Below are 57,671 nucleotides of genomic sequence, written 5' to 3'. Positions count from 1 at the left end.
TGAGCTGTAAAACATGTTATTGACAATAATTCCTTGAGAGTAAGGTCCAATGGCTGCTGGTGCATGTTTGGTTTGAACAACTTTTGTCATATCAATCTCTCCCATTCAAATACATGTTTAATCAAAGCTTACGCTTTCGGATGAAAAAACTCGTGGAAATTGCCTTCATTGATCTCAATGATTTTTTGCTTCATATCAATGGTTGAAAGCTTTAACAATGAGACATATTCATCGACAAGACGTTCATCTACGCCTTCATCTTCTAAAAGAACACCGATCCCTGCAACATTTGCATTAAATTCCTCAAGCAAATTCATCATGCCGTTAATGGTTCCGCCCGCTTTCATAAAGTCATCAATGATCAGCACATTGGAGCCTTTATCTAAGCTGCGCTTTGCAAGGGACATGGTTTGAATTCGGTTAGACGAACCTGACGCATAATTAATACTGACTGTTGATCCTTCGGTTACCTTATTATCTTTTCTAACGATCACAACAGGCACATTTAAATAACCCGCAACAGAATAGGCAATTGGAATACCCTTTGTCGCAACGGTCATGACGACATCAATCGCACGGTCCGCAAAGATGGTCGCAAACAGCTTACCGATTTTCGCAAGAATCGATGGATTACCTAAAACATCGGTTAAATATAAATAACCGCCAGGAAGTACACGTTCAGGAGTTGATAATGCCTCTCCGATATCGTTTACTACGTCATCTGCTTCTTTTAGGTGAATTTTAGGAATATATTTCACTCCGCCAGCAGCGCCAGGTACAGTAAGCAATGTGCCTATTCCCTGCTGTTCGAAGGTCTGTTTGATAATCGTTAAGTCTTCACTAATGGAGGACTTTGCAGATTGATAACGTTCTGCAAAAAAAGTTAAAGGTACTAGTACGTGCGGGTGGGCTAACAAATAATTTGTTAAGTCCACCAATCTGCCGCTTCGACGAAACTTCATGAACTTACCCCCAGAACCCGAATAATTTATGAATAATATAACTTAATATACGGATTTAATCAAGGGCATTTTGTTCGCCGATCATGCGGACAGCGTATACTTGATCACAAAATCCTCTCAGTCCGTTATATATTCTTTGTACCTTCGATTCATATTGAATCAAGCCAAATACAGTTGGGCCGCTCCCACTCATTAATACAGCATCAGCACCGAAACGCTTCATCTGTCTTTTGATCATATCTACTTCCGGATACATCTTTAATGTCACAGACTCCAGAACGTTACCGAGTGAGCCGCACATCTCTTTATAATCTTTCGCTTCAATGGCTTCAATCATACGCTGTACATTTGGGTGTTCTACTTTGCTTGCGTCATATTGTCTATAAACTTCAGCTGTAGATACCCCAATCACCGGCTTCGCTAAAATCACCCAGCAATGCGGCGGTGTCGCGATATGCTTCAGTTTTTCTCCACGTCCTGTCGCTAGTGCTGTGCCTCCGTGTACACAAAAAGACACATCTGAGCCGATCTCCGCTCCAAGCTCAGCTAGTTCATCTAACGTGAGATTCAACTTCCACAAACGGTTTAAACCGCGAAGCGCTGCTGCAGCATCACTGCTGCCTCCAGCTAAACCTGCTGCAACAGGTATTGCTTTTGTGATGACAATCGATACTCCTTTTTGAATACCGAACCTTGTTTTGAGTAATTTTGCCGCCTGATAAGCCAAGTTACGCTGATCATCTGGCACAAATCGATTATGAGATGATACACGGATTTCGTCTTTGTCCAGCTCCGTCAGCTCAAGTCGATCTGCAAGGTCTATTGTTGTCATCACCATCTCTACTTCGTGATATCCATCCGGTCTTTTTCCATGAACATCAAGTGAGAGATTAATTTTTGCCGGTGCTTTTTCTAAAATACGCAAACATTTCACCTACTTCTCCATCTAAACATAAGTATCAATATTGTATCACATTTGATGGATCTGATGAATATTGGCTTTTACGCCCAGCACACTGACTTTTTCAGCAAAAAAGCCAGAGACACCTGAGGTATCCCTGACCATTTTTCTATCGTTGATTCTCATCCTGAGCCATGTGCTGCTGAGCTAATTCGATGGCACGTTTGACCATATTACCTGCGTCACGCGCACGAATTTCTCCCCAGCCTCCATTTTTGACGGTATCATAAAATCCAAGATCCTTCGCCAGCTCGTATTTGAACTCATCTGACATAATGCCTCGGCGTCTACCCAAACGAAACAGCCCCTTTAGTCGAGAATTCGAATCAGTGCCACTGCTTTTGTGGCTTTCTTATTTTGTATCGAATCCTTTCTTTTACCCCTTTCAAAAAATGGACAGACTCCCATTCAGAAAAAAAGGCAAAACAAAAAGCAGTAAACAAGAAGTTCACTGCCCATTAATAGGCGACTGAGCTAGCGGTATCATCGAACGTTAATTCGACCGTCTCAGTCAGTATATCTGCATAACTGTAAGAAACTCTTTCAAACGAATTCTCATCTTGATCTAATTGAATCACAAATACAGAAGGGTACGTTTCAGCTAAAATGCCCGAACGCTCAATTGTTTTACGGCGGCCTCCGTTAGCCTTTAACGTCAAACGTTTACCTAAGTTACCATCAAGCGATCTTTTGATGTCGGACAAAGTCTTCGCCATTGCATCCACCTCACTGAGATAATTATACAACAACGGCCCATTTTTGTCAAATAAAAATTAAATTATATCAACCAACACGAGCCATTGTCAACAAAATAATTTTGACAAACTTCTACCTTTTCTCCTCCCTATTTTTCTCAAATTCCGGTGAATTATGTATCCGTTTGAAATTTCTTTTTACACATAAAAAAAACCAGACTGAAATCAGTCGGGTTATGTCGATTCATGGTCTTTTTTATATGGCATACCTACCCTTAAAACACCCTTCGTCTCGATGCCTCCGAGACCTTTTTCTCTTGTTAATGTATTACGAAGCACATCCCACACATTGATTCGATCTACAAATGGAGTGAAGCTGATCTTCGCAACGATATAGACGGGATCGAGCGCATGGATGTTCACACGTGAAGGTGAGCTTGCAAAATTGGCGCCTGCTTGGATCAATGATTCGAAATGAGATTGACAGGCGCCTGCAAAGATCACAAGCTGATCTAAATGAGGAATTTTCTTTCTTGCTTTTTGAACCGTCTCAACGAAATGACGAGAATGGCGATAGGCACCGATATCATTTACGCCGCCCTTTTGCTTGGAATACGCATCATGCCCTGTAATGACCAAAATATCAGGCCGATATTGATCAAGTAACGAATCGATCACGCTTGGCATTTTCTTCTCATGACAATGCACTCCGTACACAGGTACACCAATTCGTTCATATACATCTAAGCATTTCTTTAAGTATGAAGCATCTCCATCTAAATGAAGGACCTTTCCAGGCATGTGAAAATACTGCTCCTGATGCTGATATTGTCCAGAAGTATAATACTCTTGTTTTTCACGCAGCAGCTGATAATCCTGTCTTAGTAAGTCGAGCGATTCGTTAATTTTCCGTTCGTCGTCCTTTTCCCTTGTCAGCTGCTCCTCTTTTTGAATCAAGACGAGATCCGACATCTTAGCATCAGCAATCAGCCTCACTTCATTCCCATGCAATATGGCAGTGGCTTCGTGCTGATCTGTCTCATCAATTCGAATGATTCGAAACATAATATCCATTTGATAGGATGCCCTCGTCACCATATCTCCTATTTGAAATTGCATGCTGTTCACTCCACAATCAGGCTCATATCCTGTTGGTATCGTCTTTCATATATGCTGTTCTTTCTAGCCTATGCCCGAACAGTTGAAGTGGTGAAAAACAAAAGAAAAAAGCCCTTACGATAGGGCTTTTTGTAAAACATTCGACAAACGGGCAAATTCCTCAATGGATAATGATTCTCCGCGTCGCTTTCCATCAATATCTGCTGTTTGAAGTGCTTCTTCGATGATCGCTTTATGTTTTTTTCCATCAGGGAGATTGTTCATCAAATTATTCATCAATGTTTTCCGGCGCTGGCCAAAGCTTGCTCGGATCAATTGAAAGAAAAACGCATCATTTTCTACTGAGACAGCAGGCGTTTCACGAACAGTCAGCTTAATCACAGCCGAATCAACATTGGGCTGAGGAACAAAAACCGTTTTAGGCACAACCATCACCGTTTTTGCTTCCGTATAAAATTGAACTGCGATAGACAGTGAATTATATTCCTTTGATGAAGGGGCAGCTGCCATACGATCTGCTACTTCTTTTTGCAGCATGACCACAATCCCTTTCAATGGAAGGTTTTCTTCAAGCAATTTCATAATAATCGGTGTTGTCACATAATATGGAAGGTTGGCTACGACCATCACTTCCTTACAGTCAGCAAAATTTTCCTCGATGACCTTTCTCACATCGGCTTTTAATACATCTTGATGAATGATCGTGACATTATCATATGGAGAAAGCGTATCGTTTAAAATAGGCAATAAACGCTGATCGATTTCAAAAGCGGTGACTTTCTTTGCACGTTTAGCCAGCTGCTCTGTCAATGCGCCGATACCAGGTCCAATTTCAATGACGCCGGTCTCATCTGTAACCTCCGCGTGATCGACAATGCGATCTAAAATATTTGTATCAATTAAGAAGTTCTGCCCTAAGCTCTTTTTAAAAGAGAAACCGTACTTCTTCAGTATTTCCTTCGTTCTGACGGGTGTCGCAATATCTTTATTCATCGGCTTCCTCCTGCATGACGGTCTTTAAGGCCGCAATAAAATCATGTTTGGTTATTTGGAACATGTGAAGGCGCTTTTGCAGCTGCTTCGCATTGGTATATCCTATATTTAAAAGCACTCCTAGTCGTTCGCGGCGGCGTTTCGATGCTTCGCCACCGATAAGGCCTGCGTCAAATAAGTCGTCTAATGTAATGTCACTTTCCGTTACTTCCATTTCTTCATGGACATGGGCAAGACATTCCCGAATACTGTTCAAGGAAGCATGCTCGACACCAATTCCTTTATCCCGCTTCGCCTTCGCAAGATGTTTTGGCAAAAAAGCGTGCTTACAGCCAGGAACTGCCTCTGCGATGGTTTTACGGATCTTCTCACCAGGAAAATCAGGATCTGTTAAAATAATGACCCCTCTCGTCTCCTGAGCAAGACGCACTTGTTGAATGACTGTATCGCCAATGGCAGATCCGTTTGTTTCAATCGTATCTGCATCCACTGCCATCTTCACTCTGGCAGTGTCATCACGACCCTCCACCACAATGATTTCTTTGATTTTCATGTATTCCTCCGCTTGCAAAAACAATCTACATTTTTTGGTTAAAAAACGAAACCTTTCATGCTGCTTTTGCGTCTAATTAATTAGAAAACAGTGCTTCTATTATAACCAAAAAAACAGAGGGTGCGCAAAGCCCTCTGTTCATATAAATGATTTGATGTGTTTATTTGAGTACTCTAATTTTTACTCGTTTATTTCCCCATTGATAAGCTGCCGACTTACTTGGGACGAACACATCAATTTTATTCCCTTTTATAGCAGATCCAGTGTCTGATGCAACGGCATATCCATAGCCTTCCACATACACTTTTGAGCCCAGCGGAATGACACTCGGATCAACTGCTATGACCTTTGCACCCGGATTCGCTTTTAAATCAAAGCCTGTAGACGTTCTGCCCGTACATCCAGCACAGCCCGCTGTATAGGCTGTTGACGCTACATAAAATTCCTTTCCTGACGATTCATTGCTTCTTGAAACCGCAGGGGACGCTGTAGGCTCCTTTTTGGCCACTTGTGTACCAATGGCCACTAAGCGGTCCTTACTATCTTTTTCGGTCACTTCTTTAATCAATTCTTTAGACACCACTTTGCCGTTTTCTTTCACAATGGCATAGTGCTTCTTCAATTTACCTTCTTCACCTTTTTTAAGTACCTTCTCTTTCCCTTTTTCAAGAGAATGATCCTTTTTATGTTTGGTATCAAAAGCAATTTTCTCTTCCACTACATCGGTGACTTTTTCCACCCGAGTGATCTTTATATCTGCGCTCTTTTTAGAAAGGTTACTATGTAACGCAGGCTTGATCTTATCGTGCTTCTTGAGCTTCAGCTCTTGTTGCTTTAAAAAGTCAGCGACCGTAGTCGAAGTGGTCCACACTTTTTTATCTTTTCCTCCATCATTTAAGCTGACCTGGAAGGCCTGCTGAACCACAAGATTCATATCCTTTGTTAACTTGTCATTCTTTCCTGGAGTTACTTGATCGTGCTTCCCTATATCTATCTTCTCATTCTTCAATAATGCTCCAACCGTCTGATCTGTAGTCCATATCGTTTTCTCTTTCCCATCTAGGGTCAGATGAACCGGTATAGCCGCATCATACACAATGTTCATATTGTCTTGAATCTTTGTATTTAGACTTGGAGAGATATGATCCTCCGCCTTGGTCCTTATTCCAAGGTCTGAAAGCAGCTGTGCTACTGTCTCTTCATGTGTACGAATTGTCTTCTTTTTACCATTGATTGAAATGGTAATAGACTGCTTAGTGAGCTCATGCGCTCCGTAAGCCGTTCCAGTTCCAGCTAAAAGCAAGCAAACAACTAGTAATAAAACCTTGCCTTTTCCTAGCTTCACAGAAAACAGATTTTTCATTTTTTGTACGATGAAAAACGCCTCCTTCTCCTCGGAGAGATTATATAGAGTATCTCAAAACCTGTCAACCCTTCCACCCACTGTACAAAAATGCTCGATTGTAAACCTATTATGGGAGATTTATGGAAGGAAGGGAAGAAAGACTTATCGACAACTTATCCTATGAGGAGGCGCAAACGTGTAGAACTTTTTCGTTATGTTTCACAATTGGACAAGCTTAAACAAGGATTGACATCATATACTGTCAGTTTATACGGAAAACTTTTTTTGCATTTTTTGTTGTCAATTCAGCAAGCTCTTCAAAGCTGATTTCTCTCAGCTCCGCAATCTGTTCTGCGATATATTTGACATAACTTGGCTCATTACGTTTTCCTCTAAATGGCACTGGCGTTAAGTATGGGCAGTCTGTTTCAATCAAAAGCTTGTCACTTGGTATCTCCTTTACAACTTCCTTTGGCTTTTTGGCATTTTTAAATGTCACGGGTCCACCGAATGAAATATAAAAGTTCATTTCCATACACGCTTTTGCAGTTTCCAGACTGCCAGTAAAGCAGTGCATAATACCTCCAACCTCAGCTGCTCCCTCTTCCTTTAAAATCGTCACGACATCTTCCGTTGCGTCACGATTATGAATAACGATTGGAAGATTCACTTCCTTCGCAAGAGCAATTTGGCGTCTAAATACTTCCTTTTGCACATCTTTTGGCGACTTGTCCCAATAGTAATCCAGACCCATTTCTCCAATCGCAACCACTTTTTCGTGTTGAGATAAATCTTTGATCCAAGCCAAATCCTCATCTGTCATATCTATAGCATCGACTGGATGCCAGCCGATAGCTGCATATATGAAATCATACTCTTCAATTAACTCCATCGCCCTCGTAATGGTTGGGCGGTCAAACCCTACCACCACGATTTTCTCAACTTTTTCGCTTTTCGCTCTTTCGATCACCTGCTCTAAGTCTTCATTGTATTGTTCTGCATTTAAGTGGGCATGTGTATCAAATAACATGGTTGATTGCTCCTTTCGACAATTCTCCTAAAAACAAAAGGTGTTCGACGAAATGTTACACGTGGAACACCTTTGTTGATTTATAAAATTTTTGTTCCATTTGCTAGAGATTGATCTACTTCAAGAACCTGCAATTTCCCGCCAGTTTCTCCTGTTAAAATCATTCCCTGGGAAATTTCCCCTCGGAGTTTAACTGGTGTAAGATTCGCTACGCAAACAAGCTTCTTCCCTACTAATTCCTCTGGTTGATAGTGCTTGGCAATCCCAGAGACTATTTGTCTTTTTTCAAATCCAAAATCAAGCTGAAGCTTTAAGAGACGATCCGCTTTTTTAACTGGAGCTGCTTCCAATACCTGTGCAACTCGAAGATCAACTTTTGAGAAATCATCAAATGCAATTTCTGCTCCCAGCTCAGGTAATTCCGTTTCTTCGATTTCCACTTTCTCTTCTTCTACCTTAGGTGCACTTCCCTGCATTTTTTCTTTAATGTAGGCTACTTCTTCTTCAACCTCTAAACGCGGGAACAAAGGCTCTCCTTTTTGTACCGTCGCTTGTTGAATCGCACCAAATGATAGGATACTATCCCAGCTTTTGAGCTTATCTTCTTCAATTCCAAGCTGGAAGAAGATTTTCTCAGGTGTTTTCGTTAGGAACGGCGTTAAGAGTACTGCAGTGATTCGAAGTGATTCTGCTAAATGATACATAACAGAATGCAATTCTTTTCGTTTTGTTTCATCCTTTGCCAGCACCCATGGAGCTGTTTGATCAATATATTTATTGGTTCTGCTGATTAATGTCCAAACATTTGAAAGAGCCACAGAGAATTCAAGATTTTCCATCGCTTCTTCATAGGCTTTGACTGTTTGCTCAGCTACTGCTTTCAGCTCCTCATCAAACTCATTAACAGGACCCTTATAGCTGCTTAAAGTGCCGTCAAAATATTTTTGCACCATCGCAACTGTACGATTAAGCAAGTTACCTAAATCATTGGCAAGGTCATAGTTTACACGTTCCACGAATCCTTCTGGTGTAAACACACCATCCGCACCAAATGGTACTTCGCGAAGCAGATAATAACGAAGGGCATCGAGGCCATAGCGATCAATTAATGTGACCGGATCTACCACATTCCCTTTTGATTTAGACATTTTGCCATCTTTCATGAGCAGCCAGCCGTGTGCAAAAATTTGTTTCGGCAGAGGCAGATCTAATGCCATCAGCATAATCGGCCAATAAATCGTATGGAAGCGTACAATTTCTTTTCCTACGAGATGTACGTTGGCAGGCCAATATTTTTTATATTTTTCATCTTGATCTGTTCCATAGCCAATCGCAGTTAAATAGTTGAATAACGCATCAATCCATACATAAATGACGTGTTTTGGATTGTTAGGAACTTTAATTCCCCAATCAAAGGTTGTTCTTGATACTGCTAGATCCTCTAAACCTGGTTTAATGAAGTTATTAATCATTTCATTCTTTCTTGATTCAGGCTGAATAAACGATGGATTTTTTTCGTAATAATCGAGCAAACGGTCAGCATACTTACTCATGCGGAAGAAATATGATTCTTCTTTAATTAATTCAACAGGGTGGCCGCTGTCAGGGCTTTTCCCGCCAATGACTTCCCCTTTCTCATTACGCTCAACATCAACAAGCTGTGTTTCTGTATAGAATGTCTCATCAGGAATACTGTACCAGCCCTCATATTGATCTAAATAAATATCGCCTTGATCAAGTAGTTTTTGGAAGACTTGTTCAATGATTTTCGTATGTCTTTTTTCCGTTGTACGGATGAAGTCATCATTAGAAATGTCGAGTTTCTTCCATAATGATTGAATGTCTTCAACAACTGGATCTAAATACTCGATCGGTGTGATATTTTGTTCTTCAGCTTTTTGCTGAATTTTTTGTCCGTGCTCATCTGTACCTGTTAAATACATCACATCATAGCCTTGAAGACGTTTATAACGAGCCATAGCATCTCCTGCTACTGTCGTATAAGCATGTCCAATATGTAATTTTCCGCTCGGATAGTAAATAGGTGTTGTCAGATAAAACGTTTTTTTCTTTTCTGGCATGTCGGAACCTCCTGCGTGTGTGTAAATGTCAAAAACTCCCGCCCAATGGACGAGAGCGGTTATCATCATTACATGAAAATGTGTCAGATCAATTCATTCAATTTTGCACTTGTGCTTTCTCTATGATACCATCTTAGCCTTTAAGATCAAGCATATATACATAGAACAAGATGAAATGATCGAAAAAGATGAGTTTTTCGAAAAAAACGACAAACCCGTCGACATTTTGTCGAATATTGTCGTATGAAATCTATTTCCAGATTTACAATTGGCTAAATTAGGGCAAAAGTCTTGTTAATCTGATCTCGTCATTTCTTATATTTTCATAGAAAAAGCCTACAAAATCCTTATACACCAGTAGTTTCAAGGTCTTTTGACTTTAAGAGTCATATTTTACAAACAATAGTAAACAAAATGATTGACGATTTATGGAAACCTTGTTATGCTAGGAATGTAAGGAATTTGTCGAATAATGACGAAGATAATATTATATTAAGAATAAGTTCTTTTTGGGAGGAGAATGAAGATGAAATCTACAGGTATTGTACGTAAAGTTGACGAATTAGGACGCGTGGTGATTCCAATCGAACTTCGCCGTACGTTAGGAATCGCTGAAAAAGACGCTTTGGAAATTTATGTTGATGATGAAAAAATTATCCTAAAAAAATATAAACCAAACATGACTTGCCAAGTAACAGGTGAAGTATCAGACGATAACCTTAAGCTTGCTAATGGTAAATTAGTTCTTAGCCGTGAAGGTGCAGAGCAAATCATTAACGAAATCCAAAACCAACTTCAATCACAAAAATAAGGTTCATATAAAAAGGTTCTTGCACCGTTTGCAAGAACCTTTCTTTATTGTTCAATATGATAGGCATCGTATATCGTGCGCTTTGGCACACCACGTTCGACAGCTGTACGTTTAATGGCTTCCTTCGACGTTAATCCTTCCTCTATGTAATGGATCACATGTTCTTTTTCAGATAAGGACGTCCACCAAGCTTCTTCATTCAGCTCTTCTTCAGCTTGATCATTTCCTTGTACCACAAGACAGAATTCACCTCGGATTTGATTCTCCGCAGCCCATGTCAGCACAGACTCTAAATCTCCACGAATAAACTCTTCGAATTTTTTCGTCAGTTCTCTCGTAATTGCGATGTTCCGATTCCCCCACACTTCCTTCATCAAAGTCAGCGTTTCTTTTAATCGATGGGGTGCTTCATAGAAAATGATCGTTTCTTGACGTTTCTTCAAGGCTTCAAGCTGCTTTTTCTTTTCTTTTTTTTGACGGTCGAGAAAACCGTAAAAGAAAAATGGCTGAGGCTCGATTCCTGATGCAATGAGTGCCGTTAGTGCAGCATTAGCGCCAGGTAACGGAATGACATAGCCCCCAATGCTAGTAAAATCTCGAACCACTTCGGCCCCTGGATCTGAAATCGTCGGTAAACCGGCATCACTCACGAGTGCGATATTTTTCCCTTCTTTTAGCCATTCGATTAACTTGTGGCCGCTGCTGTCTTTGTTATGCTCATGATAGCTGGTTAAGGGTGTATCAATTTCGTATACATGACAAAGCTTTTTCGTTTGCCGTGTATCTTCTGCGGCAATATAGTCTACATCTTTTAATGTTTGTATCGCTCGGAACGTCATATCTTCTAGATTTCCGATCGGGGTTGGGACAAGATAAAGAATCCCCATACCAGATTGACCATCAAAGCTTTTCTGTGTCTTTTTCATGTGCCGCCTCCTTTTCTATTCGCATTTCTTCTATATAAATGTCTTTCTTTTTCCTCGTCCACGTTTTGAAACGATATTCTTGCTGCATGGCTTCTCTTTTGGTTGCAAAACATTCATGATAAAAAAGCTCAACCGGCCGTCTCGCTCTTGTATACTTTGCTCCCTTTCCACTATTGTGGGTCATCAATCTCTTTTGTAAATCATTTGTATAACCCGCATACAGGCTGCCATCTGCACATTTTAATACATAGAAGTAATGATTATGCTTCTCCATACAGTATCGTCCTGATTTCATCTGTATACTCCTGATCTTCCCCATAAACAAAAAGAGGCGGGAGAATTTTCAGATCTGGTTTTCCATCTTTTATGCCCTCTACCAAGATGGTATTGGCTTCTTTCCCTTGTTTGGGATAAACAAATTGAATTCGTTTTGGCTCAATTCGGTATTCCTTCATTAATTCCACAATCTCAAGCAGCCGTCCTGGTCGATGAACCATCGCCAGTTTTCCCCCTTGCTTTAGCAGCGTGGAAGAAACACGAACAACATCTTCTAATGTACAATGAATTTCGTGCCGTGCAATCGCCAAATATTCATTTTCATTGATTTCATCCTTAGAAGGTGTTTTAAAATATGGAGGGTTACATGTAATCACGTCAACTTTATGGTTGCCGTAGCGTTCCGGCATATCATTCAAATCACCATGAATCAATTCAATCTGGTGCGCAAGTTGATTATACTCCACACTTCTTTTTGCCATATCAAACAGCCGTTCTTGAATTTCAACACCCGTAATCGAGGCCTTAGAACGAGTCGAAAGCAGCAATGGCACGATACCGTTTCCGGTACAAAGATCAATGATCTCCCCTTTTTGGATCGGTACATACGCAAATTTAGCTAATAACACTGCGTCCAATGAAAAGGCAAACACAGTTTTACTTTGTATAATCTTCATATCTTCGGCGAGCAGGTAATCTAAACGTTCATCTTCTCTTAACGAAACCATGATGTATCCTTTCTTTTCCTGTGAAAAAGGCTCCCGATTCAGCGGAAGCCTTTTCTCATTTTTTATTTAAAAATGACAGACAGAACAAACAGTCTCCCTCTTTACGAATGCTTCCATAATGTACATTACAAATATGGAAGCCCTCCTGATATAACCGGGCCAGGTTATCATGACCTTCTCCTATATCAGAATGACTTGGCTTCTGGGCAGAATCATTCTCTGCCTCAGACGATTTGTCTCGATCGGACTGATCCAGACGTTCACGCAAGTGCTGATTCTCCATCTGCAGCTGATGATTTTCTTCAATCACTTCACCGATATGATTTTTCAAATCACCTAACTGGCGATAAAGAGAACCGATTTGTTCTTCTAAATTAATCACCGTATCAAATAGTTCCTTTTTATCCAAGGTGGCACACCTCGTTACTCAGTTGTTTGTGCAGATACAACGCCTTCTTGTAATAATTCTTCCCATGTATATTCTATCACTTTTTCTTGCCCGGTTAATTCAACTTGCAAAATTCGTTCTAAAATATTGAGCCCTACTACCTTTGCAGGGCCATTAGACGTTTGAATCGTTTCGCCGATATCCGGTAATTGTTCCTTCGCTGTTTCATACTCATCATTCTCATATTTCAAGCAGCACATCAAACGGCCGCATAGTCCGGAAATTTTTGTCGGATTTAACGACAGGTTTTGATCCTTTGCCATCTTAATCGACACTGGTTCAAAGTCTCCTAAGAATGTCGAACAGCAAAGCATTCGCCCGCAAGGACCAATGCCGCCAAGCATTTTTGCCTCGTCTCTTACGCCAATCTGGCGAAGTTCAATTCTCGTTTTGAAAATTGATGCAAGATCCTTCACTAGCTCACGGAAATCAACTCTGCCATCTGCTGTGAAGTAGAAGATGACCTTGTTTCGGTCAAATGTAAATTCAACATCAACCAATTTCATTTCCAGCCCATGTTCACTTACCTTCTGAAGACATGTATCAAAGGCTGTCATCGCTGCTTCTTTGTTTTCCTCAACGATGAGCCGGTCTCGTTCGTCTGCTACACGAATGACTTTACGCAGAGGGAGAACCACATCGTGTTCATCTACTTTTTTGTTGGCGATGACCACTTGTCCGTACTCAACCCCTCTGACCGTTTCTACAATGACACAACTATCATTTTCTATATGAAATCCATTAGGATCGAAATAATAGATTTTGCCCGCTTTTTTAAAGCGAACACCAATTACGTTGTACAAGCTTATCCCTCCTGCAACATCAACACCAATTGCTCCATCAGCCCTTGGGCATTCACGTTGGATTGAAGTCTCTTTTTCGCTTCTAATACAGCAAGGATCTGGCTGGTCACCATCTGCTGTGTGGAATGCAGCGCATGCTGCTTCATTGTCTGGAATAAGTCTTGATAAATGACTTTATCTTCATTTCCTATTTGAATCGACAATACATCACGATATATAAATAAAAGCATATCCAGACCTGTTTCTTGAAGGTCTTTCTCTTTGAAAAAAGGCATCCATTGATCCTGTATATAAAAAAATGCATGTTCTTTTCGCTGGTGTAAGACTTCATACAATTTTATCACTTTCGCTCTAGACTCTGCAAACTGATCATTTCGACTTAATTCGAGTGCTTCTGCTAAATTATTGGTTAAATTCGACAAAAGCCTTGCGAGATGCTGAGATACGCCTTCTTGTAAAAGCTGCTGCTCCAAGGATTGTGGCTGCAGCGGCTGAAAGCTGAGCATCTGACATCTTGAAATAATCGTATCCAGCATTTTATGCGATTGCTCAGTGATTAAAACCGCCATCGTTTCCCGATTAGGCTCCTCTAGGAACTTCAATAAACTGTTCGCGGCATTGACCGTCATTTTGTCCGCATGAAGAATAATATACATTTTCCGGTGAGATTCTACACCGGCTTTTGTAAATTCCTCTTGCAGTGCCTGCACTTGCGCCTTCTTAATTGATTGGCCATCAGGCTGCACAAGATGTAAATCGGGATGGTTTCCTGATGCAATCCTTTTGCAGTTTTGACAGGATTCACATGGTTTCACTCCTGATTCCAAGCAAAAAAAGCTTTTAGCCAAAAGCATCGCTGCATCCAGTTTTCCGGTTCCTTTTTTTCCTTCAAATAAGTAGGCGTGCGTAAGTCGGTCTTTATCAATACTATTAAAAATCAGCCGCATGACGCGCGGCTGCAAATCATTCATGTCATCCCAGCTAATTGCCATGTTATCACTCTCTATGTGTAAAGGTTAATCAATAAACCTTTTATTTCTCCAATACGTTCAAGCAAATCAATAGATGGTTTTTCTTGATCCATCATTTCCTCGGTTAATTCAATCAGCTTTTCATCTAAGGCTTTGACTAAAGCAAGTGTACGTGTATTGCCATAAATGTCAAAGCTCCTTGATGTTTCTATATTTAATCCATTATCGACTGTCTCTTTCACAAAGCGCTTCACCAGACCTTTAAACCTAGCCAAATCCTTTAGGTTTCGTGACTTTGCGAGCTTTTTTCCGAACACTTCGATATCACTCAGCATGACCGTCAGCTGTTCTAAGCGCAGTTTGCCGCTTTGCGTCTCCATCGAAGCTTTAAAGGAGGCAGATGTCTGGCTTCCTTTCATCGCTTGAAGTTCACGCTTTTCTAAACGCAGCCGCATATCTTGATTAATTTTCACAGCAACCCATCCTTAAAATTGATGAAATTGTTCAACTGGCAGAATAAAAACTGTAGCTCCGCCAACTTCAACCTCAACAGGGTATGGTACGTATGAATCTGCATTTCCACCCATTGGGGAGACAGGCGCGATCATTTGATCACGTTTACGGCAATTTTCTTTTATAAGCTGTAATGCTTTATCCACTCGGACATCATCACAACCAATAATAAAAGTCGTATTCCCAGACTTTAAAAACCCACCAGTTGAAGCTAATTTTGTCACGCCGAAATGATGTTCAGTCAATATTTTCAACAACTTGCTGCTATCTTGGTCCTGTACAACGGCAACAATTAATTTCATTTGATTGGCCTCCTTTATTTTAGGCACAGATGACATGCCGATGTCTTCCTCTATATTATAACAACGATTGGGAATTAGGTCATATTTGATTTTGCTTTAATGTGTCCTGAATCAATTGAAGGACTTCTTTATAGACAGCCTGCATCGGCTGAGACGCATCCACTACACGGAATCGTTCTGGCGATTGTGCAATAAGCAGTTCATAGCCTTCTCTGACAAGCTGGTGGAAATTCAGCGTCTCCATGTCTAATCGATTCTTTTCTCTTCCCTGGTTGGCATCAATTCGCTTTAGCCCTTCCTCAGGTGTAATAGAAAAATAAATGGTCATTTGCGGCATCGTGCCATTGATAGCAAAGTCGTTAATTGACTTTACTTCTTCAATCCCAAGCCCTCTCGCATAGCCTTGATAAGCAAGGGAGCTATCAACAAAACGATCACATAAAACCGTCTGCCCGCGCTGTAATGCCGGTTCTACCTTCTCAGCCAAATGCTGCCTTCTTGCGGCTGCATACAGCAAAGCTTCTGTTTTCGCATCCATTTTGGTGTTTTTTTCATTTAAAATGACTTCACGTATCTGCTCTGCAATGTCAATGCCGCCAGGCTCACGTGTCGCCATCACTGCATATCCTTGGCGTTCCATTTCTTCATACACTTTTCGAATCACTGTCGTTTTTCCAGCACCCTCTGGCCCTTCAAACGTAATAAACATACCGCTCATAGTGTCTCCTCTTCTATATAAACATATAATTTTCTCTGATGAATCACCTGACTGGCTTGAACATGAACCTGATGTCCAAGCAAACGGCTTAAAGCCGCAATCTGATCGATTTCAATACGCTCTCCTTTAACGATCAAAGGTATACCCGGTGGATATGGAATAACCGATTCTGCACTAACCCGTCCTGCTGCATGTTCAAATGGGACGGCTTCTATATCCTGTCTATGCTCATCGTTGTCATTAGCCGGCGCCTCTCTTTGGAAATGATCTTTTCCTTTGAGCTTGAGCAATGAATCGCTTTGATTAAGGGCCTGCTCTATCTGTTTAAAAGGAATATCCTTCTTCTGTTCTAAACCAAAGATAAGTAAAACCTGATGTTCGTCGGCAAGCTCTGGGTGAACCTCCACTGATTCAAGTACTCGTTTTAGTTCATAACCAGTCAGCCCTTTTGTTGATCGAATCACACATTTTAATGGATCGTTAGAAAGCAATTCAGACTCGATCACTTCAAGCTGCGGTATACGATTGAACTCATTTTTCAGCTCTGCCAGCTCTTTCATGATTCCATCCAAGATCCCTTTTTTCTTGATCTCCTCGACATAGGCCCTTGCCACATCTAATGAGGCCATAATTGGATAGGATGGAGAACTGCTTTGAAGCATCGTGAGGAATGTTTTCAAACGTTTTGCATCCATTCGCTCCCCCTGTAGATGAAGGTAGGATCCCATCGTCATGGCCGGAAGGGTTTTATGTGCTGATTGTACCACCACGTCAGCTCCATAGGAAAGAGCAGATGGGGGAAAAGCGCCGCCTAATACAAAATGTGCACCATGTGCCTCATCAACCAAAACGATCATGCCTGCTTCGTGGCACATGTCAATCAGCTTTGATAAATCAGCCGCATGTCCGTAGTAGTTCGGATAAGTCAAAACGATCGCCCGGCAATTAGGATGTTTGGCTATGGCTTTTTTTACTGTTTCATCCGTCACATGTGTTGGAACATACAGGTGTGGATCTACCTCAGCTTCTACCATAATAGGCGTGGCTCCTGCAAGCTCAATCGCATGGTAAACAGACTTATGACAATTTCGCTGGACGAAAATCTCATCTCCCGCACGACAGGCTGCCATCACCATCGCTAAATTTCCGACAGTTGTCCCATTCACAAGGAAAAAGCTTTGATCTGATCCATATAGCTTTGCCAATAAATGTTCAGCCTCTTGAATCACACCAGTTGGATGATGGAGATCATCTAACCCTTCAAGCTCTGTTACATCCAGCTGAAGAATTGAGTCATAATAAGTCCGTGCCTCATCAAAAAAGACATCTCCATTGTGATGTCCTGGAACGTGGAAAGAATAAGGTTTCTTTTCCGCATGTTGTGCTAATGCTGTATATAAAGGAGTTTTCAAACAAATCGACCCTTTTCACTTTAACAATATCTTATGTCTATTATAACGTTCATACAAGGGAACCGAAAGATGGATTCTCATTCCTTAATTGGCTGGTGATTCGTCAGCTGCTGTTCTGCCTCATACATGCTGTTTTTCAATTGGGCTCGCTCTTGGCTTCCATGCTCTTTCACCTGTAACGTTTCCTGTAAGGTTTCAGCTAATTGGCGTTGAACCTTTTTCAACGTATCTATAGGTGCAAAAGCTGCCTCTTCAAGAAGCTCCCCCTGCTGCTTTGATACCTTTTCATATGTTTTTTTGATTCGATTCTCAAGAGCTGAATTGGCACGCTGCTGAATATGCGTTAACGCAATCGACATTTGGTTGATCCATAGAGGAATAGATGCAGAAACAGTTGATTGAATGTGATTGGCCAATGTATGATTCGTATGCTGGATCATTCGAATTTGGGCATTACATTGCAACGCAATTTGCCGGCTTAGCAGCAAATCATATTTCCGTTCTTTCAACCTCTCCATATATTCTTCTGCATTGACTTCATGACTCATCAATTGCTCCTCTATAGTCCGATTACCAGTCTGCTCCGTTTCTGATATGATCTGCTTCTCTAAAGTTGTTATTTTCGCTTCAACTGCTGCAACCTGCAGCGTCATCTCTTGGAAAAAGGTTTGATTTTCTTCAAATAAACGCTCTAATAACATGTGATCGGAAATTAATCCGCCTTTTGCGTAACGAAGCCTTGCTGATAATCTCTCGATCTGTGATTTTGCATGTTGAAAACGCGATATGATTTCCTGAGTAGAACGCTTCTCCCGCCGAAATAACTTCGAAAAAAAGCCCTGCTTCTTTGGCAGTAAGTCCTCCGGTTCTACTACATGCAGCTGGTGCAAAAAGGCCTCAAGCACGTCTCCTATTTGATCGATATCTTTTTTCTCAACATATTTCATCATTTGTTGTGATTGTTCCAATAATCGTTCCTGAACACGTGTACCATAGAAAAGCAGCTTTTGCGGATTGTCAGGGATTTGCTCAGCACGCTGCAAGGCTTCTTGTTTCTCCTCATCAGATAAGGTATCAAACACTTGAAACTGAAGATCTGTAGTGGCAGCAGATGATGTTGGGATGTGATCTTCTGGTTTCATTGCGTTTGACTCCTTTCATTATTTCTTTATCATTTTATCTGCCACTTCAAGCTCAATATGAAGGGCTTCTATGTCTCTTCCTAATACTTGCTGCAAATCATTCGTCAATTGCTTTTGCAGCTCTGTCAGCGTCACCCGAGTTTGGCTCAGTGTCATTTCCAGCTCATGACTGCGATCAGGCTGGTTATACAATAATGCATATTTTTCAGTTAGTTCAACGACAGAATCCAAGCTTTCGAAATAAAAACGCTGTGCATCATAAAATCGGGTCGGCTCTTTTTTTGTAATCGTATAGATTCGTCGTGCAAGTCGGAGAATTTCATAATTATGTTTGATCGTCTGTACGTTCTTCACAGCAAATAAAGCCTTCTTTAAACGTACGAGCTTTTGTCCTGCTTCTTTTAAATGCTGTTTGATATATACATAATCACTACGAGACAGTCCGTGTTTCTTTAAAAACAACTGGAAAGCAAACCATCTGCTCCCTGCAAACATCACGCCCCACCCCATCATCGCATACAGTATCGATAGTCCAACATGATGATGGAAAACCCCAATACTGACGGTTAAAATCACAAGCGAAAAAAAAGTAGAGAGGATGGCCCATATAAATGTATAAAAGATTGATTTCATGTTCATCGACTCCTATGAATAATCAGGCTCTCTGTTTATCTTATTATTAATTACGGATGATGTCCAAACTAAGTTCCAAAAAACAGGCCCAATAATCCTCCATAGCTCATAAAAAAAGACCATCTAATGGTCTATGAATACAAAGGCGGCGTATGAAGATTTTTAAGCTTTCTAACATAATCGGCATAGCTAGGATCCGAGGTCGATGTAGAAATTAACTTTCTCTCACATTCTCGGCACAAAAACTGATGATATAAATAAATTCCCTTTGTTTTTTTCTCTTCACAAATCAAACAAATCGCTTCTCGCTCTTTTTTGCTCATTGTGACACCTCCACTTATAGCTTCAGTATGCCCTAGCGCTTTCAATTGTATACAAAATTAAGAATGTTTTAGATGGTAGTTTAGTATATGTATCCATGTCAGATCGAGTGTTTGTTCCTTTTCTTAAAAAACAAAAAAGACCAGTTCCGACTGGAACTGATCCTAATAGAAGCTTGGCGGCGTCCTACTCTCACAGGGGGAAACCCCCAACTACCATCGGCGCTGAAGAGCTTAACTTCCGTGTTCGGTATGGGAACGGGTGTGACCTCTTCGCTATCGCCACCAAACCTGATGGAGAGAATGTTCTCTCAAAACTAGATAACAATGTTCATGCTTCACAATAGAATATAGGTTAAGTCCTCGATCTATTAGTATCTGTCAGCTCCACGTGTCACCACGCTTCCACCTCAGACCTATCAACCTGATCATCTTTCAGGGATCTTACTTCCTTGCGGAATGGGAAATCTCATCTTGAGGGGGGCTTCATGCTTAGATGCTTTCAGCACTTATCCCGTCCGCACATAGCTACCCAGCGATGCCCTTGGCAGAACAACTGGTACACCAGCGGTGCGTCCATCCCGGTCCTCTCGTACTAAGGACAGCTCCTCTCAAATTTCCTGCGCCCGCGACGGATAGGGACCGAACTGTCTCACGACGTTCTGAACCCAGCTCGCGTACCGCTTTAATGGGCGAACAGCCCAACCCTTGGGACCGACTACAGCCCCAGGATGCGATGAGCCGACATCGAGGTGCCAAACCTCCCCGTCGATGTGGACTCTTGGGGGAGATAAGCCTGTTATCCCCGGGGTAGCTTTTATCCGTTGAGCGATGGCCCTTCCATGCGGAACCACCGGATCACTAAGCCCGACTTTCGTCCCTGCTCGACTTGTAGGTCTCGCAGTCAAGCTCCCTTGTGCCTTTACACTCTGCGAATGATTTCCAACCATTCTGAGGGAACCTTTGGGCGCCTCCGTTACATTTTAGGAGGCGACCGCCCCAGTCAAACTGCCCACCTGACACTGTCTCCCTGCCCGATAAGGGCAGCGGGTTAGAAGGTCAATACAGCCAGGGTAGTATCCCACCGATGCCTCCACCGAAGCTAGCGCTCCGGTTTCCAAGGCTCCTACCTATCCTGTACAAGCTGTACCAACATTCAATATCAGGCTGCAGTAAAGCTCCACGGGGTCTTTCCGTCCTGTCGCGGGTAACCTGCATCTTCACAGGTACTATAATTTCACCGAGTCTCTCGTTGAGACAGTGCCCAGATCGTTGCGCCTTTCGTGCGGGTCGGAACTTACCCGACAAGGAATTTCGCTACCTTAGGACCGTTATAGTTACGGCCGCCGTTTACTGGGGCTTCAATTCGCACCTTCGCTTACGCTAAGCGCTCCTCTTAACCTTCCAGCACCGGGCAGGCGTCAGCCCCTATACTTCGCCTTACGGCTTCGCAGAGACCTGTGTTTTTGCTAAACAGTCGCCTGGGCCTATTCACTGCGGCTTCTCGGGGCTTTAACACCCTAAGAAGCACCCCTTCTCCCGAAGTTACGGGGTCATTTTGCCGAGTTCCTTAACGAGAGTTCTCTCGATCACCTTAGGATTCTCTCCTCGCCTACCTGTGTCGGTTTGCGGTACGGGCACCTCTCACCTCGCTAGAGGCTTTTCTTGGCAGTGTGGAATCAGGAACTTCGCTACTAAATTTCGCTCGCCATCACAGCTCAGCCTTTACGGGAAACGGATTTGCCTATTTCCCAGCCTAACTGCTTGGACGCGGATATCCAATACCGCGCTTACCCTATCCTCCTGCGTCCCCCCATTGCTCAAATGGTGAGGAGGTGGTACAGGAATATCAACCTGTTGTCCATCGCCTACGCCTTTCGGCCTCGGCTTAGGTCCCGACTAACCCTGAGCGGACGAGCCTTCCTCAGGAAACCTTAGGCATTCGGTGGACGGGATTCTCACCCGTCTTTCGCTACTCATACCGGCATTCTCACTTCTAAGCGCTCCACCAGTCCTTCCGGTCTGGCTTCACAGCCCTTAGAACGCTCTCCTACCACTGTTCGTAAGAACAGTCCGCAGCTTCGGTGATACGTTTAGCCCCGGTACATTTTCGGCGCAGAGTCACTCGACCAGTGAGCTATTACGCACTCTTTAAATGGTGGCTGCTTCTAAGCCAACATCCTGGTTGTCTAAGCAACTCCACATCCTTTTCCACTTAACGTATACTTTGGGACCTTAGCTGGCGGTCTGGGCTGTTTCCCTTTCGACTACGGATCTTATCACTCGCAGTCTGACTCCCAAGGATAAGTCATCGGCATTCGGAGTTTGACTGAATTCGGTAACCCGGTAGGGGCCCCTAGTCCAATCAGTGCTCTACCTCCGAGACTCTTACCTTGAGGCTAGCCCTAAAGCTATTTCGGAGAGAACCAGCTATCTCCAGGTTCGATTGGCATTTCACCCCTACCCACACCTCATCCCCGCACTTTTCAACGTGCGTGGGTTCGGGCCTCCATTCAGTGTTACCTGAACTTCACCCTGGACATGGGTAGATCACCTGGTTTCGGGTCTACGACCACGTACTCATGCGCCCTATTCAGACTCGCTTTCGCTGCGGCTCCGCATCTTCTGCTTAACCTTGCACGGGATCGTAACTCGCCGGTTCATTCTACAAAAGGCACGCCATCACCCGTTAACGGGCTCTGACTACTTGTAGGCACACGGTTTCAGGATCTATTTCACTCCCCTTCCGGGGTGCTTTTCACCTTTCCCTCACGGTACTGGTTCACTATCGGTCACTAGGGAGTATTTAGCCTTGGGAGATGGTCCTCCCGGATTCCGACGGAATTTCACGTGTTCCGCCGTACTCAGGATCCACTCTGGAGAGAACAACATTTCAGTTACAGGGCTGTTACCTTCTTTGGCGGGCCTTTCCAGACCTCTTCGCTTATATCGTTCCTTTGTAACTCCGTATAGAGTGTCCTACAACCCCAAGAGGCAAGCCTCTTGGTTTGGGCTGTTCCCGTTTCGCTCGCCGCTACTCAGGGAATCGCATTTGCTTTCTCTTCCTCCGGGTACTTAGATGTTTCAGTTCCCCGGGTATGCCTTCTCATACTCTATGTATTCAAGTATGGATACTACTCCATTACGAGCAGTGGGTTTCCCCATTCGGAAATCTCCGGATCAAAGCTTGCTTACAGCTCCCCGAAGCATATCGGTGTTCGTCCCGTCCTTCATCGGCTCCTAGTGCCAAGGCATCCACCGTGCGCCCTTTCTAACTTAACCATTTCTTACTTTAGAAAGAATCACTATGTGTGATGAACTTTGCATTGCATTCAATGTGAATGTATTACTTATTGTTATCTAGTTTTCAAAGAACACGTTGGTGGAGCCTAGCGGGATCGAACCGCTGACCTCCTGCGTGCAAGGCAGGCGCTCTCCCAGCTGAGCTAAGGCCCCGATTTAATAGAAGATGGTGGGCCTGAGTGGACTCGAACCACCGACCTCACGCTTATCAGGCGTGCGCTCTAACCAGCTGAGCTACAGGCCCATCTTTCATATCGAAGATATGATGTTGTAGGATCTTTTGCAAGTTCCTTCAAAACTAAACAAGACGAAAACGTACGCTGCTCCATATATCCTTAGAAAGGAGGTGATCCAGCCGCACCTTCCGATACGGCTACCTTGTTACGACTTCACCCCAATCATCTGCCCCACCTTCGGCGGCTGGCTCCATAAAGGTTACCTCACCGACTTCGGGTGTTGCAAACTCTCGTGGTGTGACGGGCGGTGTGTACAAGGCCCGGGAACGTATTCACCGCGGCATGCTGATCCGCGATTACTAGCGATTCCAGCTTCACGCAGTCGAGTTGCAGACTGCGATCCGAACTGAGAACAGATTTATGGGATTGGCTAAACCTTGCGGTCTTGCAGCCCTTTGTTCTGTCCATTGTAGCACGTGTGTAGCCCAGGTCATAAGGGGCATGATGATTTGACGTCATCCCCACCTTCCTCCGGTTTGTCACCGGCAGTCACCTTAGAGTGCCCAACTGAATGCTGGCAACTAAGATCAAGGGTTGCGCTCGTTGCGGGACTTAACCCAACATCTCACGACACGAGCTGACGACAACCATGCACCACCTGTCACTCTGTCCCCGAAGGGAAAGCCCTATCTCTAGGGTTGTCAGAGGATGTCAAGACCTGGTAAGGTTCTTCGCGTTGCTTCGAATTAAACCACATGCTCCACCGCTTGTGCGGGCCCCCGTCAATTCCTTTGAGTTTCAGTCTTGCGACCGTACTCCCCAGGCGGAGTGCTTAATGCGTTAGCTGCAGCACTAAGGGGCGGAAACCCCCTAACACTTAGCACTCATCGTTTACGGCGTGGACTACCAGGGTATCTAATCCTGTTCGCTCCCCACGCTTTCGCTCCTCAGCGTCAGTTACAGACCAGAGAGTCGCCTTCGCCACTGGTGTTCCTCCACATCTCTACGCATTTCACCGCTACACGTGGAATTCCACTCTCCTCTTCTGCACTCAAGTTTCCCAGTTTCCAATGACCCTCCCCGGTTGAGCCGGGGGCTTTCACATCAGACTTAAGAAACCGCCTGCGAGCCCTTTACGCCCAATAATTCCGGACAACGCTTGCCACCTACGTATTACCGCGGCTGCTGGCACGTAGTTAGCCGTGGCTTTCTGGTTAGGTACCGTCAAGGTGCGAGCAGTTACTCTCGCACTTGTTCTTCCCTAACAACAGAGCTTTACGATCCGAAAACCTTCATCACTCACGCGGCGTTGCTCCGTCAGACTTTCGTCCATTGCGGAAGATTCCCTACTGCTGCCTCCCGTAGGAGTCTGGGCCGTGTCTCAGTCCCAGTGTGGCCGATCACCCTCTCAGGTCGGCTACGCATCGTCGCCTTGGTGAGCCATTACCCCACCAACTAGCTAATGCGCCGCGGGTCCATCTGTAAGTGACAGCCGAAACCGTCTTTCATCCTTGAACCATGCGGTTCAAGGAACTATCCGGTATTAGCTCCGGTTTCCCGGAGTTATCCCAGTCTTACAGGCAGGTTACCCACGTGTTACTCACCCGTCCGCCGCTAACATCCGGGAGCAAGCTCCCTTCTGTCCGCTCGACTTGCATGTATTAGGCACGCCGCCAGCGTTCGTCCTGAGCCAGGATCAAACTCTCCGAGGTATGCAGGATGCATATCACACATGCGTTGCTACACGATGTAGCGAACTTAGCATGTGATCATTTCCTGCCTCGCCAGTTTGACTGACTACCTATGAAGTATCATAGGATTTTTTTATAAAAACTCGAATTAACAGGTACGTTTTGTCTTGTTTAGTTTTCAAAGAACTTGTTTACCGCTTCAGAAGCGACTAGAACATCTTATCACATCCAAGTTGTTAGTGTCAACAACTTTTTTGTTATTATGTTTTTTCGTTTCTTCGTCATCAGCGACGTATATTAATTTACCACCCTATCCAATCAAAGTCAACAATATTTTTCATTAAATAATAAACTTTTCAATGACGATTAAAGCTGCTACGCCCGGAATACCCAATAAACCACTAATTCCACTCGTTACAGGGTTAATAGAGACATGTAATCCTAGACTCTCGCCAAATAGGTTGAGGCAAAATAAAAAAAGAGCGCCTGCTACAAACTTCACTCCGATAAGCCCTAACCATTTGAATGGATTCGCCTGCACACCTGACATAAACAACAATAGCACAGCTAGCAAAATTGACCCGATCACAATAACAGGTTCCATAATCCTCTCATCTCCTCTTCATATGAATAGTACAAGCATATGAGAGGACTATGTATAATAGACCTGCTATTTCCAGTTGTTTAAACGTAAATTCCTCTTTTTCGCTTCTCTCAGATAGAAAAAGTACTTCGCTTGAGCAAGCTTTAATTCGAATAGAATGTCCGGTGAAGGCTCAACGCTATTTGCGACAAGCTTTTTTTGTCTGTTCCATTCTTCCTTTTGCTTAAAAAGCTGTTGAATTAATTTCTCATCGAATTCTTTTCGAATTGATTTTCTGCGAAGAAAACCCATGTACCGTACTTCTCCTTCCTACATCTCACGTCTGCCTTCTAGAGCCTTAGACAGTGTAACTTCATCCGCATACTCTAAATCCCCGCCTACTGGAAGTCCGTGAGCAATGCGAGAGAGTTTAATTCCTGATGGTTTTAACAATCTGGAGATATACATGGCTGTTGCTTCTCCTTCAATGTTTGGATTGGTTGCAAGGATCACCTCTGTCACTTGATCGTCTTGCAATCTTTTTAATAGGTCAGGAATTTTAATATCCTCTGGGCCAATTCCGTCCATTGGCGAAATGGCACCATGAAGCACATGATATAAGCCGTTGTATTCTTTCATTTTTTCCATTGCGATTACATCTTTTGGATCCTGCACTACACAGATAACAGATTGATCTCTTCTTGTATCTTCACAAATATAGCAAGGATCTTGGTCTGTGATATGACCGCATACCGAACAATAAGTTAAATTACGCTTTGCATTTACAAGCGCCTTCGCAAAATCTAGTACGACATCTTCTTGCATACTAAGAACAAAAAAAGCCAGACGGACCGCAGTTTTCGGTCCGATTCCTGGCAATTTCATAAAGCTGTCAATCAGCTTTGATATTGGTTCAGGATATTGCATCTTCAGTTATTCCTCCTAGAATAAACCTGGCATGTTCATTCCTTTTGTGAATTGACCCATCGTTTCATTCGTTAGCTCATCGACTTTTTTCAATGCATCGTTTGTCGCAGCAAGTACAAGATCTTGAAGCATATCGATATCTTCTGGATCAACAACTTCTTCATTAATTGCTACATCAACGACTTCTTTTTGTCCATTTACTTTTACAGTGACCATACCGCCACCAGCTGTACCTTCAAGGACTTTTTCTGCAAGCTCTTCTTGAGCCTTCGCCATATCCTTTTGCATTTTTTGCATTTGTTTCATCATTTTTTGCATATTTCCCATTCCACCGCGCATATGAACACCACTCTCTTTCATTTTTATTAATCTTTAATTTCAATTAAATCGGTTCCTACTAATTTCTTTGCTTCCGCAATCAATGGATCCTCTTCAGAAGAAGTTTCCTGACCATCTGCTTGTTCATCCGGCTGATGATCTCTTAAAAATTCTTCTCTTATTTTACCCCATTGAGCGTCAGGAACGCCAACTAATTCCACTCTTTTTCCTAACATAGACTCTAGCAGTTGTTCAAGATTGGTCCGAACACCACTTTTATCTTCAGCAACCATTTTACAATGTATTTCAAATTTGAATTTTAAAACAAAGGCATGCGAAGCAGCCGCAACTGGCTCACTGTCCGTTAATAACGCAGCGTGAGACACCTTATTCTGCTGTTTCAACTGGGCAAGGAGCTCTCCCCATTTGCCTTTAATTTTTTCTAACTCAGGCCGTTTCGCTTCTTTTAGAATCTCATGAATTCGGCCGACAGGAGCACGATAGCCATTTTTGTTACTTGTTTGTGGTCGAGGCGCTTCCTTTTTTTCTTGAGGACTATGAGATGGAGACATTGGTACACCTTCGGCTCTTAGCCTTGATAGTTCCTGTTCCAGCCTGTTTATTTTATCTGTTAGCGCCGTTAAATCAGCGTCAGCATGACCTTGTGTCAATCCTGCTGTTGACTGACACAGCTTTACAACAGCTACCTCAAAGAAAATCCTTGGATGATTTGTCCATTTCATTTCTTGGTGGCTTTTATTCAGGACTTCAATGGTTTCATACAGAAATTGAGGTGTCACACGATCTGACAGCGCCACGAAACTTTCGTCGACCTTTACCTTTTCAAGGACCCCCTCGAGATCTGGTGCCGTTTTATAAAGCAGCATATCTCTAAAGTAAAAAATCATATCCTCTATTAATTTAGCAGCATCTTTCCCCTGCTGGAGCAACTCATTTAATGTATCTAACGCTGTCGCAATATTTTGATCAAAAATTGCTTCAGCAAGCTGACTAATGAAATGCTGAGATACAGCACCTGTAATGAGCAGCGCATCATCAATTGTCAATTGTTCACCACTAAATGAAATCGCTTGATCCAAGAGACTTAGTGCATCACGCATACCGCCATCAGCTGCACTAGCAATAATCTCGAGCGAACCCTCCTGTACGTTAAGGCCTTCTGCATCTACAATTTTCTCCATTCTTCCAACAATATCTTTAGTCGTGATTCGTTTGAAATCAAATCGCTGACAACGAGATATGATGGTAAGAGGAATCTTATGGGGCTCTGTGGTAGCCAAAATAAAGATACAATGAGCAGGCGGTTCTTCCAGCGTTTTAAGGAGGGCATTAAATGCACCGATAGAGAGCATATGTACTTCATCTATAATATAAACCTTATACGTAACCGCCGAAGGAGCAAATTTCACTTTATCACGTATATCACGGATTTCATCTACCCCGTTATTCGAGGCAGCATCTATTTCAATCACGTCTGAAATTGAACCGTTTGTAATCCCTTTACAGGCATCACATGCATTACACGGCTCACTAACAGGTGACTTTTCACAGTTCACTGCCTTAGCAAAGATTTTGGCAGCACTTGTTTTACCTGTTCCTCTAGGACCTGAAAATAAGTAAGCATGAGAAAACTTTTTCTGCAAAAGGGCATTTTGCAACGTTTTTGTGATGTGTTCTTGTCCAACAACATCCTCAAAAACTTGAGGTCTGAACACTCGATATAAAGCTTGATAACTCACAAATACGCCCTCCTCCATTTATCATCTTTTTCATTATACATGATGCACCGATCAATTCAAAAGCACACCTTTATTTTCTAATATGCCAAAAAGATGATTTCAACTATAGATTTTCTACTTTCCATGCATTAAAAACGTATTTTCTAGCTTTGTAAAAAGACCCGAAACCCCAAATAGAACACCAGTTCTTATTGCGATTAGTGAAACAAACAAATGGAACCAAAAAGACTTTTTATCTATTTGTATAACCAAAGCAATTCAGCTATTCTTTGAACAGCAACAAAAAACTCACCTAGTTAAACTAGATGAGTTACATTTAATATTGATTTACCGTGCACCTTCTGTCGATTCGCTACCCCAAGCGTTACTTAAACAGTTAGCTCGGCCCAGGCAACCCTGCGGCACATGAGAGGTTTCACTTAATGCTGCTTCCTTCCGGACCTGACATGGTTCATGAATTCCCATTGCGCAGGACCCAGACGTCAACACCACTTATTTAAGGCAGACCTTGAAGTAAACGAACCTCGAGAAGGGATTCGGCCTCGCTAGAGCGGATTGCGAGTACAGGGCACCGCTACCTCCCCGCTTAGCACGGCAAAATGAATATTAAATTGTTAGTGACGCAGACATAAGTATACCTTCTTATAGCTCAAATTGCAAACGGCATCCATTCATTTACTTTTGGCTTGTTTCTTTCGCTGACGGAGATTTCGGAAGAACTGACTTAACAGCTCACCACACTGATTTTCAAGTACACCACCGATGACCTCAGACTGATGATTGAACCGTTCATCATCCAGTAAATTCATTAAAGTACCTGCGCATCCACCTTTTGGATCGTATGCACCAAAAACGACCTTTTTCACTCTAGAGAGAACAATAGCACCCGCACACATTGGGCATGGCTCAAGCGTAACGTAAAGCACAGCATCTTCTAAACGCCAGCTCCCTGTCGCTTTACATGCTTCATCAATAGCAAGTAATTCTGCATGTGCAATCGAACGCTGCTCACTTTCCCTTAAATTATGAGCCCGGCTCACAATTTGATCATCAACAACAATGATCGCACCAATCGGCACTTCCCCTATTTGTTCTGCTTTTAAGGCTTCAGAAATGGCTTCTTGCATAAACTGTTCATCTTTCGTCATAGCACGGCTCTCTTTTCATGTTTTTTAAAAGGAAATTGAGGTTAACATATTATCACAATCTTTTAAAGGGGGTCTTATTTTGTCAAAGCACCAAAAGGCGCTGCTTATTATCGACATGATTAATGATTTTGATTTTGAAATGGGACATGTGCTTGCAGAAAAAACAGAGCAAATGACCAATAAAATTTTAGCTCTTAAACAACATGCTTTCAAGGAAAATTGGCCAATCATTTATATCAACGATCACTACGGACTTTGGAAGGCTGATATCCAAGCTGTTCTGGAAACATGCAAAAACGAAAGGAGCGCTCCTATTTTAGAGAAAATGACACCATCTAAAGATAATTACTTCTTGATTAAACCTAAGCATTCTGCCTTCTACGGTACTGCACTAGAGACACTCTTAAATGAATTAGGTGTTGAGGACATTATTCTAACTGGAATTGCCGGAAACATTTGCGTTTTGTTCACTGCAAATGACGCATACATGCGAGAATACAATCTAATTGTACCTAAAGATTGTATCGCTTCAAACGACGACAGAGATAACGACTACGCTTTAACGATGATGGAGAACGTTCTTCTAGCCAAAATCACTACCGCTAAGGAAATCACGAATGAAAATCAAACATGATTTAGCCATAACCCTCATAAATTGTTAGCAATAACAAAGGGGGCGTTGACTATTCAAATTTATGTTGTCAAAAGAGGAGATACTTTAAACGACATTGCTATGCGTTTTAAAACGACAGTCAATGAAATCATCCGTACTAACGAAATCGAAACACCAAATCAACTCGTCATTGGACAAACAATTGTCATTCCAATTAGAGGTCAATTTTATGAGGTCAAACAAAATGACACACTATATCAAATTGGTAGACGGTTTCAAATCTCAGTGGAAGAATTGGCACGCGTGAACAGAATTCGGCCTGAAGCAATACTGCCTGTTCGTTTCTTGCTCTATATTCCACAAAGACCGAAAAGGAACATTAATTCCAATGCTTATATTGAACCACGGGGAAATCAAGTCAGTGAAAACTTAAAGCAGGCAGCTAGAGAGGCCTCCCCATACTTAACCCATTTAGACATCTTTAGTTTTCAAGCACAAAGAGATGGGACACTGCGAGAACCGCCGTTAGACCAACTACCCCAGATTGCCGCTCAGAACAGAACTGTATTAACCATGGTGGTGACAAATCTAGAGAATGAAAAATTCAGTGATGAACTTGGGCGTATTCTTTTAACTAACCAATCTGTCAAAACGGCATTTTTAGATGAAATTGTTCGTGTTGCCAAAAAGTATCAATTCAAAGAAATCCATTTTGATTTTGAATATTTACGCCCTGTTGATAAAGATGCTTATATTCAATTTTTAAGAGAAGCAACAGCCCGTTTCCATCAAGAAAGATGGACAATATCTGTTGCACTTGCACCAAAAACAAGTAGTCAGCAAAAGGGCAAATGGTATGAAGCCCATGACTATGAAGCGATCGGTAAGATCGTCGATCATGTTGTGCTGATGACCTATGAATGGGGGTACAGCGGCGGCCCTCCACAAGCTGTCTCTCCAATTGGACCTGTCCGCCAAGTCATTGAATATGCACTAACTGTCATACCGGCCAATAAAATTGTAATGGGGCAGAATTTATACGGCTATGATTGGACACTTCCTTTCGTCCAGGGCGGCCCCATCGCCAAAGCCGTCAGTCCTCAACAAGCAATTGCACTTGCTAGAGAGCACAATGTCTCTATCTTATACGACGAAACAGCACAAGCACCCCATTTTCGTTATACAGATGCCAACAACAAAGAGCATGAGGTCTGGTTCGAAGACGCTAGATCGATTCAAGCAAAATTCAATCTCATCAAAGAGCTAAAATTGAACGGCATTGCTTATTGGAAATTAGGTCTATCTTTCCCACAAAATTGGCTCTTATTATCAGATCAATTTAATATTGAAAAAAGAACGACATCGTAATCCATTCACTCTATCAATTAGAAGGGGTATGGTACAATATACATTGGTTTGACAACTTTAACTTTATAGATAGAGGAGAACGCCTATGTATCCTGCCCCTTTTATTGCAGTGGAAGGCCCAATTGGAGCCGGAAAAACAACTTTGGCTACAATGCTTGCGAAGGAATTTCAATTTCCTTTAGTAAAAGAGATTGTAGAAGAAAATCCATTCTTAGATAAATTTTATGAAGATATGGAACAATGGAGCTTTCAGCTTGAGATGTTCTTTTTATGCAATCGGTTCAAACAGTTAGAATCAATTGAAGAAAACTATGTGAATAAACAGCAGCCGGTTGTCACTGATTATCACGTCTATAAAAATATGATATTTGCAGAAAGAACATTATCAAAAAAGCACATGGATAAATACAGAAAGATCTATCACCTGCTAACAGATGATCTTCCTAAACCAAATGCCATGATCTATATAAAAGCCAGCCTTCCCACCTTACTTGAAAGAATACAGATGAGAGGACGCTCTTTTGAAGAAGACATTGACCCAGCTTATTTAAAAACACTCATTGAAGATTACGAGCTGGCCATTGAACATTTAAAACAGACTGAGCCAGGGCTTCCCATCATTACAATTGAAGGAGATCATACAGACTTCGTTTCCTCACAGCAAGATTACCAGCAAATTGTACAGAACATAAAGGAGCAAGTGCTATGAACAATATCAAAATACCAAAGGACGCAGTCATCACAATTGCTGGGACTGTTGGTGTCGGCAAATCAACTATGACCAAAACAATAGCGGACAAGCTAGGGTTTCAAACCTCTCTTGAAAAAGTAGATGATAACCCATATTTAGAGCCTTTTTATTCAGATTTCCAAAGATGGAGCTTCCACTTACAGGTCTATTTCCTAGCTGAGCGTTTTAAGGAACAAAAGCGGATTTTTGAATCTGGCGGAGGATATGTACAAGATCGTTCCATTTATGAGGACACTGGCATTTTTGCAAAAATGCATGCGGACAAAGGTACGATGTCTGAGGTCGATTATGAAACGTATACAAGCCTATTTGAGGCGATGGTGATGACACCTTACTTCCCTCACCCTGATGTCCTCATCTATCTACACGGAGATTTAGATCATATTTTACATCGTATTGAAGAACGCGGCAGAGAGATGGAAACTCAAACTGACCGGGCTTATTGGGAAGAAATGTACACTCGATACACGGAATGGATCGAACAATTTGATTTATGCCCAGTGATTAAAATTAATATTGAAGATTACGACTTACTTCATGATGAAAGCTCACTTGATCCCATTCTTCATGAAATAGCTTCTGTTATTCAAAAAAATCGCAATAAAACAAAATAAAAAAAACCGCTGCATTCGCGAAATGCAGCGGTTTGACAATTTCCAATTTTTATGCTTGCGTTCAATTCAACTAAGGTAAAAAATCAATATGGCGGAGGAAGAGGGATTCGAACCCCCGCGGGCTTTGACACCCCTGTCGGTTTTCAAGACCGATCCCTTCAGCCGGACTTGGGTATTCCTCCGTATCGACAAGAATTAATATACCATATCATTTTATTTGAAGTCAACACCTTTTCGTAAAAAAATTTCAATATGTGATTTTTGCATGATGTTTGCCTATAAAAAAGCAGCCATTGACGGCTGCTCTTGATCTATTTCGTATCCTGTCTAATTTCTTCAATAAACTGATTCATCTCTACTTTAAACTCATTTAATGACTCGATAATCTTCGTAAAGTCTGTCACTTGTTTGGCTTGTTCATTTGTTGAGCTGCTGATTTGTGAGATGTTTTCAGACAAAGTGCCAATGCTGTCTTGGATTTCTTTTAAAAATGTATTAATGGTTTCAGCCGCTTCCTTCGAGCCATCTGATAATTTGCGAACTTCATCAGCAACGACAGCAAACCCTTTTCCGTTCTCACCTGCTCTTGCGGCTTCAATTGCAGCATTTAAACCAAGCAGATTTGTTTGTCTAGCAATTCCGCCAATGGTTTTGACGACTTCTTCAATATTCGCAGATTTCTCTTCCGCTCTTCCTGCCTGTTCGCTTATTTCTAAACTTGTGGCAGCCAGTTCTTGTGAATGTGCAGCAATTTGCTCAATTCCACCTTGGAGTTCTTTCGCTACTTTATTGATTTGCTCCATATAACCGCTTAATTTCTTTTCGCGATGATGTGAAAATGCCACTAAAAAAGAGCCGATTACTTTTCTTTCTTCATCAAAAATCGGGTAACCTTTTACAGCAATTTCATAACCATATAAATGCTCTGGTAAATGACCGTCATATTCTTGTCCTCTTAATGTCGTCGCCACATTTTGGTCTTCTGGGTTCAATGGGTCTCCAACTTTCATACCAAAATCTATTGTGTTAGACGGGTAATAACAAAGTATCTTCTCTGTATCTGTGATGCCGAAAAGAATACTTTCATCTAGTACCTTTCTAAGTAAATGAGCCATTTCAACATAATAGTCAAGCCTATTCACGGTTATTCCTTCTTTCCTAGAAGCTTTTAATTTTTTTATCGGCTAAATTCAGGAAAACTGTAGGACTTTTGGTAAAAAGAAAAAGATGCCTTGACGGCATCTTATTTCATCACTTCTTTATTTCCCATATAAGGACGCAGTACTTCAGGAATGATTACTGTGCCGTCCTCTTGTTGATAGTTTTCTAAAATAGCCGCTACGGTTCTTCCTACCGCTAATCCAGATCCATTTAATGTGTGGACATGTTCTGGCTTCGCTTTAGGTTCTGGACGGAAACGAATGTTTGCACGTCTTGCTTGGAATGCTTCGAAGTTACTGCAAGAAGAAATTTCACGGTACGTATTCTGGCTCGGAATCCACACTTCGATATCGTATTTCTTCGCAGCTGTGAATCCTAAATCTCCCGTACACATGCTCAAGACACGGTATGGCAGGTTCAATAGCTGAAGAACTTTTTCTGCTTGATTTGTTAGTTTCTCTAATTCTTCATAAGAATCTTCTGGTCTGACAAATTTAACAAGCTCTACCTTGTTAAATTGATGCTGACGGATGAGTCCGCGTGTATCTCTTCCGGCAGATCCTGCTTCTGATCTAAAGCAAGCACTGAATGCTGCATAGTTGATTGGCAGCTGTTCACCTTCGAGAATTTCGTCACGATGCATGTTCGTAATTGGCACTTCAGCTGTTGGAATGAGGAAGTAATCTTCTTCACGTATTTTAAAGGCATCCTCTTCGAACTTTGGAAGCTGCCCAGTTCCTGTCATGCTTGCTCTGTTGACCATATAAGGTGGAAGCACTTCAGTAAAACCAAACTCATCCACATGTAAATCAAGCATAAAGTTATACAATGCGCGCTCTAAGCGGGCGCCAAGCCCTTTATAAAAAACGAAACGGCTTCCTGTCACTTTTCCTGCACGTTCAAAATCAAGGATTTTTAGCTCATCAGCTACGTCCCAATGTGGTTTTGGTTCAAATGAGAAGGCTGGCTGTTCGCCCCATTTTCTCACTTCCACGTTGTCGTCTTCTGTTTCACCAACTGGTACAGAGTCATGGGGGATATTTGGAATTGAGAACAGGATGTGCTGCAGGCTTTCTTCTACTGTTCTTAGCTCATCATCCAGCTTCTTGATCTCATCTCCTACCTCACGCATTTCTTGAATAATGTGATCGGCGTCTTTCTTTTCTCTTTTTAGAACGGCCACTTGCTGTGATACTTCATTTCTTCGGCTCTTTAATTCTTCTGTTTTCCCGATTAATTCTCTTCTTTTTTGATCTAGCTCACCAAACTTATCAAAATCCGCTAAATCTTCGCCTCGGTGTGCTAATTTTTCTTTGATTTGATCAAAGTCCGTGCGCAGTTGTTTAATATCCAGCATGTGTAACACTCCTTTTTTTATCGAAAAATAAAAAGAGCCCTCATCCCATGAAAGGGACGAGAGCTCTCGCGTTGCCACCCTGATTGAAAACATGCAAAGGCATGCTTTCCTCTTTCCTCTGTAACGGTATCACCGTAAATGCTTACTTCTCTTGTTTCAGCATTTCGCTCAAGGATGGATTCAGAATGCATCTTTCACCGATTCTCACCAACCATCGGCTCTCTGAGAAAGAGGGGCTTCTTACTATTTCCCGTCAACGCTTTTTCGATCTTTGATTGTGATTTTAATGTACTATAAGTTTTATCTCTTTTCAACCGTTTTATACAGCAAGCTTCGTTTTGTAGGACTTCACCATGTCTACAAACAGCTGTGTTAACCGGTGATCGTCTGTCAGCTCTGGATGAAAGGAGCAGCCTAAAATATTGTTTTCTTTCGCCATCACAATCCTGCCATCATATTCAGCCATGATTTCTACGTCATCATCTGCACTGATGATATGAGGCGCACGGATGAATACCCCTGTAAACGGCGCATCCAGTCCTTTTACTTCTAAATCTGCTTCAAAGCTGTCTACCTGTCTGCCAAAAGAATTCCGTGCAACAGATACATTTAACAGTCCAAGATGAGCATCTTCTCGATCTTCGATATGCTTTGCCAGCATAATCAAACCGGCACATGTCCCGAAAATCGGTTTCCCTTGAGCAGCGAACGCTTTGATCGGGTCAATGAATTGGTACGTATCCATGAGTCTTCTCATCGTCGTACTTTCTCCACCAGGGATAATCAAACCGTCAACGGATTTTAGCTCTTCTACACGTTTGATGATCTTTCCTTCTGCGCCGCAGGCTTCAATCGATTGAATATGCTCTCTCACCGCTCCTTGAAGCCCTAGTACACCAATTGTCAGCATGTTCGTTTGCGCTCCCTTAATTACCAGCCACGCTCTTGCATACGTTCTTCTGGCAGTAGATTTGAAATTTCAATTCCTTTCATAGCTGTTCCAAGCTCTTTTGAAAGTTCTGCAATGAGACGGTAATCAGTGTAATGAGTCGTTGCTTCAACAATTGCTTTTGCAAATTTAGCTGGATTGTCTGATTTGAAAATACCAGATCCGACAAATACACCGTCTGCTCCAAGCTGCATCATTAATGCAGCATCTGCTGGTGTCGCAACGCCTCCTGCTGCAAAGTTCACAACTGGCAGCTTGCCGTCTCTTTTGATTTGCAGCAATAATTCATAAGGCGCGCCAAGATTCTTGGCTTCTGTCATCAGTTCATCTTCACTCATAGCCGATACTTTACGAATCTGAGCATTGACCTTTCTCATATGACGAACAGCTTCTACGATGTTGCCTGTCCCAGGTTCTCCTTTTGTGCGAAGCATAGAAGCGCCTTCTGCGATACGGCGGGTTGCCTCACCTAAATCGCGGCATCCACAGACAAAGGGTACTGTGTATTCATTTTTATTTAAATGGAATTCCTCATCTGCGGGCGTCAGCACTTCACTCTCATCGATATAATCAACACCAAGTGCTTCAAGAACACGAGCCTCGACGATGTGGCCGATACGTGCTTTTGCCATGACTGGAATCGTTACTGCATTTTGTACTTCCTCTACGATTCTTGGGTCTGCCATACGGGCAACACCGCCTGCAGCACGGATATCAGCTGGTACTCGTTCTAGTGCCATGACTGCCACTGCACCTGCTTCTTCTGCAATTTTTGCCTGCTCCGCATTGACGACATCCATAATGACGCCGCCCTTTTGCATTTCTGCCATTCCACGTTTCACTCGTTCAGTTCCCTTATTGCTCACAATAGTTTCCTCCCATTTGTCTATTCGATTCATTCAACATCTTTATCATACAAGCGAGGAAGTATAACAATAAAGAGAATAGCATAACAATTCAACCAGCCGATAAAAAAGAATAAATCCTTGTATATAAAGGGTTTTCAGCTAAAAACATGTCATTTTCTCTATCAAGTGAGATTTACATGCTATAATGCAACTATAACAATTAAAAATCATGTATAACAATTTTGCATTCAATGGAGGGGTTTCATGCATATTGATATCCATCGACACTCTGATACATCTCTTTCAAATCAAATTTACTTTTCAATCATCGATCACATTCAATCGGGTTTGCTTCAGCAAGGAGAAAAGCTGCCAACTGTCCGTGATTTAGCTAAGCAGCTCAATGTGAGTCTTGTCACGGCAGCTAAGGCATACACCCGATTAAAAGACGACGGATACTTAACGACGGTGCAAGGTAAAGGAACTTTTGTGAATGAGCAGCAAGAGCAGGCAGAGACCCCTGTTCCATCATCTACCTCTTTCGATTGGCAGTTGTCGATTCCAGATTATTTACCACGGTCTCAATTCGCTCAGTATCACTATGTCGAAGAAGCCATTAATCTTTCTTCCTCTATGATCGATCCAGGGCTTTTGCCAAACCGGTATTTAGAAAAAGAAATGCAGCATGTACTAGCCAGACATCCTCAAATCATGTCGAAGTATGGAGAAATACAAGGTGATCTTCAGCTGCGACAAGTCATTCAGTCCTTTTTAGAAAAGTTGGATGTGCCCTCTACACCTGAAAATATCCTTGTAACAAGTGGTTCTCAGCAAGGGCTTGATTTGGTGGCACGTACGTTTATTGGGCCGGATGATGTAGTTGTCATGGAAGCACCGACCTATCCCGGGGCCATTGATGTCTTTATGGGCAGAGGAGCAAGAATCATTACCGTCCCTGTCGATCATGAAGGAATGAACATGAAGCAGCTTCAAAGCATTTGTGATAAATATAAACCGAAGCTCATCTATACGATTCCTACTTTCCACAGTCCAACAGGGGCCAGTATGTCGATGAAGCGTAGAAAACAGCTTCTCCTACTGGCTCAAAGCATTGATTGTCTCATTGTAGAAGATGACCCTTACCGTGAGCTTTATTTTGAAAAGAAGCCGCCAGCACCTATTAAAAGCTTGGACCATGATGGACATGTCATTTATTTACGAGGATTAAGTAAAACACTGGCTCCAGGATGCAGAATAGGGATTATCACAGCGTCAGGCTCGATATTTAACCGTTTATTAGCTGCAAAGGCCAATAATGACTTAGGCAGCCCTCTCCTCACACAAAAGGCCATATTACCGTTTCTGACATCGAAGAAAATGATTGATCATACGAAGAAGCTAAGAACCGCCTTGAAAGTGAGACGCGATTTGATGATGGATGTGTTAACGAAGCATGCACCGAAAGATGTAACGTGGCAAATTCCACAGGGCGGTCTCAATTTATGGCTCAGCTTTCCTTCCTGGGTCGATACACGAGCACTGTTGCATGAAGCACGTAAGCAGCAAATTACTTTTCTACCTGGCTCTGTCTGCTATCCTGGAGAGCCGAAACAGAATTATATCCGCCTCAGCTTTTCTTATGTGAATGAAAAAGCACTGGCCGAGGGCGTGGAAAAGTTATGTGGTATTTTTCAGCAAGCCTTGTCCACTCCTCAAAATCAGAAGCAATCGCTCTTCTTTTAACGATAAAAAAACTGCTCTCGTGTATAGAGAGCAGTTTTTTATTAGAACCAGCCTTTTACTGTGTCAACGATTCCGCCCCAAATGCCAGCGAAGAATCCACCTACACCACGCATTGCAAGGATGAACCAGTTTGCTTTTTCATCGCTTGTTTTCGTCACAAGCTCAACACCTGATTGGTCTTTATTTAAATAGCCGTAGTCCTTCTCATCACCAGAATAAGAAGTCGTCAGCATGCCAACCTTCGTTCCTTTTTTAATAGGAGCTTCTAGTTTCTTTTTCTCGATATTTACTTTTGCTTTATAGCTCTTTTCGTCACCATTTTTTACTGGCACAGAAAATGCTTCTTTCGTCACAACAGGTACTTCTTTATCTTTGCCTTTATCCACTTCGATGTTTTCATGTCCTTTAATTTGTTGACCTTTTTTGTACATTTCTTTCATCGTGAAGTTTTTAAACGCATAGTCGAACAGTTTTTTTGCCACGTCGAAACGTGCTGTATGAAGATTACCTTTTGCATTCAAAATAACTGCGATGACACGCATGTCACCTTGTTTTGCTGTACCTGTGAAGCTAGAACCGGCTGAATCTGTAGATCCCGTTTTCAGACCGTCAACACCTTTATATTCCTTCACAAGTCCTTTAAGCATGAAGTTCCAGTTAGGCATGTCCATTTCATCGTCAGTGCCTTCTCTGAACTTTGTTTTCGCAATACTTGCTGTTTCAAGAATTTCTGGATGGTCTTTGATGAGATGCTGTGCAAGCAAAGCCATATCTTTTGCAGATACTTCACTTTCTTCATCAGGACCTGTACCTTTTGGCTGTTGGCCATGTAAGTCTTTATTTTCCAGACCAGTTGCATTCACAAATTTGTAGTTTGTTAAACCAAGTTCTTTTGCTTTTGCGTTCATTTTTTCAACAAACTTCGATTCTGATCCAGCGATCACTTCTGCTAAACCAATCGCTGCTGCATTTGCCGAATAAATAGCCGTTGCTTGATAAAGTTCTTTTACTGTATACGAACCATCTTTTCTCAAAGGAACGTTGGATAAGCTGCGGTCCTGAGAAATTTCGTATACATAATCATCTGGCGTATACTTTTGATCCCATTTCACTTTTCCTTCAGCAATTGCCTCTAGTAATAGATACTCTGTCATCATTTTTGCCATACTTGCAATAGGCAGTCTTTGATCTGCGTTTTTACTATAAAGAATTTTACCTGTAGAAGCTTCAATAAGGATCGCTGCTTTCGCATTCACACTGAATGGATCTTCAGCAGCTTTTGCTTTGGACATTGGTGTAAATGCTGTAACAATCAATGCCAATGCAAGGATAGAGACCATAAGCTGTTTCATCATCTTGCTGTTCAATCGTCATACCTCCGTATTCATCTTTTTTCGACGTTTTTCATATATATGTAATCCACAAGGGCTTATCTCAACACAACAGTATAAATTTTATCACAATAAAGACAAAAAAAATAGACAGAGTCATAGACCCTGTCAAATGTAATTTGATTGTCACAATTTATCAAGAAATTGTGTAGTTTGGTGATTCTTTTGTAATTTGTACATCATGTGGATGACTCTCACGAAGTCCTGCACCCGTCATACGAATGAATTGTGCTTCTTCTCTAAGAGTGCGTAAATCTTGCGTTCCACAATAGCCCATACCAGAACGAATACCGCCAACTAGTTGATACACTGTATCAACGACTGGCCCTTTGTATGGTGTACGGCCTTCGATACCTTCAGGAACGAATTTTTTATTATCTTCTTGGAAGTAACGATCTTTACTTCCTTTTTCCATTGCAGCGACAGAACCCATACCACGATAAACTTTGAAACGTCTACCTTGGAAAATTTCTGTTTCTCCTGGGCTTTCAGATGTACCAGCTAGAAGGCTTCCCAGCATAACAGCATGTCCGCCAGATGCTAATGCTTTCACGATATCACCTGAATATTTAATTCCACCATCTGCAATAATAGCTTTACCATGTTTTCTTGCTTCTGTTGCACAGTCATAGATCGCTGTGATTTGTGGTACACCGACACCTGCAACAACACGTGTTGTACAAATAGATCCTGGTCCGATACCGACTTTCACAATATCTGCTCCTGCTTCAAACAATGCTTTTGTTGCTTCAGCTGTTGCAACATTACCAGCAATGATGTTAAGAGAAGGATACGTTTCACGGATTTTCGATACAGTGTTTAGAACACCTTGAGAATGACCGTGTGCTGTATCAATGACAATGACATCTACATTGGCTTCGACTAATTTTTTCACACGTGTCATTGTATCGCCAGTGACACCAACAGCGGCACCAACAATTAAACGGCCATGTGCATCTTTAGAGGAGTTAGGGAATTCAATCACTTTTTCAATATCTTTGATTGTGATAAGACCTTTTAACGTTCCTTCGTCATCTAAAAGAGGTAATTTTTCAATCTTGTACTGCTGTAGGATTTTTTCAGCTTCTTCTAATGTTGTACCAACAGAAGCTGTCACAAGTTCCTCTTTTGTCATCACGTCGCTAATCTTCATTGAATAATCCGAAATAAAACGAAGGTCACGGTTCGTAATAATACCAACAAGCTTTTGGTCTTGTTCGTTGTTGACAATCGGCACACCTGAAATACGGTATTTACCCATCAAATGCTCTGCATCAAATACTTGATGCTCTGGTGTTAAGAAGAATGGATTTGTAATAACGCCGCGCTCTGAACGTTTTACTTTATCCACCTGTTCTGCTTGCTGTTCAATGGACATGTTCTTATGAATAATACCAAGACCACCTTGACGTGCCATTGCAATGGCCATTTGTGATTCCGTCACTGTGTCCATTCCCGCACTGATAATTGGAATGTTTAGCTTTAATGTGCTTGTTAGCTCCACTGATAAATCGACATCACGCGGAAGTACTTCAGACTTTGCTGGAACAAGCAAAACATCGTCAAACGTCAAACCTTCTTTTGAAAATTTACTTTCCCACATTAGTAAATCCCCCTCTTTTCGGCAAAATATTATATGTAGATTATCAACTAGCAAACAGCATGTCAAGGAAGCAACAAACAGTTGCAATTTTTAGAAAATATAAAGAGAGTTGAGGAAGAAGATGAAAAGTTCAGGATGGAAGGATTTAAAACGTTTTTACTCGCTCGAAACCTCCCAAAAGTTTCTATTTCAACAATATGAGAAACGGAACATTCAAGATGCAAACCAGCAAGCCTATAAAAACTGTGAACGATTTATTTACTTTCTAAAACATGGCCATACGTTCTATGAACAGGCAGCGATCGCGCCTCTAGAACTTAAACCCATTTTATTGTTTTATGGAATGGCACAGCTGCTTAAAGCATGTTTGCTGACAGTGGATCCCCATTATCCTTCTCAAACCTCTGTTTTAGCTCATGGCGTAACATCGAGAAAAAGAAAGAAACAGCATTACCGTTTTAGTGAAGATGAGGTAAAAATCCAAAGAAATGGGCTATGTATGCATGTGTTAAAGCATCTATTTCAATTAAATGGTCTTGAAGATGAACGATTTACGATGATCCATCTCCTGTCTAAAATACCTGAAATGAGTCATATTCTTGAGTTTCAAAAGCAGCCCTCGACATTAGTTAAAGTAGAAAAGGCTAATGGAATGATGATTCAAGATCATATTCCATTACTTTATAACATGTCTGCTGAACGCTTTATTGAATACTTTGAGTTCCATACAAGCTGGAAACTTAAACAGAGAGAGGCTAAAAAACTAACGTTTGATGTATTTCTTGAAGAAAACCCAGCTCTTGCTACTCATCTTCATTATGATTTAGAAATGGATCAATGGTTTATACCGTCAACACGAGATGCTTTTCTAGGGATTCCTGAAATCATCAGCCATTACTTATTGATGTATAACCTTAGTATGATTGCCCGCTACGAAACAGAATGGTGGTACGAGCTGCTGTCTCAATACATTAGCGATGATTACGTCATGATTGAACGCTACATGGAGATTGCAGAAGAGAAGTTCCCAGCATACATCATGATGCTGTTAGAAGAAAAAACAAAAAAGACCAGTTCCGATTGGAACTGATCCTAATAGAAGCTTGGCGGCGTCCTACTCTCACAGGGGGAAACCCCCAACTACCATCGGCGCTGAAGAGCTTAACTTCCGTGTTCGGTATGGGAACGGGTGTGACCTCTTCGCTATCGCCACCAAACCTGATGGAGAGAATGTTCTCTCAAAACTAGATAACAATGTTCATGCTTCACAATAGAATATAGGTTAAGTCCTCGATCTATTAGTATCTGTCAGCTCCACGTGTCACCACGCTTCCACCTCAGACCTATCAACCTGATCATCTTTCAGGGATCTTACTTCCTTGCGGAATGGGAAATCTCATCTTGAGGGGGGCTTCATGCTTAGATGCTTTCAGCACTTATCCCGTCCGCACATAGCTACCCAGCGATGCCCTTGGCAGAACAACTGGTACACCAGCGGTGCGTCCATCCCGGTCCTCTCGTACTAAGGACAGCTCCTCTCAAATTTCCTGCGCCCGCGACGGATAGGGACCGAACTGTCTCACGACGTTCTGAACCCAGCTCGCGTACCGCTTTAATGGGCGAACAGCCCAACCCTTGGGACCGACTACAGCCCCAGGATGCGATGAGCCGACATCGAGGTGCCAAACCTCCCCGTCGATGTGGACTCTTGGGGGAGATAAGCCTGTTATCCCCGGGGTAGCTTTTATCCGTTGAGCGATGGCCCTTCCATGCGGAACCACCGGATCACTAAGCCCGACTTTCGTCCCTGCTCGACTTGTAGGTCTCGCAGTCAAGCTCCCTTGTGCCTTTACACTCTGCGAATGATTTCCAACCATTCTGAGGGAACCTTTGGGCGCCTCCGTTACATTTTAGGAGGCGACCGCCCCAGTCAAACTGCCCACCTGACACTGTCTCCCTGCCCGATAAGGGCAGCGGGTTAGAAGGTCAATACAGCCAGGGTAGTATCCCACCGATGCCTCCACCGAAGCTAGCGCTCCGGTTTCCAAGGCTCCTACCTATCCTGTACAAGCTGTACCAACATTCAATATCAGGCTGCAGTAAAGCTCCACGGGGTCTTTCCGTCCTGTCGCGGGTAACCTGCATCTTCACAGGTACTATAATTTCACCGAGTCTCTCGTTGAGACAGTGCCCAGATCGTTGCGCCTTTCGTGCGGGTCGGAACTTACCCGACAAGGAATTTCGCTACCTTAGGACCGTTATAGTTACGGCCGCCGTTTACTGGGGCTTCAATTCGCACCTTCGCTTACGCTAAGCGCTCCTCTTAACCTTCCAGCACCGGGCAGGCGTCAGCCCCTATACTTCGCCTTACGGCTTCGCAGAGACCTGTGTTTTTGCTAAACAGTCGCCTGGGCCTATTCACTGCGGCTTCTCGGGGCTTTAACACCCTAAGAAGCACCCCTTCTCCCGAAGTTACGGGGTCATTTTGCCGAGTTCCTTAACGAGAGTTCTCTCGATCACCTTAGGATTCTCTCCTCGCCTACCTGTGTCGGTTTGCGGTACGGGCACCTCTCACCTCGCTAGAGGCTTTTCTTGGCAGTGTGGAATCAGGAACTTCGCTACTAAATTTCGCTCGCCATCACAGCTCAGCCTTTACGGGAAACGGATTTGCCTATTTCCCAGCCTAACTGCTTGGACGCGGATATCCAATACCGCGCTTACCCTATCCTCCTGCGTCCCCCCATTGCTCAAATGGTGAGGAGGTGGTACAGGAATATCAACCTGTTGTCCATCGCCTACGCCTTTCGGCCTCGGCTTAGGTCCCGACTAACCCTGAGCGGACGAGCCTTCCTCAGGAAACCTTAGGCATTCGGTGGACGGGATTCTCACCCGTCTTTCGCTACTCATACCGGCATTCTCACTTCTAAGCGCTCCACCAGTCCTTCCGGTCTGGCTTCACAGCCCTTAGAACGCTCTCCTACCACTGTTCGTAAGAACAGTCCGCAGCTTCGGTGATACGTTTAGCCCCGGTACATTTTCGGCGCAGAGTCACTCGACCAGTGAGCTATTACGCACTCTTTAAATGGTGGCTGCTTCTAAGCCAACATCCTGGTTGTCTAAGCAACTCCACATCCTTTTCCACTTAACGTATACTTTGGGACCTTAGCTGGCGGTCTGGGCTGTTTCCCTTTCGACTACGGATCTTATCACTCGCAGTCTGACTCCCAAGGATAAGTCATCGGCATTCGGAGTTTGACTGAATTCGGTAACCCGGTAGGGGCCCCTAGTCCAATCAGTGCTCTACCTCCGAGACTCTTACCTTGAGGCTAGCCCTAAAGCTATTTCGGAGAGAACCAGCTATCTCCAGGTTCGATTGGCATTTCACCCCTACCCACACCTCATCCCCGCACTTTTCAACGTGCGTGGGTTCGGGCCTCCATTCAGTGTTACCTGAACTTCACCCTGGACATGGGTAGATCACCTGGTTTCGGGTCTACGACCACGTACTCATGCGCCCTATTCAGACTCGCTTTCGCTGCGGCTCCGCATCTTCTGCTTAACCTTGCACGGGATCGTAACTCGCCGGTTCATTCTACAAAAGGCACGCCATCACCCGTTAACGGGCTCTGACTACTTGTAGGCACACGGTTTCAGGATCTATTTCACTCCCCTTCCGGGGTGCTTTTCACCTTTCCCTCACGGTACTGGTTCACTATCGGTCACTAGGGAGTATTTAGCCTTGGGAGATGGTCCTCCCGGATTCCGACGGAATTTCACGTGTTCCGCCGTACTCAGGATCCACTCTGGAGAGAACAACATTTCAGTTACAGGGCTGTTACCTTCTTTGGCGGGCCTTTCCAGACCTCTTCGCTTATATCGTTCCTTTGTAACTCCGTATAGAGTGTCCTACAACCCCAAGAGGCAAGCCTCTTGGTTTGGGCTGTTCCCGTTTCGCTCGCCGCTACTCAGGGAATCGCATTTGCTTTCTCTTCCTCCGGGTACTTAGATGTTTCAGTTCCCCGGGTATGCCTTCTCATACTCTATGTATTCAAGTATGGATACTACTCCATTACGAGCAGTGGGTTTCCCCATTCGGAAATCTCCGGATCAAAGCTTGCTTACAGCTCCCCGAAGCATATCGGTGTTCGTCCCGTCCTTCATCGGCTCCTAGTGCCAAGGCATCCACCGTGCGCCCTTTCTAACTTAACCATTTCTTACTTTAGAAAGAATCACTATGTGTGATGAACTTTGCATTGCATTCAATGTGAATGTATTACTTATTGTTATCTAGTTTTCAAAGAACACGTTGGTGGAGCCTAGCGGGATCGAACCGCTGACCTCCTGCGTGCAAGGCAGGCGCTCTCCCAGCTGAGCTAAGGCCCCGATTTAATAGAAGATGGTGGGCCTGAGTGGACTCGAACCACCGACCTCACGCTTATCAGGCGTGCGCTCTAACCAGCTGAGCTACAGGCCCATCTTTCATATCGAAGATATGATGTTGTAGGATCTTTTGCAAGTTCCTTCAAAACTAAACAAGACGAAAACGTACGCTGCTCCATATATCCTTAGAAAGGAGGTGATCCAGCCGCACCTTCCGATACGGCTACCTTGTTACGACTTCACCCCAATCATCTGCCCCACCTTCGGCGGCTGGCTCCATAAAGGTTACCTCACCGACTTCGGGTGTTGCAAACTCTCGTGGTGTGACGGGCGGTGTGTACAAGGCCCGGGAACGTATTCACCGCGGCATGCTGATCCGCGATTACTAGCGATTCCAGCTTCACGCAGTCGAGTTGCAGACTGCGATCCGAACTGAGAACAGATTTATGGGATTGGCTAAACCTTGCGGTCTTGCAGCCCTTTGTTCTGTCCATTGTAGCACGTGTGTAGCCCAGGTCATAAGGGGCATGATGATTTGACGTCATCCCCACCTTCCTCCGGTTTGTCACCGGCAGTCACCTTAGAGTGCCCAACTGAATGCTGGCAACTAAGATCAAGGGTTGCGCTCGTTGCGGGACTTAACCCAACATCTCACGACACGAGCTGACGACAACCATGCACCACCTGTCACTCTGTCCCCGAAGGGAAAGCCCTATCTCTAGGGTTGTCAGAGGATGTCAAGACCTGGTAAGGTTCTTCGCGTTGCTTCGAATTAAACCACATGCTCCACCGCTTGTGCGGGCCCCCGTCAATTCCTTTGAGTTTCAGTCTTGCGACCGTACTCCCCAGGCGGAGTGCTTAATGCGTTAGCTGCAGCACTAAGGGGCGGAAACCCCCTAACACTTAGCACTCATCGTTTACGGCGTGGACTACCAGGGTATCTAATCCTGTTCGCTCCCCACGCTTTCGCTCCTCAGCGTCAGTTACAGACCAGAGAGTCGCCTTCGCCACTGGTGTTCCTCCACATCTCTACGCATTTCACCGCTACACGTGGAATTCCACTCTCCTCTTCTGCACTCAAGTTTCCCAGTTTCCAATGACCCTCCCCGGTTGAGCCGGGGGCTTTCACATCAGACTTAAGAAACCGCCTGCGAGCCCTTTACGCCCAATAATTCCGGACAACGCTTGCCACCTACGTATTACCGCGGCTGCTGGCACGTAGTTAGCCGTGGCTTTCTGGTTAGGTACCGTCAAGGTGCGAGCAGTTACTCTCGCACTTGTTCTTCCCTAACAACAGAGCTTTACGATCCGAAAACCTTCATCACTCACGCGGCGTTGCTCCGTCAGACTTTCGTCCATTGCGGAAGATTCCCTACTGCTGCCTCCCGTAGGAGTCTGGGCCGTGTCTCAGTCCCAGTGTGGCCGATCACCCTCTCAGGTCGGCTACGCATCGTCGCCTTGGTGAGCCATTACCCCACCAACTAGCTAATGCGCCGCGGGTCCATCTGTAAGTGACAGCCGAAACCGTCTTTCATCCTTGAACCATGCGGTTCAAGGAACTATCCGGTATTAGCTCCGGTTTCCCGGAGTTATCCCAGTCTTACAGGCAGGTTACCCACGTGTTACTCACCCGTCCGCCGCTAACATCCGGGAGCAAGCTCCCTTCTGTCCGCTCGACTTGCATGTATTAGGCACGCCGCCAGCGTTCGTCCTGAGCCAGGATCAAACTCTCCGAAAAAGTACAAAACCGAAGTTTTGTTTTTCGCCAGTTTGACTGACTACCTATGAAGTTTCATAGGATTTTTTTATAAAAACTCGAATTAACAGGTACGTTTTGTCTTGTTTAGTTTTCAAAGAACTTGTTTGTCACTCTCTTAAAGCGACCACTTAAATATATCATATATCTCTATCAACAGTCAACATTTTTCTTGAAAAACATTTTATTTTTTTAAGAAGTTTCCACTGTAAAAGAGATAAAAAATAGAGCCTCTTTTTGCTCCTTTGAAAGATTAACACATATCTATGAAAAAAGCATTATAAATTTCAAAAAAACATGAGTTTTTTTAGAAAAAAATAAAGCCGGTGAAAAACCGGCTTTATTTTTACTCAGATTGCTCTTGATCTGACTCTATAGTTTCTACGTTTTCTTCACTATTCTCTTCATCATCTTCTTGTGATTGTTCAACTAATGCCACTGTAGCGACATGTTCATCATCACCTAGACGGATCAGGCGGACACCTTGAGTGACTCGGCCTGTTGTTGAAATGTCTGAAACGGCCATACGAATGATCACGCCGCTTCCTGTAATAATCATCAAGTCCTCTTCAGCTTCAGCATTCGTCGCCTTCACTGCGACAAGCGGACCATTGTTGTCAGTGATTTTACATGTTTTAAGACCTTTACCGCCCCGACTTTGAACACGGTATTCTTTTTCAGGTGTTAACTTACCATATCCTTTTTCGGTGACAATCAATACGTTTGCATCTGGCTCAAGGATTTCCATCCCAACGACGATGTCATCTTCAGAAAGCGTAATTCCTTTCACGCCAGCTGCCGTACGCCCCATTTCACGAACATCTGTCTCGTCGAAACGAATCAGCATACCTTTTTTCGTACCAATGATGATTTGTTTTTCTCCATTGGTTAAACGGACAGCCATCAGTTCATCTTCGTCACGAAGACTTAATGCGATAAGTCCATTGTTTCGAATGTTGGCAAACTGAGACAATGAGGTTCGTTTTGATACACCGTGTCTTGTTGTAAAGAAGAGATACGAATCTTCATCAAATTCGCTTACCGGAATAATGGCATTAATCCACTCTCCCTTTTCTACTTCAAGCAGGTTAATAATCGGAATCCCTTTCGCTGTCCGTCCGAATTCAGGAATCTCATATCCCTTCGCACGATAGACCTTCCCTTTATTAGAGAAGAAGAGGATCGTATCATGGGTAGATGTTGAAATCAGCTGTTCTACGAAATCATCCTCATTGGTTCCCATTCCCTGAACACCTTTACCGCCTCTTTTTTGACTGCGGTATGTTGATGCAGGCAGACGCTTGATATAACCATTATGAGTCAGCGTAATCACGATGTTCTCAACAGGAATCAAATCTTCGTCTTCAATTGTTTCAATACCTGCTGTCACAATTTCAGTACGGCGCGTATCATTGAAACGTTCTTTGATTTCTGTTAATTCTTCTCTAATGATTTCAAGAACTTTTTCATTGTCTGCTAAAATGGCTTTCAACTCAGCAATCAAATCAACAAGCCCTTTGTATTCTTCTTCTATCTTTTCTCTTTCCAAACCAGTTAAGCGCTGAAGACGCATATCAAGAATGGCCTGTGCTTGTTTTTCGGACAAGCTATAGTTCTCCATTAAGCCATTTCTCGCGATTTCAGCAGTTTGAGAGCTTCTAATTAATGCAATGACTTCATCTAAGTGGTCAAGAGCGATTCTTAAACCTTCTAGAATATGAGCTCTTGCTTCAGCTTTACGAAGTTCATATGCTGTTCTTCTGCGAATAATCACTTTTTGATGCTCTAGATAATATTCAAGACATTGTTTGAGGGACAAGACTTTAGGCTGTCCATCGACAAGTGCCAATAAGTTGATTCCAAATGATGTTTGGAGTGTCGTTTGTTTATAAAGATTGTTTAATAGAACGTGGGCGTTCGCGTCTCTTCGCAGTTCAATCACAATCCGCATTCCATTACGATCAGACTCGTCACGCAGATCTGTAATGCCATCGATCTTTTTATCGCGCACAAGATCAGCGATTTTTTCGATCAAACGGGCTTTGTTGACCTGATATGGAATTTCATTGATGACAATCCGCTGCTTACCGCTGGATGTTTCTTCGATGATAGACTTTGCACGTAATGTAATAGAGCCCCGGCCTGTTTCATATGCCTTACGGATTCCGCTTCGGCCAATGATTTGTCCCGCAGTTGGGAAGTCTGGTCCTGGAATGATCTCCATTAGTTCCTGTGTTGTCATTTCTGGACTTTGACTAATTGCCAGTACACCATCAATCACTTCACCTAGCTGGTGAGGCGGAATGTTGGTTGCCATCCCTACAGCGATACCTGTTGCCCCGTTGACTAATAAGTTCGGGAAACGAGCAGGCATGACGATTGGTTCTCTTTCACTGCCATCGTAGTTATCTTGATAATCAATCGTATCCTTGGTGATATCACGAAGGATTTCCATTGAAATTTTAGATAGACGCGCCTCAGTATAACGCATTGCTGCTGCACTGTCTCCATCGACAGAACCAAAGTTTCCGTGTCCTTCAACCAGCATATTTCGATAGTTGAAGTCTTGCGCCATACGAACCATCGCTTCGTATACAGCGCTGTCACCGTGAGGGTGGTACTTACCGATAACTTCTCCAACGATACGTGCAGATTTCTTAAATGGTTTATCACTTGTCATACCTAGGTCATTCATCGCATACAAAATTCTTCGATGCACGGGCTTCAATCCATCTCGCACATCTGGTAATGCACGCGAAACAATAACACTCATTGCATAATCTAAAAAGGACGTACGCATTTCTTGACTAATATTCACTTCGCGTACATTTGGTGTATGTTGTTCACTCACTATAAGAACCTCCCTTTACGTATCACATGAAATAAATTATGTGGGAGTAAAATATGTATTTATCTTCACAAGACTATTCTTCATTATATCAATAATCTCGGCTTTATACACATTAATTTACTAGAAAATCAACGAAAACACGGAAAACCAGGACATTCGTTTCACACCCCTGTTTCTTGAAAAACAACCTTATTCCAAACAAGAAATAAGGTTGTTCTCAGGAGGGATTCATCTAAATATCAAGGTTTTTCACGTATTGTGCATTTTCTTCGATAAAGTTCCGTCTCGGCTCTACTTTATCTCCCATCAGCATTTCAAATGTCTCATCAGCATCGATCGCATCCTCAAGTGTGACTTGAAGAAGTGTTCTCGCATCAGGGTCCATTGTTGTTTCCCAAAGCTGAGTAGCATTCATCTCTCCAAGACCTTTATAACGCTGAAGTCCAGGCTTTGGTGTTTGAGGTAGTGATTTTAACAGCTCATCCAGCTGTTTATCGTTATACACGTACTCCACACGTTTTCCTTGCTGCACTTTATATAAAGGCGGCTGTGCAATATACACATAACCGTTTTCAATGATTTGACGCATGTAACGATAGAAGAATGTTAAGAGAAGCGTTCGGATATGCGCTCCATCTACATCGGCATCTGTCATGATCACAACTTTGTGATAGCGTGCTTTCTCTAAAGTGAAGTCTTCTCCGATTCCAGTTCCTAACGCTGTAATCATTGCACGAACCTCGTTGTTCGATAAAATTTTATCTAAACGAGCTTTTTCTACGTTTAGGATCTTCCCTCTTAACGGTAAGATCGCTTGGAAGTGACGATCACGGCCTTGCTTAGCAGATCCGCCCGCAGAATCTCCCTCTACAATATAGAGCTCAGAGATGGAAGGATCTTTAGAAGAACAGTCCGCCAGTTTCCCAGGTAAGCTGGAGACTTCCAGCGCACTTTTACGTCTTGTCAGCTCACGAGCCTTTTTGGCAGCCATTCTTGCACGAGCTGCCATCAGTCCTTTTTCCACAATTTTTTTCGCAGAATCAGGATTTTCAAGCAAGAATTTCTCAAGTGCTTCTGAGAAAAGGGAGTCTGTGATGGTTCTCGCTTCTGAGTTCCCAAGCTTTGTCTTCGTTTGCCCTTCGAATTGAGGGTCTGGATGTTTGATGGAGATAATAGCTGTTAAGCCTTCTCGCACATCTTCACCGCTCAAATTCGAATCTCCATCTTTGAATACGCCATTTTTACGAGCATAGTCATTGATGACACGCGTTAGACCGGTTTTAAAGCCAGCTTCATGTGTTCCGCCTTCATACGTGTTGATGTTGTTGGCGAAGGAATAGATATTGCTTGTATAGGAATCGTTGTATTGTAATGCCACTTCAACCGTAATTCCGTCTTTCTCACCTTCGATGTACACAGGTTCTTCATGAACGACTTCTTTTGAGCGGTTTAAATGTTCTACATAGCTCTTAATACCGCCTTCGTAGCAGTATTCATTTTTCCGCTCTTTGCCTTCACGCAAGTCTTCTATGATGATGTTTACACCTTTTGTTAAGAAAGCTAACTCACGAACACGGTTAGCAAGTGTATCGTAATCAAATTCAATGGTTTCCGTGAAAATTTCTGGATCTGGCACAAAGTGGGTTGTTGTCCCGGTTACATCTGTTTCACCAATAACCTCTAAATCTCCCACTGGAACACCGCGTTTGAACTGCTGATAATGAATTTTTCCGTCACGGTATACGGTCACGTCTAAGGTAGTAGATAATGCATTTACAACAGATGCCCCTACACCATGCAGACCGCCAGATACTTTATAACCGCTGCCGTCAAATTTACCGCCAGCGTGAAGAACAGTCATAATGACCTCTACGGCAGGACGCCCCATTTTCTCATGAATTCCAACAGGAATCCCGCGGCCATTATCTTTTACTGTAATGCTGTTATCCTTTTCAATTTGCACTGTAATGTCTGTACAATAACCAGCTAATGCCTCATCAATACTGTTGTCGACAATTTCCCATACAAGATGGTGAAGTCCTTTTGCATTGGTTGACCCAATGTACATTCCTGGACGTTTTCTAACAGCTTCTAGTCCTTCAAGCACCTGTATCTGATTTTCATCATAACTATTATGTTGCTGTTCCATTGCCACGTACATTCACCTACACTTTTCTTAAACGATATATTTATATGAATTGAGCTTTTAGACTTCAATTTCAATCACAAACGAAGCACGTTTTTTGAGCGTGCTTGAGGAAAGAGGAGAGTAATAAACAGACTCAGTTGTGACGACAATGGATTTGGGTGTCCCTTGTGATAACGAAATGATATGTTTCTCCTGTTTTTGTAGAAATTCTTCTACAACAGAAGACGACCTCATTTTGTAATCAACAATTGCGACAATCTCTCGTGTAGAAACAACACAATCATCACCTAAATGAATATACAAGACTCACACCTCATTTATCAGTCAATTACTTTTCCACTGGCTACTCTGAAAATTTCCGCTTCTTTCAGGGTGGCGTGATCGATGCCTTCAACACTTGTTGTGGTGACGAAGGTCTGTACTCGCCCCTGAATGGTATGGAGCAAATGAGACTGTCTGTAATCATCAAGTTCAGATAACACATCATCAAGTAGAAGAATAGGATATTCTCCGATTTCTTCATGTATCAGATCAATTTCTGCCAGCTTTAGTGAAAGAGCTGTTGTTCTTTGCTGCCCTTGAGAGCCATATGTCTGAACATCCCGGCCATTCACAAAGAAAAGCAGGTCATCTCTGTGAGGTCCCCACAGTGTCACCCCTCGGTCTATTTCTCTCTCTCTTAGTTTCTGAAACGATTCTTCATAGCTATTCTTTATTTTCGACAAGTCTGACGCTTCTGATACCTCTATTGCCGTCTGGTATTGGAGCGTGAGTGTTTCTAGCTCTCTAGAAATCCCAAAATGCAGCGGCTGCGCCCATTTTTCGAGCTGTTTCGTAAAAGTCAGTCGTCTTTTGACCACTTTCGCTGCCGCATCAATCAACTGCTCTGTTAAAATCTCCAGCATCGCTTGATCCGATTGCTTTCTTGTCTGCAATTGTTTCAAGTAATGATTCCGCTGAGAAAGGATTTTTTGATAGAGCGATAAATCATGCAAGTAGACAGCAGAAACTTGTCCAATCTCCATGTCGAGGAATCTTCTGCGGATTTGCGGGCTGCCCTTCACGAGACTTAAGTCCTCTGGCGCAAACATGATGGTGTTTAATGCACCAACATAATGACTGAGCTTCTGTTGTTCAATGTGATTGACCTTGCCCTTTTTCCCTTTTTTTGAGATCACGAGCTGCATTGGGAGTGGACCATTTTTTTTAATGACTCTACCTTCTATTTTAGCATAGTCTTGGTCCCATCGGATAAGTTCTTTATCATTTGACGTACGATGAGACTTTGCCATCGACAATACATAGATCGCTTCCATCAAGTTCGTTTTACCTTGGGCATTCTCACCGATCATGACATTCACCTTATTGTCGAATTGAAGCTCGGTGTGTTCATAGTTTCGGTATGAAGTTAACGCCAGACTTTGAATGTACATGTATTGTCACCCGTTTCTAATTCACAACTTGAAATGTGCCGTAACCTTCAATCTCGACAACATCTCCTGGGTATAGTTTGCGTCCCCGTCTATTATCTGGCTCTTGATTAATGAACACCTCATGTTCACTTAAAAACCATTTCGCCATTCCGCCAGATTGGATGACTTCGGCTAATTTCAAAAACTGCCCTAATGTAATCATTTCTGTTTCAATGGTTATAAGATTAGGCATTGTATCGACCTCTTTCAATATCACTAATATCTAATTGTACTAAAAAACAAGACAAGAAGGAAAGGGGGAAAGCCAACTGGGATGAAAGAAAGCATGGAAAACGAGAAGAAAAGCTGCTGTGCACTCACACAGCAGCCATTTTAGATTGAATTAATACGTTCTTACCGGAAGAATCAATTGCAAGATAGAATCATCATTCGGCGTACGCAGCAGGAACGGTCTCATTGCACCAGTGAAGCTTACATGAATATCTGTTCCCTCTAATACTTTTAACGCATCCAGCATATATTTTGGACTGAAGGAGATTTTAAGATCTTCCCCTTTAATGTCATCTGCTTGAACCGTCTCCACCACTTTACCGATCTCAGGTGAATTAGAAGAGATTTCAAGGCTTTGTTCAGGATCAGCTGACAGTTTCACGACATTATTACGTCCTTCTCTTGCCAAAAGTGATGCACGATCAATGGCTTGAAGGAACTCTTTCGTGTTGACCACGACATCCGTTTTACTTTCTTGCGGGATCAGACGAGCTGTATCTGGATAATTTCCATCCAGCAACCTTGAGAAGAACAGCACATTTTGTGCTTTAAAAAGAACTTGGGTTTCTGTAATGACGATGCTCACAAGATCTTGTCCATCATCAAGAATTTTACTTAGCTCTGTTAAACTCTTCCCTGGAATCACGACATTATACGAACTTTCCTCGTTAATATCTAGCTTCGCTTTTCTTAAAGCAAGACGGTGGCTATCCGTCGCCGTGCATATTAATTCACCTTTTTCCACCTTCCAGTTTACACCTGTCAAGATAGGTCGTGTTTCTGAGGTGGACACTGCAAAAACAGTTTGACGAATTAAGTTTTTAAGCAGATCTGTCGGAATTTGAAATGCATGATGCTCTTCAATTTGTGGAAGATGCGGATATTCTTCAGCATCTAAGCCGTTTAGGTTAAATTCCGCTGAACCAGAGCGGATGATCGTCAGGTGATTTTGTTCTACTTCAATTTCGACAGTAGACATAGGTAGTTTCTTTACAATTTCACTAAAGAAGCGGGCTTGAAGCACAATACTTCCCGGACGATCAATGGTGATAACCTCTAAATCTCCATCTCTTTGAGGAATGAAAGATTCAATTGAGATATCAGAATCGCTTCCTGTTAGAGAAACCCCTTCATCAGACGCAACAATTTTAATCCCTGTCAAAATAGGAATAGTTGTTCTAGAGGATACAGCCTTTAATACATCTTGGACACTTTGGACAAGACGATCTTTTTGAATCGTGAATTTCATAGTGGTCCTCCTAAATTTTCTTAATGACATGTATATATATTTTATTAATAAAAATCGTAGAAGTAATAGTAGGGCTTGTGAATATGTGGATAAGTCATGAAAAAGAAAGGAAAGACAGCCTATCCACATGTGGACAGACTGTGTATGACTATGCTCTAGTTATTCACATTTTCCCGTACTCATTATATCAGCTTGGTTATTTTAATTGTTCTTTGATCTCTTTGACATGCTGCTGAAGCTGTTCATCTTCAACAATTAACTTCGAAATCTTCTCATGAGCATGAATGACAGTCGTATGATCACGACCGCCAAATTCTTCTCCGATTTTAGGCAGAGAGGAATCGGTCATTTCTCTAGAGAGGTACATGGCAATTTGTCTTGGATAAGCAACTGACTTCGTACGTTTCTTTGCTTTGAAATCCTCTAATCGAATATTAAATTGCTGCCCTACAATTCTTTGAATATCTTTAATTGTAATGACCTTAGGCTTTGATGAAGGAATGATGTCCTTTAGCGCCTCAGCTGCTAGATCTGCATTAATGTCTTTATTAATTAAAGATGAATAAGCAACAACACGAATCAAAGCACCCTCCAGCTCACGAATGTTGCTGTCGATTTGATTGGCAATGTACAGCATGACTTCATTTGGAATGTCCAAGCCTTCTGCCTTTGCTTTTTTGCGCAGAATTGCGATGCGCGTTTCTAGATCTGGCGGGGTAATGTCTGTAATTAAGCCCCATTCAAATCGAGAGCGTAATCTGTCTTCAAGTGTCGGAATTTCCTTCGGAGGCCGGTCACTAGAAATGACGATTTGCTTACTTTCTTCGTGAAGTGTGTTGAATGTATGGAAAAACTCTTCTTGTGTTTGTTCTTTTCCTGCTAGAAATTGAATATCATCTATCAAAAGCACATCTACATTCCGATAGCGGTTACGGAAGTCGACAGCTTTGTTATCTCGAATTGAGTTGATAAATTCATTAGTAAATTTTTCAGATGATAGATAGACCACTTTGGCCGATGGATTATGGTCGATCACGTAATGACCAATCGCATGCATCAAGTGAGTCTTTCCTAAACCAACGCCCCCATAAATAAAAAGCGGGTTATATGCTTTTGCTGGTGCTTCCGCGACTGCAAGTGAAGCGGCATGAGCAAAACGGTTGCCTGAACCAATAACAAAAGTATCAAATGTATATTTTGGATTCAGCATATTTTGTGGAATGTCAACGGGCTCTTCTTTAGACATTTTTTTGATAGGAGACTTTGGCATGGCTTCCTCTTCGTCCTGATTTTGAGGAATAATAAATTTAATGCTGAGCTCTTCACCTGTTAGTTCATAGATGGTATCAGCAATTAAGTGAAGATATCTTGACTCAAGCCAATCTCTAGCAAATTCATTAGGTGCCGTAATTGTAAGCGTATCTCCCTGAAGAGAATGGGCTTTTGTCGATTTCATCCATGTCTCAAAACTGGGTTTGCTCAATTTTGTCTCTATTTTTTGAAGTGCTTTATTCCACAGATCCAAAATATTTTCCAT

The 57,671-nt window shown here is 42.8% G+C and carries 50 protein-coding genes, 5 tRNA genes, 6 rRNA genes, 1 other RNA gene and 1 other annotated feature (1 of these 63 running past the window's edge); of the genes, 7 read left to right on the top strand and 55 right to left on the bottom strand.

Features of this window, described 5'->3' with window-relative positions:
- From ridA to metG, 11 genes are all read right to left on the bottom strand, one after another.
- A protein-coding gene (ridA, locus tag NSQ25_RS00310) for a 2-iminobutanoate/2-iminopropanoate deaminase (RefSeq protein WP_024425639.1) crosses the window boundary here: on the bottom strand, nt 1–90 show its beginning. It extends 288 nt beyond the left edge of the window; 90 of the gene's 378 nt are visible here — the first part of the coding sequence; its start codon is at nt 88–90; its stop codon lies off the left edge, out of view.
- 38 nt (nt 91–128) lie between these two features.
- Nucleotides 129–962 (bottom strand): pur operon repressor, encoded by an 834-nt coding sequence (purR, locus tag NSQ25_RS00305; protein WP_024427197.1) that lies wholly within the window; start codon nt 960–962, stop codon nt 129–131.
- A 55-nt stretch (nt 963–1,017) separates the two neighbouring features.
- The gene (gene ispE / locus NSQ25_RS00300; RefSeq protein ID WP_019743558.1) at nt 1,018–1,887 is read right to left on the bottom strand and encodes a 4-(cytidine 5'-diphospho)-2-C-methyl-D-erythritol kinase; all 870 of its coding nucleotides are present in this window, start codon (nt 1,885–1,887) and stop codon (nt 1,018–1,020) included.
- A 145-nt stretch (nt 1,888–2,032) separates the two neighbouring features.
- Nucleotides 2,033–2,218, bottom strand: a complete 186-nt coding sequence (locus NSQ25_RS00295) for a small, acid-soluble spore protein, alpha/beta type (RefSeq protein WP_012008653.1) — start codon at nt 2,216–2,218, stop codon at nt 2,033–2,035.
- Nucleotides 2,219–2,381: 163 nt separating this feature from the next.
- Nucleotides 2,382–2,639 (bottom strand): Veg family protein, encoded by a 258-nt coding sequence (locus NSQ25_RS00290; RefSeq protein WP_003217979.1) that lies wholly within the window; start codon nt 2,637–2,639, stop codon nt 2,382–2,384.
- A gap of 213 nt (nt 2,640–2,852) precedes the next feature.
- On the bottom strand, nt 2,853–3,737 hold the full coding sequence (yabG, locus tag NSQ25_RS00285) for a sporulation peptidase YabG (RefSeq protein ID WP_024427198.1): 885 nt from the start codon (nt 3,735–3,737) through the stop codon (nt 2,853–2,855).
- 114 nt (nt 3,738–3,851) lie between these two features.
- Nucleotides 3,852–4,730, bottom strand: a complete 879-nt coding sequence (gene rsmA, locus NSQ25_RS00280; RefSeq protein WP_034284149.1) for a 16S rRNA (adenine(1518)-N(6)/adenine(1519)-N(6))-dimethyltransferase RsmA — start codon at nt 4,728–4,730, stop codon at nt 3,852–3,854.
- Nucleotides 4,723–5,283, bottom strand: a complete 561-nt coding sequence (gene rnmV / locus NSQ25_RS00275; protein WP_326136789.1) for a ribonuclease M5 — start codon at nt 5,281–5,283, stop codon at nt 4,723–4,725. Before rnmV ends, rsmA begins: the two co-directional genes overlap by 8 nt.
- A gap of 160 nt (nt 5,284–5,443) precedes the next feature.
- Entirely contained in the window at nt 5,444–6,646 is a 1,203-nt protein-coding gene (locus NSQ25_RS00270; protein WP_326136790.1) for a ubiquitin-like domain-containing protein, read from the bottom strand.
- Nucleotides 6,647–6,890: 244 nt separating this feature from the next.
- Nucleotides 6,891–7,658 (bottom strand): TatD family hydrolase, encoded by a 768-nt coding sequence (locus tag NSQ25_RS00265; protein ID WP_034624441.1) that lies wholly within the window; start codon nt 7,656–7,658, stop codon nt 6,891–6,893.
- An 80-nt stretch (nt 7,659–7,738) separates the two neighbouring features.
- Nucleotides 7,739–9,739 (bottom strand): methionine--tRNA ligase, encoded by a 2,001-nt coding sequence (metG, locus tag NSQ25_RS00260; protein WP_326136792.1) that lies wholly within the window; start codon nt 9,737–9,739, stop codon nt 7,739–7,741.
- 520 nt (nt 9,740–10,259) lie between these two features.
- Here metG and NSQ25_RS00255 point away from each other — a divergent pair.
- Nucleotides 10,260–10,550, top strand: coding sequence for an AbrB/MazE/SpoVT family DNA-binding domain-containing protein (locus NSQ25_RS00255; protein WP_087975202.1), 291 nt, complete (start codon nt 10,260–10,262; stop codon nt 10,548–10,550).
- Nucleotides 10,551–10,594: 44 nt separating this feature from the next.
- Here NSQ25_RS00255 and rsmI read toward each other — a convergent pair whose 3' ends face one another.
- The 25 genes from rsmI to tadA form a co-directional block, all read right to left on the bottom strand.
- On the bottom strand, nt 10,595–11,476 hold the full coding sequence (gene rsmI / locus NSQ25_RS00250; protein WP_326136794.1) for a 16S rRNA (cytidine(1402)-2'-O)-methyltransferase: 882 nt from the start codon (nt 11,474–11,476) through the stop codon (nt 10,595–10,597).
- Nucleotides 11,451–11,750, bottom strand: a complete 300-nt coding sequence (locus tag NSQ25_RS00245; RefSeq protein ID WP_034284140.1) for a GIY-YIG nuclease family protein — start codon at nt 11,748–11,750, stop codon at nt 11,451–11,453. Before NSQ25_RS00245 ends, rsmI begins: the two co-directional genes overlap by 26 nt.
- Entirely contained in the window at nt 11,737–12,480 is a 744-nt protein-coding gene (locus tag NSQ25_RS00240) for a tRNA1(Val) (adenine(37)-N6)-methyltransferase (protein ID WP_070326877.1), read from the bottom strand. Before NSQ25_RS00240 ends, NSQ25_RS00245 begins: the two co-directional genes overlap by 14 nt.
- A 55-nt stretch (nt 12,481–12,535) precedes the next feature.
- The gene (yabA, locus tag NSQ25_RS00235; protein WP_024425629.1) at nt 12,536–12,889 is read right to left on the bottom strand and encodes a DNA replication initiation control protein YabA; all 354 of its coding nucleotides are present in this window, start codon (nt 12,887–12,889) and stop codon (nt 12,536–12,538) included.
- Nucleotides 12,890–12,903: 14 nt separating this feature from the next.
- Nucleotides 12,904–13,731, bottom strand: coding sequence for a stage 0 sporulation family protein (locus NSQ25_RS00230; RefSeq protein ID WP_070326876.1), 828 nt, complete (start codon nt 13,729–13,731; stop codon nt 12,904–12,906).
- Nucleotides 13,732–13,733: 2 nt separating this feature from the next.
- The gene (gene holB / locus NSQ25_RS00225) at nt 13,734–14,723 is read right to left on the bottom strand and encodes a DNA polymerase III subunit delta' (RefSeq protein ID WP_070326875.1); all 990 of its coding nucleotides are present in this window, start codon (nt 14,721–14,723) and stop codon (nt 13,734–13,736) included.
- Between the two features lie 11 nt (nt 14,724–14,734).
- Entirely contained in the window at nt 14,735–15,175 is a 441-nt protein-coding gene (locus NSQ25_RS00220; protein ID WP_024425626.1) for a YaaR family protein, read from the bottom strand.
- 12 nt (nt 15,176–15,187) lie between these two features.
- Entirely contained in the window at nt 15,188–15,517 is a 330-nt protein-coding gene (locus NSQ25_RS00215; protein WP_024425625.1) for a cyclic-di-AMP receptor, read from the bottom strand.
- 79 nt (nt 15,518–15,596) lie between these two features.
- A complete protein-coding gene (tmk, locus tag NSQ25_RS00210) occupies nt 15,597–16,235 on the bottom strand; it encodes a dTMP kinase (protein WP_034284135.1) in 639 nt (212 codons plus the stop codon).
- Entirely contained in the window at nt 16,232–17,647 is a 1,416-nt protein-coding gene (locus NSQ25_RS00205; RefSeq protein WP_070326874.1) for an aminotransferase class I/II-fold pyridoxal phosphate-dependent enzyme, read from the bottom strand. Before NSQ25_RS00205 ends, tmk begins: the two co-directional genes overlap by 4 nt.
- Before the next feature lie 77 nt (nt 17,648–17,724).
- Nucleotides 17,725–18,789, bottom strand: a complete 1,065-nt coding sequence (locus NSQ25_RS00200) for a toxic anion resistance protein (protein WP_326136796.1) — start codon at nt 18,787–18,789, stop codon at nt 17,725–17,727.
- 18 nt (nt 18,790–18,807) lie between these two features.
- Complete coding sequence (locus NSQ25_RS00195) at nt 18,808–19,422, bottom strand: 5-bromo-4-chloroindolyl phosphate hydrolysis family protein (RefSeq protein ID WP_217008958.1); 615 nt, start codon at nt 19,420–19,422, stop codon at nt 18,808–18,810.
- Nucleotides 19,423–19,553: 131 nt separating this feature from the next.
- A complete protein-coding gene (locus NSQ25_RS00190) occupies nt 19,554–19,745 on the bottom strand; it encodes a sigma factor G inhibitor Gin (RefSeq protein ID WP_024425620.1) in 192 nt (63 codons plus the stop codon).
- 171 nt (nt 19,746–19,916) lie between these two features.
- Nucleotides 19,917–20,032, bottom strand: a 5S ribosomal RNA gene (rrf, locus tag NSQ25_RS00185).
- 61 nt (nt 20,033–20,093) lie between these two features.
- Nucleotides 20,094–23,024: ribosomal RNA gene (locus NSQ25_RS00180) — 23S ribosomal RNA — on the bottom strand.
- A gap of 98 nt (nt 23,025–23,122) precedes the next feature.
- Nucleotides 23,123–23,198 (bottom strand) — tRNA-Ala (locus NSQ25_RS00175).
- A 14-nt stretch (nt 23,199–23,212) separates the two neighbouring features.
- A tRNA-Ile gene (locus NSQ25_RS00170) sits at nt 23,213–23,289 on the bottom strand.
- A 95-nt stretch (nt 23,290–23,384) separates the two neighbouring features.
- Nucleotides 23,385–24,933, bottom strand: a 16S ribosomal RNA gene (locus NSQ25_RS00165).
- Together the 16S, 23S and 5S rRNA genes with 2 tRNA genes alongside form the textbook arrangement of a ribosomal RNA operon.
- 319 nt (nt 24,934–25,252) lie before the next feature.
- On the bottom strand, nt 25,253–25,516 hold the full coding sequence (locus tag NSQ25_RS00160; protein ID WP_034284261.1) for a pro-sigmaK processing inhibitor BofA family protein: 264 nt from the start codon (nt 25,514–25,516) through the stop codon (nt 25,253–25,255).
- A 66-nt stretch (nt 25,517–25,582) separates the two neighbouring features.
- Entirely contained in the window at nt 25,583–25,807 is a 225-nt protein-coding gene (locus NSQ25_RS00155) for a YaaL family protein (protein ID WP_024425764.1), read from the bottom strand.
- A gap of 18 nt (nt 25,808–25,825) precedes the next feature.
- Nucleotides 25,826–26,422 (bottom strand): recombination protein RecR, encoded by a 597-nt coding sequence (gene recR, locus NSQ25_RS00150; RefSeq protein ID WP_003218094.1) that lies wholly within the window; start codon nt 26,420–26,422, stop codon nt 25,826–25,828.
- Nucleotides 26,423–26,437: 15 nt separating this feature from the next.
- Nucleotides 26,438–26,761: a YbaB/EbfC family nucleoid-associated protein gene (locus NSQ25_RS00145; RefSeq protein ID WP_008342011.1), complete on the bottom strand. Its 324-nt coding sequence runs from the start codon at nt 26,759–26,761 to the stop codon at nt 26,438–26,440.
- 26 nt (nt 26,762–26,787) lie between these two features.
- Complete coding sequence (gene dnaX, locus NSQ25_RS00140) at nt 26,788–28,500, bottom strand: DNA polymerase III subunit gamma/tau (protein ID WP_046314485.1); 1,713 nt, start codon at nt 28,498–28,500, stop codon at nt 26,788–26,790.
- A gap of 330 nt (nt 28,501–28,830) precedes the next feature.
- Nucleotides 28,831–29,095: signal recognition particle sRNA large type (gene ffs, locus NSQ25_RS00135), an RNA gene on the bottom strand.
- A 76-nt stretch (nt 29,096–29,171) separates the two neighbouring features.
- Nucleotides 29,172–29,648, bottom strand: a complete 477-nt coding sequence (tadA, locus tag NSQ25_RS00130) for a tRNA adenosine(34) deaminase TadA (RefSeq protein ID WP_041106248.1) — start codon at nt 29,646–29,648, stop codon at nt 29,172–29,174.
- Between the two features lie 79 nt (nt 29,649–29,727).
- On the opposite strand from tadA, the gene NSQ25_RS00125 reads away from it, so the two are divergent.
- The 4 genes from NSQ25_RS00125 (at nt 29,728) to NSQ25_RS00110 (ending at nt 32,994) form a co-directional block, all read left to right on the top strand.
- Nucleotides 29,728–30,282 carry an isochorismatase family cysteine hydrolase gene (locus NSQ25_RS00125; protein ID WP_034284265.1) on the top strand — a complete coding sequence of 185 codons (555 nt, stop codon included), beginning with the start codon at nt 29,728–29,730 and terminating at the stop codon, nt 30,280–30,282.
- Nucleotides 30,283–30,327: 45 nt separating this feature from the next.
- The gene (locus NSQ25_RS00120; RefSeq protein ID WP_046314483.1) at nt 30,328–31,629 is read left to right on the top strand and encodes a glycoside hydrolase family 18 protein; all 1,302 of its coding nucleotides are present in this window, start codon (nt 30,328–30,330) and stop codon (nt 31,627–31,629) included.
- A gap of 85 nt (nt 31,630–31,714) precedes the next feature.
- Nucleotides 31,715–32,338 carry a deoxynucleoside kinase gene (locus tag NSQ25_RS00115; protein ID WP_024425759.1) on the top strand — a complete coding sequence of 208 codons (624 nt, stop codon included), beginning with the start codon at nt 31,715–31,717 and terminating at the stop codon, nt 32,336–32,338.
- On the top strand, nt 32,335–32,994 hold the full coding sequence (locus NSQ25_RS00110) for a deoxynucleoside kinase (protein WP_034284267.1): 660 nt from the start codon (nt 32,335–32,337) through the stop codon (nt 32,992–32,994). The genes NSQ25_RS00115 and NSQ25_RS00110 overlap by 4 nt, the downstream gene beginning before the upstream one ends.
- A gap of 89 nt (nt 32,995–33,083) precedes the next feature.
- On the opposite strand, the gene NSQ25_RS00105 is transcribed toward NSQ25_RS00110, so the two are convergent.
- The 5 genes from NSQ25_RS00105 to pdxS all read right to left on the bottom strand — a co-directional run bounded on the left by NSQ25_RS00105 (nt 33,084) and on the right by pdxS (nt 37,327).
- A tRNA-Ser gene (locus NSQ25_RS00105) sits at nt 33,084–33,176 on the bottom strand.
- A 129-nt stretch (nt 33,177–33,305) separates the two neighbouring features.
- A complete protein-coding gene (locus NSQ25_RS00100) occupies nt 33,306–34,136 on the bottom strand; it encodes a methyl-accepting chemotaxis protein (RefSeq protein ID WP_326136798.1) in 831 nt (276 codons plus the stop codon).
- A 101-nt stretch (nt 34,137–34,237) separates the two neighbouring features.
- Nucleotides 34,238–35,512: a serine--tRNA ligase gene (gene serS / locus NSQ25_RS00095; protein ID WP_326136800.1), complete on the bottom strand. Its 1,275-nt coding sequence runs from the start codon at nt 35,510–35,512 to the stop codon at nt 34,238–34,240.
- Between the two features lie 49 nt (nt 35,513–35,561).
- Nucleotides 35,562–35,778: a binding site (T-box leader), on the bottom strand.
- A 53-nt stretch (nt 35,779–35,831) separates the two neighbouring features.
- Nucleotides 35,832–36,422: a pyridoxal 5'-phosphate synthase glutaminase subunit PdxT gene (gene pdxT / locus NSQ25_RS00090; RefSeq protein WP_081123863.1), complete on the bottom strand. Its 591-nt coding sequence runs from the start codon at nt 36,420–36,422 to the stop codon at nt 35,832–35,834.
- A 20-nt stretch (nt 36,423–36,442) separates the two neighbouring features.
- Entirely contained in the window at nt 36,443–37,327 is an 885-nt protein-coding gene (gene pdxS / locus NSQ25_RS00085) for a pyridoxal 5'-phosphate synthase lyase subunit PdxS (protein WP_039175840.1), read from the bottom strand.
- 246 nt (nt 37,328–37,573) lie between these two features.
- Between pdxS and NSQ25_RS00080 the strand changes: the two genes are divergently transcribed.
- A complete protein-coding gene (locus NSQ25_RS00080) occupies nt 37,574–39,052 on the top strand; it encodes a PLP-dependent aminotransferase family protein (RefSeq protein ID WP_034284271.1) in 1,479 nt (492 codons plus the stop codon).
- Between the two features lie 41 nt (nt 39,053–39,093).
- On the opposite strand, the gene NSQ25_RS00075 is transcribed toward NSQ25_RS00080, so the two are convergent.
- Together NSQ25_RS00075 and guaB are read right to left on the bottom strand one after the other, a co-directional pair.
- Nucleotides 39,094–40,419 carry a D-alanyl-D-alanine carboxypeptidase family protein gene (locus NSQ25_RS00075; protein ID WP_065214475.1) on the bottom strand — a complete coding sequence of 442 codons (1,326 nt, stop codon included), beginning with the start codon at nt 40,417–40,419 and terminating at the stop codon, nt 39,094–39,096.
- Between the two features lie 160 nt (nt 40,420–40,579).
- Nucleotides 40,580–42,046: an IMP dehydrogenase gene (gene guaB / locus NSQ25_RS00070; protein WP_024426749.1), complete on the bottom strand. Its 1,467-nt coding sequence runs from the start codon at nt 42,044–42,046 to the stop codon at nt 40,580–40,582.
- A gap of 121 nt (nt 42,047–42,167) precedes the next feature.
- Here guaB and NSQ25_RS00065 point away from each other — a divergent pair, with 121 nt between their 5' ends.
- Nucleotides 42,168–43,136 carry a YaaC family protein gene (locus NSQ25_RS00065; RefSeq protein ID WP_024426750.1) on the top strand — a complete coding sequence of 323 codons (969 nt, stop codon included), beginning with the start codon at nt 42,168–42,170 and terminating at the stop codon, nt 43,134–43,136.
- 11 nt (nt 43,137–43,147) lie between these two features.
- Here the strand turns inward: NSQ25_RS00065 and rrf (NSQ25_RS00060) are convergent.
- The 12 genes from rrf (NSQ25_RS00060) to dnaA form a co-directional block, all read right to left on the bottom strand.
- Nucleotides 43,148–43,263: ribosomal RNA gene (gene rrf, locus NSQ25_RS00060) — 5S ribosomal RNA — on the bottom strand.
- A gap of 61 nt (nt 43,264–43,324) precedes the next feature.
- Nucleotides 43,325–46,255: ribosomal RNA gene (locus NSQ25_RS00055) — 23S ribosomal RNA — on the bottom strand.
- A gap of 98 nt (nt 46,256–46,353) precedes the next feature.
- Nucleotides 46,354–46,429: transfer RNA gene (locus tag NSQ25_RS00050), tRNA-Ala, on the bottom strand.
- 14 nt (nt 46,430–46,443) lie between these two features.
- Nucleotides 46,444–46,520, bottom strand: a tRNA-Ile gene (locus NSQ25_RS00045).
- A gap of 95 nt (nt 46,521–46,615) precedes the next feature.
- A 16S ribosomal RNA gene (locus NSQ25_RS00040) occupies nt 46,616–48,164 on the bottom strand.
- A gap of 364 nt (nt 48,165–48,528) precedes the next feature.
- On the bottom strand, nt 48,529–51,033 hold the full coding sequence (gyrA, locus tag NSQ25_RS00035) for a DNA gyrase subunit A (protein ID WP_034283649.1): 2,505 nt from the start codon (nt 51,031–51,033) through the stop codon (nt 48,529–48,531).
- A gap of 232 nt (nt 51,034–51,265) precedes the next feature.
- Entirely contained in the window at nt 51,266–53,182 is a 1,917-nt protein-coding gene (gene gyrB / locus NSQ25_RS00030; protein WP_070326287.1) for a DNA topoisomerase (ATP-hydrolyzing) subunit B, read from the bottom strand.
- A 57-nt stretch (nt 53,183–53,239) separates the two neighbouring features.
- Complete coding sequence (locus tag NSQ25_RS00025) at nt 53,240–53,485, bottom strand: extracellular matrix/biofilm biosynthesis regulator RemA family protein (protein WP_034283648.1); 246 nt, start codon at nt 53,483–53,485, stop codon at nt 53,240–53,242.
- A 17-nt stretch (nt 53,486–53,502) separates the two neighbouring features.
- Entirely contained in the window at nt 53,503–54,615 is a 1,113-nt protein-coding gene (recF, locus tag NSQ25_RS00020) for a DNA replication/repair protein RecF (RefSeq protein ID WP_041105878.1), read from the bottom strand.
- A gap of 16 nt (nt 54,616–54,631) precedes the next feature.
- A complete protein-coding gene (yaaA, locus tag NSQ25_RS00015; RefSeq protein ID WP_008360916.1) occupies nt 54,632–54,847 on the bottom strand; it encodes a S4 domain-containing protein YaaA in 216 nt (71 codons plus the stop codon).
- A 150-nt stretch (nt 54,848–54,997) separates the two neighbouring features.
- Nucleotides 54,998–56,134, bottom strand: coding sequence for a DNA polymerase III subunit beta (dnaN, locus tag NSQ25_RS00010; RefSeq protein ID WP_024424074.1), 1,137 nt, complete (start codon nt 56,132–56,134; stop codon nt 54,998–55,000).
- Nucleotides 56,135–56,330: 196 nt separating this feature from the next.
- Nucleotides 56,331–57,671 (bottom strand): chromosomal replication initiator protein DnaA, encoded by a 1,341-nt coding sequence (dnaA, locus tag NSQ25_RS00005; protein ID WP_024424073.1) that lies wholly within the window; start codon nt 57,669–57,671, stop codon nt 56,331–56,333.

The sequence above is a fragment of the Bacillus sp. FSL R5-0512 genome (assembly GCF_038593295.1).
Taxonomy (GTDB): Bacteria; Bacillota; Bacilli; order Bacillales; family Bacillaceae; genus Bacillus; species Bacillus safensis.
This window is presented reverse-complemented; position numbering and strand designations above follow the sequence as displayed.

Bases quoted from the DNA above. Each gene is read 5' to 3' on its own strand.
- rsmI (WP_326136794.1), bottom strand. From the start codon at position 11,476: ATGAAAAAGACACAGAAAAGCTTTGATGGTCAATCTGGTATGGGGATT.
- NSQ25_RS00200 (WP_326136796.1), bottom strand. From the start codon at position 18,789: ATGAAACCAGAAGATCACATCCCAACATCATCTGCTGCCACTACAGAT.
- NSQ25_RS00155 (WP_024425764.1), bottom strand. From the start codon at position 25,807: ATGGGTTTTCTTCGCAGAAAATCAATTCGAAAAGAATTCGATGAGAAA.
- NSQ25_RS00080 (WP_034284271.1), top strand. From the start codon at position 37,574: ATGCATATTGATATCCATCGACACTCTGATACATCTCTTTCAAATCAA.
- NSQ25_RS00190 (WP_024425620.1), bottom strand. From the start codon at position 19,745: ATGAGCAAAAAAGAGCGAGAAGCGATTTGTTTGATTTGTGAAGAGAAA.
- rsmA (WP_034284149.1), bottom strand. From the start codon at position 4,730: ATGAATAAAGATATTGCGACACCCGTCAGAACGAAGGAAATACTGAAG.
- tmk (WP_034284135.1), bottom strand. From the start codon at position 16,235: ATGAGCGGTATGTTTATTACGTTTGAAGGGCCAGAGGGTGCTGGAAAA.
- NSQ25_RS00160 (WP_034284261.1), bottom strand. From the start codon at position 25,516: ATGGAACCTGTTATTGTGATCGGGTCAATTTTGCTAGCTGTGCTATTG.
- NSQ25_RS00270 (WP_326136790.1), bottom strand. From the start codon at position 6,646: ATGAAAAATCTGTTTTCTGTGAAGCTAGGAAAAGGCAAGGTTTTATTA.
- NSQ25_RS00215 (WP_024425625.1), bottom strand. From the start codon at position 15,517: ATGAAATTAATTGTTGCCGTTGTACAGGACCAAGATAGCAGCAAGTTG.
- NSQ25_RS00195 (WP_217008958.1), bottom strand. From the start codon at position 19,422: ATGAAATCAATCTTTTATACATTTATATGGGCCATCCTCTCTACTTTT.
- NSQ25_RS00265 (WP_034624441.1), bottom strand. From the start codon at position 7,658: ATGTTATTTGATACACATGCCCACTTAAATGCAGAACAATACAATGAA.
- purR (WP_024427197.1), bottom strand. From the start codon at position 962: ATGAAGTTTCGTCGAAGCGGCAGATTGGTGGACTTAACAAATTATTTG.
- NSQ25_RS00240 (WP_070326877.1), bottom strand. From the start codon at position 12,480: ATGGTTTCGTTAAGAGAAGATGAACGTTTAGATTACCTGCTCGCCGAA.
- NSQ25_RS00245 (WP_034284140.1), bottom strand. From the start codon at position 11,750: ATGGAGAAGCATAATCATTACTTCTATGTATTAAAATGTGCAGATGGC.
- NSQ25_RS00145 (WP_008342011.1), bottom strand. From the start codon at position 26,761: ATGCGCGGTGGAATGGGAAATATGCAAAAAATGATGAAACAAATGCAA.
- holB (WP_070326875.1), bottom strand. From the start codon at position 14,723: ATGGCAATTAGCTGGGATGACATGAATGATTTGCAGCCGCGCGTCATG.
- dnaN (WP_024424074.1), bottom strand. From the start codon at position 56,134: ATGAAATTCACGATTCAAAAAGATCGTCTTGTCCAAAGTGTCCAAGAT.
- yaaA (WP_008360916.1), bottom strand. From the start codon at position 54,847: ATGCCTAATCTTATAACCATTGAAACAGAAATGATTACATTAGGGCAG.
- NSQ25_RS00110 (WP_034284267.1), top strand. From the start codon at position 32,335: ATGAACAATATCAAAATACCAAAGGACGCAGTCATCACAATTGCTGGG.
- guaB (WP_024426749.1), bottom strand. From the start codon at position 42,046: ATGTGGGAAAGTAAATTTTCAAAAGAAGGTTTGACGTTTGACGATGTT.
- dnaA (WP_024424073.1), bottom strand. From the start codon at position 57,671: ATGGAAAATATTTTGGATCTGTGGAATAAAGCACTTCAAAAAATAGAG.
- recF (WP_041105878.1), bottom strand. From the start codon at position 54,615: ATGTACATTCAAAGTCTGGCGTTAACTTCATACCGAAACTATGAACAC.
- recR (WP_003218094.1), bottom strand. From the start codon at position 26,422: ATGCAATATCCTGAACCAATATCAAAGCTGATTGACAGCTTTATGAAA.
- metG (WP_326136792.1), bottom strand. From the start codon at position 9,739: ATGCCAGAAAAGAAAAAAACGTTTTATCTGACAACACCTATTTACTAT.
- serS (WP_326136800.1), bottom strand. From the start codon at position 35,512: ATGCTGGATATTAAACAACTGCGCACGGACTTTGATCAAATCAAAGAA.
- yabG (WP_024427198.1), bottom strand. From the start codon at position 3,737: ATGCAATTTCAAATAGGAGATATGGTGACGAGGGCATCCTATCAAATG.
- pdxT (WP_081123863.1), bottom strand. From the start codon at position 36,422: ATGCTGACAATTGGTGTACTAGGGCTTCAAGGAGCGGTGAGAGAGCAT.
- NSQ25_RS00115 (WP_024425759.1), top strand. From the start codon at position 31,715: ATGTATCCTGCCCCTTTTATTGCAGTGGAAGGCCCAATTGGAGCCGGA.
- tadA (WP_041106248.1), bottom strand. From the start codon at position 29,648: ATGACGAAAGATGAACAGTTTATGCAAGAAGCCATTTCTGAAGCCTTA.
- rnmV (WP_326136789.1), bottom strand. From the start codon at position 5,283: ATGAAAATCAAAGAAATCATTGTGGTGGAGGGTCGTGATGACACTGCC.
- NSQ25_RS00065 (WP_024426750.1), top strand. From the start codon at position 42,168: ATGAAAAGTTCAGGATGGAAGGATTTAAAACGTTTTTACTCGCTCGAA.
- NSQ25_RS00255 (WP_087975202.1), top strand. From the start codon at position 10,260: ATGAAGATGAAATCTACAGGTATTGTACGTAAAGTTGACGAATTAGGA.
- NSQ25_RS00290 (WP_003217979.1), bottom strand. From the start codon at position 2,639: ATGGCGAAGACTTTGTCCGACATCAAAAGATCGCTTGATGGTAACTTA.
- gyrB (WP_070326287.1), bottom strand. From the start codon at position 53,182: ATGGAACAGCAACATAATAGTTATGATGAAAATCAGATACAGGTGCTT.